Source organism: Streptococcus suis (genome assembly GCF_017601095.1).
In the GTDB taxonomy this organism is placed as follows: domain Bacteria; phylum Bacillota; class Bacilli; order Lactobacillales; family Streptococcaceae; genus Streptococcus; species Streptococcus suis_Z.
Map to the genome: position 1 here is coordinate 1 of NZ_JAGFUX010000012.1, position 56,674 is coordinate 56,674.

The 56,674-nt window shown below is 44.4% G+C and carries 55 protein-coding genes; 8 read left to right on the forward strand and 47 right to left on the reverse strand.

The features are described 5' to 3' along the window. Window positions 1-167 precede the first annotated feature (167 nt). The 16 genes from J5566_RS09065 to J5566_RS09140 form a co-directional block, all read right to left on the reverse strand. Window positions 168-425 carry a DUF896 family protein gene (locus J5566_RS09065; protein WP_208563026.1) on the reverse strand — a complete coding sequence of 86 codons (258 nt, stop codon included), beginning with the start codon at window positions 423-425 and terminating at the stop codon, window positions 168-170. A gap of 9 nt (window positions 426-434) precedes the next feature. After that, on the reverse strand, window positions 435-2,471 hold the full coding sequence (glyS, locus tag J5566_RS09070; protein WP_208563027.1) for a glycine--tRNA ligase subunit beta: 2,037 nt from the start codon (window positions 2,469-2,471) through the stop codon (window positions 435-437). Next, on the reverse strand, window positions 2,471-3,388 hold the full coding sequence (gene glyQ, locus J5566_RS09075; protein WP_002939388.1) for a glycine--tRNA ligase subunit alpha: 918 nt from the start codon (window positions 3,386-3,388) through the stop codon (window positions 2,471-2,473). Before glyQ ends, glyS begins: the two co-directional genes overlap by 1 nt. A 19-nt stretch (window positions 3,389-3,407) precedes the next feature. Then, a complete protein-coding gene (locus J5566_RS09080) occupies window positions 3,408-4,169 on the reverse strand; it encodes an elongation factor Tu (RefSeq protein WP_208563028.1) in 762 nt (253 codons plus the stop codon). A gap of 274 nt (window positions 4,170-4,443) precedes the next feature. Further along, on the reverse strand, window positions 4,444-5,385 hold the full coding sequence (locus J5566_RS09085; RefSeq protein WP_208563029.1) for a lactate/malate family dehydrogenase: 942 nt from the start codon (window positions 5,383-5,385) through the stop codon (window positions 4,444-4,446). Beyond that, a complete protein-coding gene (locus tag J5566_RS09090) occupies window positions 5,378-6,463 on the reverse strand; it encodes an iron-containing alcohol dehydrogenase family protein (RefSeq protein ID WP_208563030.1) in 1,086 nt (361 codons plus the stop codon). Before J5566_RS09090 ends, J5566_RS09085 begins: the two co-directional genes overlap by 8 nt. Before the next feature lie 85 nt (window positions 6,464-6,548). After that, the gene (locus J5566_RS09095) at window positions 6,549-7,241 is read right to left on the reverse strand and encodes a methionine ABC transporter permease (RefSeq protein WP_172044382.1); all 693 of its coding nucleotides are present in this window, start codon (window positions 7,239-7,241) and stop codon (window positions 6,549-6,551) included. Continuing rightward, window positions 7,235-8,305 carry a methionine ABC transporter ATP-binding protein gene (locus J5566_RS09100; protein WP_208563031.1) on the reverse strand — a complete coding sequence of 357 codons (1,071 nt, stop codon included), beginning with the start codon at window positions 8,303-8,305 and terminating at the stop codon, window positions 7,235-7,237. Before J5566_RS09100 ends, J5566_RS09095 begins: the two co-directional genes overlap by 7 nt. Beyond that, window positions 8,298-9,674 (reverse strand): M20/M25/M40 family metallo-hydrolase, encoded by a 1,377-nt coding sequence (locus J5566_RS09105; RefSeq protein WP_208563032.1) that lies wholly within the window; start codon window positions 9,672-9,674, stop codon window positions 8,298-8,300. Before J5566_RS09105 ends, J5566_RS09100 begins: the two co-directional genes overlap by 8 nt. Before the next feature lie 78 nt (window positions 9,675-9,752). After that, complete coding sequence (locus J5566_RS09110) at window positions 9,753-10,637, reverse strand: MetQ/NlpA family ABC transporter substrate-binding protein (protein ID WP_208563033.1); 885 nt, start codon at window positions 10,635-10,637, stop codon at window positions 9,753-9,755. Between the two features lie 227 nt (window positions 10,638-10,864). After that, entirely contained in the window at window positions 10,865-11,554 is a 690-nt protein-coding gene (locus J5566_RS09115; RefSeq protein ID WP_208563034.1) for a gamma-glutamyl-gamma-aminobutyrate hydrolase family protein, read from the reverse strand. An 83-nt stretch (window positions 11,555-11,637) separates the two neighbouring features. Further along, the gene (locus J5566_RS09120) at window positions 11,638-12,528 is read right to left on the reverse strand and encodes an ATP-binding cassette domain-containing protein (RefSeq protein ID WP_208563035.1); all 891 of its coding nucleotides are present in this window, start codon (window positions 12,526-12,528) and stop codon (window positions 11,638-11,640) included. Next, window positions 12,521-13,375 carry an ABC transporter ATP-binding protein gene (locus J5566_RS09125; RefSeq protein ID WP_208563036.1) on the reverse strand — a complete coding sequence of 285 codons (855 nt, stop codon included), beginning with the start codon at window positions 13,373-13,375 and terminating at the stop codon, window positions 12,521-12,523. The genes J5566_RS09120 and J5566_RS09125 overlap by 8 nt, the downstream gene beginning before the upstream one ends. Then, window positions 13,372-14,196, reverse strand: a complete 825-nt coding sequence (locus J5566_RS09130; protein WP_208563037.1) for an ABC transporter permease — start codon at window positions 14,194-14,196, stop codon at window positions 13,372-13,374. Before J5566_RS09130 ends, J5566_RS09125 begins: the two co-directional genes overlap by 4 nt. Window position 14,197: 1 nt before the next feature. Further along, window positions 14,198-15,154, reverse strand: a complete 957-nt coding sequence (locus J5566_RS09135; protein WP_208563038.1) for an ABC transporter permease — start codon at window positions 15,152-15,154, stop codon at window positions 14,198-14,200. 92 nt (window positions 15,155-15,246) lie between these two features. Then, a complete protein-coding gene (locus J5566_RS09140) occupies window positions 15,247-16,818 on the reverse strand; it encodes an ABC transporter substrate-binding protein (RefSeq protein ID WP_208563039.1) in 1,572 nt (523 codons plus the stop codon). 338 nt (window positions 16,819-17,156) lie between these two features. Between J5566_RS09140 and metE the strand changes: the two genes are divergently transcribed. After that, the gene (gene metE, locus J5566_RS09145) at window positions 17,157-19,406 is read left to right on the forward strand and encodes a 5-methyltetrahydropteroyltriglutamate--homocysteine S-methyltransferase (RefSeq protein ID WP_208563040.1); all 2,250 of its coding nucleotides are present in this window, start codon (window positions 17,157-17,159) and stop codon (window positions 19,404-19,406) included. Window positions 19,407-19,409: 3 nt separating this feature from the next. Further along, the gene (metF, locus tag J5566_RS09150; protein ID WP_208563041.1) at window positions 19,410-20,270 is read left to right on the forward strand and encodes a methylenetetrahydrofolate reductase [NAD(P)H]; all 861 of its coding nucleotides are present in this window, start codon (window positions 19,410-19,412) and stop codon (window positions 20,268-20,270) included. Between the two features lie 447 nt (window positions 20,271-20,717). On the opposite strand, the gene J5566_RS09155 is transcribed toward metF, so the two are convergent. Continuing rightward, on the reverse strand, window positions 20,718-21,434 hold the full coding sequence (locus J5566_RS09155; RefSeq protein WP_208563042.1) for a YebC/PmpR family DNA-binding transcriptional regulator: 717 nt from the start codon (window positions 21,432-21,434) through the stop codon (window positions 20,718-20,720). Window positions 21,435-21,594: 160 nt separating this feature from the next. Here J5566_RS09155 and J5566_RS09160 point away from each other — a divergent pair, with 160 nt between their 5' ends. Both J5566_RS09160 and J5566_RS09165 read left to right on the forward strand, forming a co-directional pair. Further along, window positions 21,595-21,906 carry a PadR family transcriptional regulator gene (locus tag J5566_RS09160; RefSeq protein WP_004194196.1) on the forward strand — a complete coding sequence of 104 codons (312 nt, stop codon included), beginning with the start codon at window positions 21,595-21,597 and terminating at the stop codon, window positions 21,904-21,906. A gap of 10 nt (window positions 21,907-21,916) precedes the next feature. Further along, window positions 21,917-22,543 (forward strand): DUF2812 domain-containing protein, encoded by a 627-nt coding sequence (locus J5566_RS09165; RefSeq protein ID WP_105111182.1) that lies wholly within the window; start codon window positions 21,917-21,919, stop codon window positions 22,541-22,543. Window positions 22,544-22,613: 70 nt separating this feature from the next. On the opposite strand, the gene J5566_RS09170 is transcribed toward J5566_RS09165, so the two are convergent. Continuing rightward, window positions 22,614-24,782, reverse strand: coding sequence for a PTS transporter subunit IIBC (locus tag J5566_RS09170; protein ID WP_208563043.1), 2,169 nt, complete (start codon window positions 24,780-24,782; stop codon window positions 22,614-22,616). A gap of 36 nt (window positions 24,783-24,818) precedes the next feature. Beyond that, window positions 24,819-25,610, reverse strand: coding sequence for an endonuclease/exonuclease/phosphatase family protein (locus J5566_RS09175; RefSeq protein ID WP_208563044.1), 792 nt, complete (start codon window positions 25,608-25,610; stop codon window positions 24,819-24,821). Window positions 25,611-25,805: 195 nt separating this feature from the next. On the opposite strand from J5566_RS09175, the gene J5566_RS09180 reads away from it, so the two are divergent. Beyond that, complete coding sequence (locus J5566_RS09180) at window positions 25,806-26,513, forward strand: GntR family transcriptional regulator (RefSeq protein ID WP_208563045.1); 708 nt, start codon at window positions 25,806-25,808, stop codon at window positions 26,511-26,513. Between the two features lie 56 nt (window positions 26,514-26,569). On the opposite strand, the gene glgP is transcribed toward J5566_RS09180, so the two are convergent. The 20 genes from glgP to J5566_RS09280 all read right to left on the reverse strand — a co-directional run bounded on the left by glgP (window position 26,570) and on the right by J5566_RS09280 (window position 46,283). Next, entirely contained in the window at window positions 26,570-28,834 is a 2,265-nt protein-coding gene (gene glgP, locus J5566_RS09185; RefSeq protein ID WP_208563046.1) for a glycogen/starch/alpha-glucan family phosphorylase, read from the reverse strand. Further along, window positions 28,827-30,335: a 4-alpha-glucanotransferase gene (gene malQ, locus J5566_RS09190; RefSeq protein ID WP_208563047.1), complete on the reverse strand. Its 1,509-nt coding sequence runs from the start codon at window positions 30,333-30,335 to the stop codon at window positions 28,827-28,829. The genes glgP and malQ overlap by 8 nt, the downstream gene beginning before the upstream one ends. Before the next feature lie 205 nt (window positions 30,336-30,540). Then, complete coding sequence (locus J5566_RS09195; RefSeq protein WP_208563048.1) at window positions 30,541-32,640, reverse strand: ATP-dependent Clp protease ATP-binding subunit; 2,100 nt, start codon at window positions 32,638-32,640, stop codon at window positions 30,541-30,543. A gap of 406 nt (window positions 32,641-33,046) precedes the next feature. Then, window positions 33,047-33,457, reverse strand: a complete 411-nt coding sequence (locus J5566_RS09200; protein ID WP_208563049.1) for a peptide deformylase — start codon at window positions 33,455-33,457, stop codon at window positions 33,047-33,049. 80 nt (window positions 33,458-33,537) lie between these two features. Beyond that, on the reverse strand, window positions 33,538-34,266 hold the full coding sequence (locus J5566_RS09205) for a MerR family transcriptional regulator (protein ID WP_208563050.1): 729 nt from the start codon (window positions 34,264-34,266) through the stop codon (window positions 33,538-33,540). 78 nt (window positions 34,267-34,344) lie between these two features. Next, on the reverse strand, window positions 34,345-35,433 hold the full coding sequence (locus tag J5566_RS09210) for a nucleotidyltransferase (protein ID WP_208563051.1): 1,089 nt from the start codon (window positions 35,431-35,433) through the stop codon (window positions 34,345-34,347). Beyond that, a complete protein-coding gene (locus J5566_RS09215) occupies window positions 35,430-36,176 on the reverse strand; it encodes a class I SAM-dependent DNA methyltransferase (protein WP_208563052.1) in 747 nt (248 codons plus the stop codon). Before J5566_RS09215 ends, J5566_RS09210 begins: the two co-directional genes overlap by 4 nt. A gap of 154 nt (window positions 36,177-36,330) precedes the next feature. After that, window positions 36,331-36,690 (reverse strand): ribosome silencing factor, encoded by a 360-nt coding sequence (rsfS, locus tag J5566_RS09220; protein WP_208563053.1) that lies wholly within the window; start codon window positions 36,688-36,690, stop codon window positions 36,331-36,333. Between the two features lies 1 nt (window position 36,691). After that, window positions 36,692-37,201: a cysteine hydrolase family protein gene (locus tag J5566_RS09225; protein WP_208563054.1), complete on the reverse strand. Its 510-nt coding sequence runs from the start codon at window positions 37,199-37,201 to the stop codon at window positions 36,692-36,694. Then, window positions 37,198-37,653, reverse strand: coding sequence for a GNAT family N-acetyltransferase (locus J5566_RS09230; RefSeq protein ID WP_208563055.1), 456 nt, complete (start codon window positions 37,651-37,653; stop codon window positions 37,198-37,200). The genes J5566_RS09225 and J5566_RS09230 overlap by 4 nt, the downstream gene beginning before the upstream one ends. 2 nt (window positions 37,654-37,655) lie before the next feature. After that, window positions 37,656-38,243, reverse strand: a complete 588-nt coding sequence (gene yqeK / locus J5566_RS09235; RefSeq protein ID WP_208563056.1) for a bis(5'-nucleosyl)-tetraphosphatase (symmetrical) YqeK — start codon at window positions 38,241-38,243, stop codon at window positions 37,656-37,658. Next, entirely contained in the window at window positions 38,240-38,872 is a 633-nt protein-coding gene (locus J5566_RS09240) for a nicotinate-nucleotide adenylyltransferase (RefSeq protein ID WP_208563057.1), read from the reverse strand. Before J5566_RS09240 ends, yqeK begins: the two co-directional genes overlap by 4 nt. A 12-nt stretch (window positions 38,873-38,884) precedes the next feature. Next, window positions 38,885-39,196 (reverse strand): ribosome assembly RNA-binding protein YhbY, encoded by a 312-nt coding sequence (gene yhbY / locus J5566_RS09245; RefSeq protein WP_024384110.1) that lies wholly within the window; start codon window positions 39,194-39,196, stop codon window positions 38,885-38,887. A 160-nt stretch (window positions 39,197-39,356) separates the two neighbouring features. Beyond that, window positions 39,357-40,463, reverse strand: coding sequence for a ribosome biogenesis GTPase YqeH (gene yqeH, locus J5566_RS09250; RefSeq protein WP_208563058.1), 1,107 nt, complete (start codon window positions 40,461-40,463; stop codon window positions 39,357-39,359). Further along, window positions 40,464-40,991: a YqeG family HAD IIIA-type phosphatase gene (locus tag J5566_RS09255; protein WP_208563059.1), complete on the reverse strand. Its 528-nt coding sequence runs from the start codon at window positions 40,989-40,991 to the stop codon at window positions 40,464-40,466. A 115-nt stretch (window positions 40,992-41,106) separates the two neighbouring features. After that, entirely contained in the window at window positions 41,107-41,811 is a 705-nt protein-coding gene (locus J5566_RS09260; protein WP_208563060.1) for an SEC10/PgrA surface exclusion domain-containing protein, read from the reverse strand. A 134-nt stretch (window positions 41,812-41,945) separates the two neighbouring features. Then, on the reverse strand, window positions 41,946-42,575 hold the full coding sequence (locus J5566_RS09265; RefSeq protein WP_208563061.1) for a copper homeostasis protein CutC: 630 nt from the start codon (window positions 42,573-42,575) through the stop codon (window positions 41,946-41,948). A gap of 63 nt (window positions 42,576-42,638) precedes the next feature. Then, window positions 42,639-43,544: a DMT family transporter gene (locus tag J5566_RS09270; protein WP_208563062.1), complete on the reverse strand. Its 906-nt coding sequence runs from the start codon at window positions 43,542-43,544 to the stop codon at window positions 42,639-42,641. Between the two features lie 75 nt (window positions 43,545-43,619). Then, window positions 43,620-45,101: a UDP-glucose--hexose-1-phosphate uridylyltransferase gene (galT, locus tag J5566_RS09275; RefSeq protein ID WP_208563063.1), complete on the reverse strand. Its 1,482-nt coding sequence runs from the start codon at window positions 45,099-45,101 to the stop codon at window positions 43,620-43,622. Window positions 45,102-45,110: 9 nt separating this feature from the next. Beyond that, the gene (locus J5566_RS09280) at window positions 45,111-46,283 is read right to left on the reverse strand and encodes a galactokinase (protein WP_208563064.1); all 1,173 of its coding nucleotides are present in this window, start codon (window positions 46,281-46,283) and stop codon (window positions 45,111-45,113) included. A 132-nt stretch (window positions 46,284-46,415) separates the two neighbouring features. On the opposite strand from J5566_RS09280, the gene J5566_RS09285 reads away from it, so the two are divergent. Next, window positions 46,416-47,414, forward strand: coding sequence for a LacI family DNA-binding transcriptional regulator (locus J5566_RS09285; RefSeq protein ID WP_208563065.1), 999 nt, complete (start codon window positions 46,416-46,418; stop codon window positions 47,412-47,414). Between the two features lie 56 nt (window positions 47,415-47,470). Here the strand turns inward: J5566_RS09285 and gatB are convergent, their stop codons facing one another. From gatB to J5566_RS09315, 6 genes are all read right to left on the reverse strand, one after another. Then, on the reverse strand, window positions 47,471-48,910 hold the full coding sequence (gene gatB, locus J5566_RS09290; RefSeq protein ID WP_208563066.1) for an Asp-tRNA(Asn)/Glu-tRNA(Gln) amidotransferase subunit GatB: 1,440 nt from the start codon (window positions 48,908-48,910) through the stop codon (window positions 47,471-47,473). After that, window positions 48,910-50,376, reverse strand: coding sequence for an Asp-tRNA(Asn)/Glu-tRNA(Gln) amidotransferase subunit GatA (gene gatA, locus J5566_RS09295; protein ID WP_208563067.1), 1,467 nt, complete (start codon window positions 50,374-50,376; stop codon window positions 48,910-48,912). Before gatA ends, gatB begins: the two co-directional genes overlap by 1 nt. Beyond that, window positions 50,376-50,678, reverse strand: coding sequence for an Asp-tRNA(Asn)/Glu-tRNA(Gln) amidotransferase subunit GatC (gene gatC / locus J5566_RS09300; protein WP_011921930.1), 303 nt, complete (start codon window positions 50,676-50,678; stop codon window positions 50,376-50,378). The genes gatA and gatC overlap by 1 nt, the downstream gene beginning before the upstream one ends. 131 nt (window positions 50,679-50,809) lie before the next feature. Next, window positions 50,810-51,361 (reverse strand): cysteine hydrolase family protein, encoded by a 552-nt coding sequence (locus tag J5566_RS09305; RefSeq protein ID WP_208563071.1) that lies wholly within the window; start codon window positions 51,359-51,361, stop codon window positions 50,810-50,812. Between the two features lies 1 nt (window position 51,362). Continuing rightward, entirely contained in the window at window positions 51,363-52,151 is a 789-nt protein-coding gene (gene codY / locus J5566_RS09310) for a GTP-sensing pleiotropic transcriptional regulator CodY (RefSeq protein WP_208563068.1), read from the reverse strand. A 141-nt stretch (window positions 52,152-52,292) separates the two neighbouring features. After that, entirely contained in the window at window positions 52,293-53,507 is a 1,215-nt protein-coding gene (locus J5566_RS09315) for a pyridoxal phosphate-dependent aminotransferase (RefSeq protein ID WP_208563069.1), read from the reverse strand. A 140-nt stretch (window positions 53,508-53,647) separates the two neighbouring features. On the opposite strand from J5566_RS09315, the gene J5566_RS09320 reads away from it, so the two are divergent. Beyond that, window positions 53,648-54,100 carry a universal stress protein gene (locus J5566_RS09320; RefSeq protein WP_205031538.1) on the forward strand — a complete coding sequence of 151 codons (453 nt, stop codon included), beginning with the start codon at window positions 53,648-53,650 and terminating at the stop codon, window positions 54,098-54,100. Between the two features lie 14 nt (window positions 54,101-54,114). Here the strand turns inward: J5566_RS09320 and J5566_RS10595 are convergent, their stop codons facing one another. Beyond that, window positions 54,115-54,630 (reverse strand): HAD family hydrolase, encoded by a 516-nt coding sequence (locus J5566_RS10595; RefSeq protein WP_244229013.1) that lies wholly within the window; start codon window positions 54,628-54,630, stop codon window positions 54,115-54,117. Window position 54,631: 1 nt separating this feature from the next. Next, the gene (locus J5566_RS10600) at window positions 54,632-55,483 is read right to left on the reverse strand and encodes an HAD-IIB family hydrolase (protein ID WP_244229014.1); all 852 of its coding nucleotides are present in this window, start codon (window positions 55,481-55,483) and stop codon (window positions 54,632-54,634) included. Between the two features lie 72 nt (window positions 55,484-55,555). Here J5566_RS10600 and J5566_RS09330 point away from each other — a divergent pair, with 72 nt between their 5' ends. Continuing rightward, window positions 55,556-56,515, forward strand: coding sequence for an asparaginase (locus J5566_RS09330; RefSeq protein ID WP_208563070.1), 960 nt, complete (start codon window positions 55,556-55,558; stop codon window positions 56,513-56,515). Window positions 56,516-56,674 lie beyond the last annotated feature (159 nt).

Below are 56,674 nucleotides of genomic sequence, written 5' to 3' on the forward strand. Positions count from 1 at the left end.
TAAGGTTGACCCACGACACGCCACTCTTTCTCAGCTCATATATTTCTAGTTTTTCTTCATAACTTAATTTCATAAGAAAAACACCCCAATCGTTAGATTTTGTGTCTAACTTTTGGGGTGCAGTTCAAAAACCTAGTCTTTTACTTGTTTTTTTTAGCAATGTAGATTTAGGAATTGGGATCATCCAAACTACGGCCATGCAAGCCCTTTTCACGTTGGACTTGACGGAGTTTCTCTGGCGTCACGTCGTTGCCATCCTCATCAACAATCTTGATGCCTTCGACATGGGTACGCACGCTACGGCGGTAACCCTCGATATACTCCTCACGAAGAGCTGCCTGTTCCTGCAACTCCTCCTCTGTCAAACCTCCCGCCTTTTTCTTGCGGGCCAATTCATTGATGCGATCGATTTTTGCTTGTTCCATGCTTGCCTCCTACTTACTATTCAAGAGATTGAAGACGGCCACTGCGGAAGCCTTATCCGCCAAGGCTTTCAAGAGGGCCAAACGGTTGGCTTTGACCGCTGCGTCGTCCGCCATGACCATGGTATTGTCGAAGAAGGCCGCGATGACTGGGCTGAGAGCAAAGAGCTTGTCCAAGTTGCCCGCCATGTCTTCTGTCAACTCCAAGCCTGCCACTGCAGCAGCAAGGGCTTTTTCCTGGTCGTTTTCGAAGAGTGCCTCGTCAATCGCTGTCGCCTCCGCCTTTTCAGCCAAGTTGAAAACACGTGACAAGTTTTCCACGGCTTCCTTGTAGTCAGTCTCTTTTGATTTTTGGAAAATAGCAGAGCTGGCTGCCAGTTGTAGTCTGACCACAAAGGTTGAGCTGGCAAGTACAGCCTCACGGATGTCTTTCGGAATCGCCTTATCCATCATCTTCTCTACACGAGCACGGATAAAGTCCATCACAGCTGGCTGGTTGTCATAGGTCAAGCTGGCAAAGTTCAAGCTGTAGAGCTCCGCAATCAACTGATCCAATGGAATTTCCCAACCAAACGCTTCCAAAATCCGCACGATACCCTGTGTCGCACGACGAAGAGCGTAAGGGTCGTTTGAGCCAGAAGGAATCAAGCCTACAGAGAAGAAGGATAGAAGGGTGTCGAATTTGTCAGCCAGTGCCAAGACCGCGCCGACCTTGCTCTCAGGCAATTCGCCTTCTGCAGAGTTAGGAAGATAGTGCTCACGGATAGCTGCTGCCACCGCAGGTTTTTCCCCTGCAAGCAGGGCATACTTCTCACCCATGATCCCTTGCAATTCGTCAAACTCGCCGACCATACCTGTCAAGAGGTCAAACTTGTAGATGTCCGCTGCACGTGCCACATCTGCCTTTTCATCCGCAGACAAGCCTGCCAAGTCAGCCAGTTTTTCTGCGATAACTTTGGTACGTTCCATGTGCTCGTAAAGGGAGCCGATTTTCTCATGGAAGGTCACGACTTTGAGTCGCTCTACCAAGTCAGCAATCTTGAGTTTTTGGTCCTCACGCCAGAAGAACTCACCATCTTCCAAACGGGCCACCAAGACTTTTTCGTTTCCTTTAATGACATTGTCAAGGTACTGGTCATTACCGTTTCGGACGGAGATGAAGTTTGGCAAGAGTTTGCCAGCCTTATCACGCACCACGAAGTAGCGCTGGTGGTTTTTCATGGAAGTTACCAAGACTTCTTCTGGCACTTCCAAGTATTTGGTGTCAAAAGAACCCATGAAGGCAGTTGGGTACTCGACCAGGTTGAGAACTTCATTGAGCAGATCCTCATCTATCTCAACTGTCACCTTGTGTTTGTCCTCGATAGCCTTGATTTGCTCGATAATCATATTTTGACGCTCTGCGGGGTCTGTAATGACAAACTGTGCACGCAAGTCTGCCTCGTAAGAATCTGCACTTGCAATCTCAGTTTCATTTCCAAGGAAACGATGACCACGGCTGATGCGAGCTGATCTAATGTCCAAGAAATCCATATCCAATGCCTCATCGTCCAAGAGAACGGTCAAGGTGTGGACAGGACGGATGTAGGCGAATTTGTTGGACGCCCAGTTCATGCTGACAGGGAAGGTCATAGCCTTCAAGACCTCTGGAATACCCGCCAAGACTGCCTTAGCTGGCTGGCCTGCTTCGTGTTTGGTCACATAAACATACTCTTCGCCCTTGATCTCGCGGAACTCAATGTCAGCTGTCGTCAAGCCTTTGCCACGGACAAAGCCTTCTGCAGCTTTAGTGAAGTTTCCGTCTGCATCCAAGGCAATCTTCTTAGCAGGACCCTTGAAATCTTCTGTAAGATCAGTCTGCTGGTCTGCCAAACCACGCACACGAATAGCCAAGCGGCGTGGCGTTGAAAAGACATCAATGCTGTCAAAAGCCAAGCGATTGTCTGTCAAAAAAGTCGCCATGCGGTCACGCAACTGGTGCATGGCTGGAGTTACGATGTAGGCAGGAATTTCTTCCAAACCAAGTTCAACAAGTAAATTTTTGGTCATTATTCTGCGTCCTCCTTCAACAATTCTGCTCGTGTTGCTTCATCCAAAAGTGGGAAACCGAGTTTTTTCCGCTCTGCCACAAAGGTCTTGGCAACGACACGAGCTAGGTTACGGATACGGGCAATGTAGCCTGCACGTTCGGTTACAGACACAGCACCGCGGGCATCCAACAGGTTAAAGGTATGGGAACATTTGAGCACATAGTCAAAGGCTGGGTGCACCAAGCCCTCTTCCAAAGCCCGCTCTGCTTCTTTCTCAAACTTAGTGAAGTTTTCAAGGAGCATATCTTGGTCGGATACTTCAAAGGAATATTTTGAATGCTCATACTCTGGCTGGATGAAGATTTCGCCATATTTAACGCCGTCTGCCCACTCAATATCGTAAACGGAGTCAACTTCTTGAATGTAAGAAGCCAGACGCTCCAAACCATAGGTTACTTCGGCTGTGACAGGTCCTGTTGCCAAGCCACCGACCTGTTGGAAGTAGGTAAACTGTGTGATTTCCATACCGTCCAACCAAACTTCCCAGCCCAGACCAGCTGAGCCTGTTGAAGGGTTTTCCCAGTTATCCTCAACGAAACGAATGTCATGCTCCAAAGGATTGATGCCCAAACGCTCCAAAGACTCCAAGTAGAGTTCTTGAATGTTAGAAGGCGACGGTTTCATAACCACTTGGAACTGGTGGTGCTGATAGAGACGGTTTGGGTTTTCCCCGTAACGACCGTCCGCAGGACGACGAGAAGGCTCCACATAAGCCGCATTCCATGGCTCAGGACCAATAGCACGCAAGAAAGTGTATGGGCTCATAGTACCCGCACCTTTTTCCGTATCATAAGCCTGCATGAGCAAACAACCCTGCTCATTCCAAAATTGTTGTAAGGTCAGGATAATTTCCTGGAAAGTAAGTTTCTTTGACATAAGTTACTCCTGTTTCTTTTTAAATTTCTTTTTCTAATAATTCTTCCTGCACAAACCAGTTGAGTAGCGAAATGCTTTGGTCTGACTGCGCCCATTTATAATAGGTTTCAAAAAGTGCTTGGACCGAACCTACTTTCTCTACTAACTGGTCAATGGTGAGAAAACTTCGCCAGTACTCGTAAAAAATACTCGCGTAATCTCCTTCGTAAGTGGATTTTCCAAAAGCATCCAAGGAATGCCAGCCGTGTTTTTCTTGAAAGAGGTCAACCAAGAGCTGATTACAGAACCGCTCTTGAGCAAACTCTTCTTCTGTCAAAAAATACTGTCTGCTGATGTACTCGACCATGCCCTCTTCAAACCAGATGTTTGCATCATAGTCCGCAAAGTCATCCAGAAAAAGGTCTGACCAATGCGCCAGCTCATGACCGATAATTTGCAACAGATGATTTTCCGACAAACCTTTGTAGTGAGCACTCAATGTCTGCAAGTCTGGGCTGTTCTCGTAGCTATCTAGTTGATGCTGGTAAATCTTTTTCCAAACTGCTAAGTCTGATGTCATGACCATGCGGATATCATTAGTGTAGGCTGGTACGGGACTTTGGCCAAGTAATTTTCTTGCGGCTTCTTCATTTGCCCAGATAAGGGCTTGGGGCAAATCACGAACTTGATACTCCTTCCTTATAAAATGGATATAGTCATGCCATTTTGCCTCGTATTTTGAGACAAATTGCTGATAGTTAAACAGCTGTTCTTGGCTATCCACTAGATAAAAATTCTTCATATCCTCTCTTTCATCTCTGGCAAAACAGAAAAAGAACCACATTCTCTTCCCCTGTCAACAGACATAGGGGCGTTGAGAACGCGGTTCCACCCTAATTTATTACTTCATTTGTATGATTCTGATGAAGTCGGACATGGTCACGACTAGGAAAGCGCCAATTATTCCACGACTGGTCTGGCTCCCACTCTCCCAAACTCGCTAGACAGGCATTTGAAATAACCTTCTTTCATGCTTAGTATTGTAGCAGAAAAAACATGGTTTGTCTACTCTTGCCTTACAAAATCAAACTCTCCCAGTCCCCCTTTTTAGCTACCTCGACACGCTCGCGGATGATGGTGGCAGACTGGTCTAGCAAGGTCAATTCTTCCTGAGTCAAGTCTAGGTCCACCGTAGCTTCAATCCCGCTCCGCCCGACTGTCGCTGGGTAGCCCAGATAGGTCCCGTAGGCTGCTAGGTAGTGGGAAACTGGCAAGACTGCTCTGCTATTGGACAAAACCACCTCAATCAAAGTCTTGGCCGCCGCTGCAATGGCAAAGTTGGTGTAACCCTTGCCGAAGAAGACCGTGTGACCGCCCACTCGTGCCTCCTCGGCTAGCTGGTCCAGTTCCTCTTTTGGCACCAAGGCCTGAATAGGTGTTTGACCATTCCGCACCTGGCTCCAAGCGGTGAATTGGGAGTTGCCATGCTCACCCAGATTGTAGCCTGAGATGCTGGTCGGGGCAAGCCCAAACCGCTGACCCACCGCACGCTTCATCCGAGCCGTATCAAGCAAGGTCCCTGTGCCAATCACCCGCTCTTTTGGGAAACCGGTGTAGGTCTGATAGAGCTGGGTGATGACATCAACTGGGTTAGTAATGACGATGAGAATACCTGAAAAATCTGACGCAACCAGCTTTTCTGATACTTCCTTGACCTCTTGACTGGTAAAGGGCAGCTCTGCAAAACGGCTCTTGGCCGCATTGCCCTGTAGGCTGATCTTGCCAAGACTGGACACCACAATGTCCGCATCCACCAGAGCCGCATAATCATTGAGGATGAAGTTAGCAAACTGACCTGTATTGGCCACACGGTCCTGCATATCCAGCACATCCGCTGCTAGCTTTTTCTCGTCCTTGTCAATCACCACATAATCATCAAAAAACTGACCTACGATTAAGTCATGTAAGAGAGTAGCTCCAACATGACCCAAGCCAATAATCCCAATTTTTCTAGCCATATACTTCCTTTACAATTTCTTCTAGTCTGAGTATGGCAGCTACTACTTCATCTGCTGTGATGTCTGAACGGATATTGACATAGCTCTCTGTTGGAACAGTAGCTTTTTCCGCCACTTTTTTCATGGCAGTCAAACAATCTTCTTTTACTTCCAGCTGGTCCCAACGGTAAATATAGCCGTTTTTCTGATAGAAAGGCAAGAGTTTACGGACTTCAGCCTCATCCCCTGTCAGACAGAGCTGGACCAAGATTCCGTAGGCAACTTTTAAGCCATGGGCAATCTGGTGGGTTTCATGCAAGACTGTCAGCCCATTATGAAGGGCATGTGCTCCAGACACATAGTCACTGGTTTGACAACCGACATTGGCAGCTACCGCATAGACTGTATCCACCATGCGTTCAAAGGCTGGCGTGACCTGCTTTCTATCGGCTGCTTCAAGGACTGCCTCCGTATCATGCAAGAGAATGTCCTGACTGACCTGAGCTGTTGCCAAGGCCAATTGTACCATGGCTGGTAATTCTTGCCGCTTCTTACCTCGATGAATGGCTTCCAGCTCATACCATTTGGCCAAAGTATCCGAAATACCACTAATCAGATATTCCTTTGGAGCATCAACCAGCAAATCATAATCTACAAGCGTCATAAAGCCAGACCGCTGGCAATAATCAATGGACTTGAAACTGTGGTCGGGATGATAGGCCACTAGGAGCGGTGTCGAGCAAGCACAGGTCGCAACCAGGGTCGGCACTAGAACGACCTCAACATTAAGTCGATCTGCCACTCCTTTGGTCGTATCCATGACCTTGCCACCACCGATACCGACAATGACATCGGCTCCCAGCTGACCAGCCTGTGCTGCCAAACGGTCCATGTCCTCATGACTAGCCGTACGGTCATAAAAGAGCACTGGCCAGTCCGCCTCCTTGCCAAAATGCTTGACAAAGGCAGTGTAGGCTTTTTGGCCCGTCACAATCACAGGCTGTTGAAAAAGGGCCAGCCGAGCCGACAATTCCTTTAAGGAACCTTGAGAAGCCACATATTGACCCGGCTCACCACGTACTAATTTTTCAAATTCCATAATCGCTAACTCCTTTTTAGATTAGTATAGTAAAAAACAAAGACACGGTCAAACTTCCACTTGTCTTTGTTTCTAACAGTATGTACTAGCGATGATTAATTTTCTTAGTGAGGAAATCACCAACAAACTGAATGACGAAAATCATCACCAAAATAAGAATAGTCGCCACCAAGGTTACATCATCTGCGAAGCGATTGTATCCATAGGAGATCGCTACGTTTCCGAGACCCCCTGAACCGATCGCTCCTGCCATGGCTGTATAACCAACGAGAGAAATCAAGGTCAAGGTCGTCACACGGATGATATCCGGAAGACCTTCTCGCAAGTAAACCCCAATAATATCCGGAATAGTTGCACCAGAAGCCTGTGCCGCCTCAATGACACCACGATCCAGTTCTGATAAGACAACCTGGATTTGGCGGGCATAGAAAGGGAAGACAGATAAGGCCAAGGGAACCAAGGCTGCCTTGGCACCAATACCTGTACCCACGATGGCACGGGTGACAGGGTTCAAGAAGGCCAAAAGGATAATGAAGGGAATGGCACGAAATAGGGATGCAACCTTATCTAAAATCCAAAAGACATACTTGTTTTCCAAAACACCTCTTGGAGCTGTTAGGACCAACAAAAGTCCTGTAATTAAACCCAGTAGTCCACCAAATAAGAATGACCAACCTGTCATGTAGATAGTCGCATTAATGGCTGTCAACCAACCTGTTTGCGTATCCCAACCCATTCTGTATACGTTGGGCATATAGGTTTCAATCCATTCTAACATGATTGTTCTCCTTTCAAAATCGTTACTTCAACATGGGCTTCTGTTACAGCTTCAAGTGCTCGGTGGATATTTCCTGGCTCACCTGACAAAATCAAGACCATTTCACCAACTGGCGTGTGATCCAAAATCTCAATATTTCCATACAGAATATTGGAAGATACCTGATAAAATTTATAGAGGTCGTTGACGATAGCTGTATCTGTGCTGGCACCTGAATACTTGAGTTGTACCAATAGGCTGTTCTCTGGCAAGTTTTGCACAATTCCCTGTTGGTAAATCTTCACCAAGGCCTCATCAATTCCTGTTGCTGTTTTGATGAAATCTTGGGTCAATTCTTCTTTTGGATGCGAGAAGATTTCAAGGACAGAGCCTTCTTCAATCAATCGACCATCCTGCATAACCGCCACACGATTGGCAATATCTTTGACAATCTGCATTTCATGAGTAATCAAGACAATGGTCAATCCAAGTTTTTCATTCAACTCCTGTAAGAGAGCCAAAATTTGCTTAGTTGTACGAGGGTCCAAGGCAGAGGTTGATTCATCTGAAATCAAAATTTTCGGATCATTTGCCAAGGCACGCGCAATAGCTACCCGTTGTTTCTGACCACCTGACAATTGGGCAGGGAAATTTTCAGCTCTATCCGCCAATCCCACCAATTCCAAGAGACGGTTGACTTTTTCTGCTTTCTCTTCCTTGCTCAAACCTGAGTGTTTAAGAGCAAAGGCAACGTTCTCTGCTGCTGTCATTTGCGCCATCAGATTAAAATGCTGGAAAATCATACCGATATCTCGGCGTTTTTCCCGTAATTGAGCAGGGCTCAAGGTTACTTTTCCTTGGTCAAAAATCACATCATCATCGATAGTAATCTTGCCACCTGTAGGCACCTGCAAGAGATTGATGACACGAACCAGGGTTGATTTACCCGCTCCAGAATAGCCAACAATCCCATAAATATCTCCCTGATTGATATGGATGCTGACATCCTTGACAGCTGTAATCTCCCGTTTTTTCTGACGGAAGGTCACATCAATATTGTCTAATTTAATGATTTCCTTACTCATAGCTTGCAATCAACTCCTCTACTAATTCTACATGGGCAATATAGTCTGCAATCTTCACATTTTCATCGCCTGCATGGTCTCGACTGCCTTCGTGGCCCAGTCCAAATCCAGCAATGGGAACACCTAGAGCATGGAAGACCGTATGCATGGGACCTGTTCCGGGTGAGGTCGGCAGTACCGACACCCCTTGGGGATAAAATGACTTAGCCAAATCGATGACCTTTACAATAGCAGGCGCAGACATATCCGAACGGTAGGATTCTTCCCCTAAGGTAAAGGTTACCTCAACTTGGTAAAATCCTCTGTCTGCCAGATAGGTACGAATAGCCCTTAAAACGCCCTCAGGCGTCAAACCTGGAACCAGACGAACCTCCATCTTAGCACTAGCATTGGCAGGAATGATGGTCTTGACTCCCTGCCCCTGATAGCCTGTGGACAAACCTTCAATGGTAATAGATGGTTCAAAATACAAACGTTTCAAAAGTTCTCTGCGTTCCTGACGCAAGAGCGGCAGACTTAAACCATAGATTTCTTTCAAACTATCTGCATTGACCAGGGCGTATTCTTCTACCAAGGCCATTTCACGCTCATTCGGTTCTTGGACCTTATCATAAATTCCTGGAACCTTGATGCGGCCGTCTGGTTCTCGCAGGCTAGAAAGAGCTTGTAACAAGTACCAGGCTGCTGAATCGATTACACCACCAAAGGAAGAATGAATATCCAAATCAGCACTCTTTACAGTGACATCAAAGGTCACGATGCCCTTGTTCCCACCTGAAATCTCCAGCTGGTTTTTCTTGTTGCGAATGCCCTGCTCCCAAACTAGAAGTTCTGCTTGACTGAGCTGTTCCTTGTATTTGTCCAAATATTTATCCAGGTCTACAGAAGCCGACTCTTCAGCCCCCTCCATGATGAAGATAATATTGACTGGCAGACCCCCCTGCTTGGCTAAATATTTTTTGACTGCAGATAGACGGGCCACGATGTGTCCCTTGTCATCATCCACCCCGCGACCGTACATACTGTCTTCAGTCAGGGTCAATTCAAAAGGTTGGCCTTTGAGCCAGATTTGGTCGCTATCGGCTGGAACCGTATCGTAGTGGTTGTAGAAAATAATGGTTTTGGCTTCAGGATTGTCTGCTGCAAATGTCGCTAAGACAAAGGGAGCAGCGAAAGACTTATCAACTAAGACATTGGCTCCTGCCTCTTCAAAGATCTCTTGAAGGTAGTCAGCAACCTCTTCCAGACCAATCTGTTGGGCAAAGATGGATTTTTTACCAATCAAGGCCTTCAGATGCTTCAAATCCTCCTGGACAACGGTATCCTGCCAAAATTTTTCAATTTGTTCTTTCTCTGACAAAAATGCCATGTTGACTTCCCTCTCTAAAAATAGGAATAGAAGCTGAAACACACGTATCAGCTTCCTCTACTCCCTATCTATAAACTATTATTCTGCTGAAACTTCATCCCAGATAGCGAAATCTGTTTGGTTTGAAGCACGTTCAATGATTTCTGCAACTTCATCAGTGTTGTAAGATGCAATCAAGACTTTGATAGCGTCTGCCTTATCAGATGATTCCCATCCGTTTTGCGCTGCAATAACGTTGTACCAAACCTCAGTGTCTGCACCTTTTTGCTCGATGTAAAGGGCTTTAGAAGTATCAAGACCTGCTTCTTGTGCATAGTTGTTGTTGATAACTGCACCGTCAACTGACTCAAGTGAACGAACTGTTTGGCTTGCATCCAATTCTGTAATAGTGATGTTCTTTGGATTTGAAGTGATGTGAGAAAGTGTAGCTAATTCGCCATCTGCAACATCCAACTCGATCAAACCTGCTGACTCAAGCAAGAAGAGGGCACGGCTTTCGTTTGTTGCATCGTTTGGAACGGCAATTTCTGCACCTTCTGGAATATCTTCAATAGAAGCGTACTTGTCTGTGCTGCCTTCAACACCTGAGTAGAAGCGGATTGGGCTGTACAATGTGTAACCAGCCACTTGCAAGTCACCACCGTTTTCAGTGTTCCAGTTGTTCAAGAAGTAAATGTGTTGGAAGGCATTGACATCTACGTCTCCTTCAGCCAAAGCCTTGTTTGGTTGTGAGTAATCTGTGAACTCTGTCAATTCAACTGTAACACCCTCAGCTGCTGCCAACTCAGTAACCTTGTCCCATACTTCTGTTGTATAGGCATTACGTGTCATGATACCAACTTTAAGAGTCGTTGTATCAGCAGAAGACTCAGTCGTTGTTGAAGAGTTTGAGCTACAAGCTGCCAAAAGACCAAGCGTGAGAGCAGCTGTTGCTGCAAGACCAAAAATTTTCTTTAATTTCATGATGTATATCTCCTTAATTTGAACTATCCCTATCTTACCACAGGGAAAGAAATCTGGCTATTAGACTTTTTTTATGCTTAGATATAAGAAAAAACTATAACAAACATATTGATGATTATTAGTTTTGGGCCATTTTTATATAGTTACAGACTGACTAGCCCCAAAGCTCAGTAATTGACCAAGCATTCCAAATGAAAAATGAACAAAAAAGCACCGAACCGGTGCATTTATAATTTTTCAACTAAGTAACGGAAGAGTTGGCGTGAGCGTTCGCATTCTTGCCATAGAAATTCTGGGTGCCATTGAATCCCAAGCAGCGAAGTACCTTTTCGATTTTCAAAAGCTTCAATCGTTCCATCTCTTGGATCATGGGCAGTTGCTACCAATTCTGGTGCCAATTCCTTGATACTTTGACGATGGAAAGAGTTGATTTGGCTACCTTGGTCAAACAACTGGCTAACACGACTATGGGGTTTGACACGAAGACTATGCGAAGTTCCTGCATATCCATCCTGCCAATGGTCCTCAATTGCCTGATGGAGACTCCCACCAAGTGCAACATTTAAAAGTTGCATTCCTCGGCACACCGCAAAAATTGGTTTATTCTGTTTCAATGCCTCTCGAATCAGGGCCAATTCAAATTCATCACGCGCTAGCAGATAATCGTCACTCTCAATTAACTTCTCTTCTCCATAAAAACGTGGATCCACATGCTGACCACCTGACAGGATCAACTTATCAATCATATCCACATAATCTTTGGCTTGGGAAACTTCTCCCATTGGGATAACAATTGGCAAGCCTCCGGCATCACTAACGCCTTGGGCTAATTCGCTTGCAACAGCAACATAGGTTATGCCTGTCTGACCAGGAAATTGCTTTTCATTTCCAGTAATTCCCACAAGAACTTTTGCCATACAGGCACCACCTTTCGACTTACTTGAACAACATTCTACCATGTCCCTCCACTCTTGTAAAATAGAGATCTTTTATCAGGACATTAAGAATTTTTATCAGCATTTTCACCTGGTTTAAGACCCAATACAAAATGCCCCGGTCTCCACTCTTCCAACCGCCCCTCTATTTGAAATTCCTGTCTCGACTGGCCAAGGCTAGTCAATTGCTTACGAGCTTGAGAAGGATCCAAACTCAGATTGGCAGAAAGTAGGTAGCGGGTATAGGGATGTCCAGGAGTTTCAAAAACAGACTTAGAAGGCCCTATTTCTACGATTTTACCACGGTACATTACTGCGATTCGGTCCGCAAATTTCCTAACTAGGTTTAAATCATGGGAAATAAAAAGATAACTCAACCCCAACTCCACTTGCAGGTCCGTCAAAAGTTGGATAATCCGTGCTTGGGTTGACACATCAAGTGCTGACGTCGGCTCATCACAGACAACAAAACTCGGTCGACTGACAATAGCTCTAGCAATCCCAATCCGCTGACGTTGACCTCCACTAAAGGCAGCTGGTTTCTTCCCTTGGTCCGCTACTACAATTCCCACTCTTTCCAAGATTTTACTTGCAATACCGTCCGCTTCCTTATGATCCAAATGGTCCAAGGGTTCCCGAACCAACTCCAAAGCTGTCATATAGGGATTCAGCGAGGAATAGGGGTCTTGAAATACTACCTGCATTCCCTGTGATCCCGATTTATCTTTTTCTAAATGGACCTTCAATTGTCCCTGACTCGGTTTTTCCAAACCTAAAATCAGCTTGGCCAGGGTTGATTTGCCACTCCCTGACTCACCAACTAAACCTAGGGTCTCCCCTTTGACAATCTTTAAGGAAACCTGATCGACAGCTTTTGTCAGAGTCTTTTTACCAAAAAGCGTCTTACTAGTATATTCTTTTTCAATGTTTTCTAATTGGATTAGGACCTCACTCACTGCTTTCAACCTCCCTTACATAATGCCCTGGCTCTATTTCGACCAGTTTTCCCATCCGCTCTTGTACAGAAATATAATAATCCCCATCTTCTAGTTGCGCTGCCTTAAGCAAGGATTGAGTATAGTTGTGGGCTGGACTATTAAAGACCTGATCAACCTTTCCACTTTCCAGGCACTGACCCGATCGCATGACCATCACCTGGTCACTGATTCCAGCAATCACACCAAAGTCATGACTGACCACTACTACTGTCAATCCTAACTCCTCCTGCAATTCTTTTATAAGGGACAGGATTTGAGCCTGAACCGTCACATCAAGGGCTGTTGTCGGCTCATCAGCAATGATAACATCAGGCTTAGCCAATAAGGCCATGGCAATCAAAATTCGCTGCCGCATACCACCTGAAAACTCAAAGGGATATTGCCTCAAGCGTTTCTCTCCCTCACTGATTCCAACACGGTCTAAAAGAGCCAGCATCTCTTGTTTTCTTTCTGTTGCTGATAATTCTGGCTGAAAACGAACTAGAATTTCTTCCAAATGATAGCCAATCTTTCGCAAAGGATTCAGTGATGTCATGGGATCTTGAAAAATCATCGCAATCGGCAAGTTTTTTCCATTCTCAATAGTTTTCCCCTGAAAGAGAAATCGGTCGAAAGACACTGACAAACCTTTGCCTATCAAGCCCATAACCGCCTTCATGCTAAGACTTTTACCAGAGCCAGATTCTCCGATAATGCCTAGAACTTGACCTTTGGGAATGGCTAAATCAAGCCCCTTGACCAAAGGGTCTTGCGGTCGTCTAGACTGATGAATGGTCAGGTTCTGAATATGAATAATATCTGTCATACCGAGTCCTCCTCCAAAACATGTCTAAAATAGTCCCCCAGCGTATTGAAGGAATATATGGTTAATGCAATACACAGTCCAGGCAGGAGCGCCATGTGAGGGGCACTTTGCAAGGTGGACTGAGCATTTTGTAAAAGAGAACCCCAAGAAGCTAAGGGTTGCTGGATTCCCAAGCCCAAAAAACTCAGGGCTGATTCCGTCATAATTGCCGAAGAAATACTAGTGGTTGCCGCAACAATCATTGTTGGTAAAATCCGGGGCAAAATGTGCCGCCAAATGATGCGAATAGAGCTAACCTGAATAAAGGTAGCATAGACGACATAGTCCTGTACCTTGGCGGACAAGGTTTCGGCCCGCAACAAACGAGCAATGCTCATCCAAGAAAAACCACCAATTACAATGATAATAGTCGAAAGCCCAGGTTTTAGAAACACACTTACAACAATAACCAAGACTAGCCATGGAATTGAAGAAAGTACATCAACCACGCGCATGAGTACACTGTCTAGTAACCCACCAAAGTAACCAGAAACAATACCGACCAAACTCCCGATTGACACAGTCACCACCATGGCAACCAAACCAACCAGAAGTGAAATTCTCCCCCCATACAGAACCCGGATCAAATAATCCCTCCCCAGTTGATCCGTTCCAAAGATATGGTTGAGACTAGGTCCCTGGTTCATCTGACTGACATCTGTCTGGTTGGGATCAATGGGTATCAATGGTGCAAAAACCGACAACAGAAGTATTACCAGTAAAAAGACAAGTGCAAAGAGATAGGCAGGATTGGCAACCAACTGCTTAAACCACTTATTCATGCTAGTTCCCTCCCTTCCAGATCCGCGGGTCAATCAAGGCATATAATACATCTGATAGCAGATTTCCTACAATCACTAGACTGGATGACAAGAGCATAACCGCCATGATAACTGGATAGTCCAAACTCCTCGTCGCTGAAGTCAGATATGGTCCCACACCCGGCCATGCAAAAATAGTCTCTGTAATCAAAGCGCCCGTCACCAACATAGGGAGAGCCATCCCGATCTGTGTCACAATCGGAATTAAGATATTCCGAAAAATATGCCTACGAAAAATGGAAAACCGGCTAGCTTGAAAAGCTTCCTGCACCGTCACATAGTCCTTGCCACTTTCGATTATGGCGGCCGATCGAATATAGCGAATCAATTCTGGCATAAATGCCATCACCAAGGTGAGATAGGGAAGGATAAAGTGAGACAGAAAATCCACAACATCTCCCTCCTTACCTAAACTATGCATCCCAATAAACGGAAACCATTTTAACTGATAGCCAAACAGATAAATCAACAACATGGCAAACCAAAAGGTTGGGACTGCAATCCCCAATGAAGCAAAAATTTCTATCAACCTATCTACCCATTTTCCAGCCTGGGAAGCTGCGAGTAGACCAAGAAAGACTGCTAAGACTAGTGCCGTCACATAGGCAGGCAAAACCAGGGAAATCGTATTAGGAATTTTCTCTGCCAAATCCGCCGCAATACTATGCTGGGTGAGCAGCGAATACCCAAACTGACCCGAAAGGAGATTGCCCAACCAGGTTGAATACTGAACTAAAAACGGCTGATCCAAACCATGCTTGGCCTTGAGTAAATCAACTTGCTCCTGGGTCATGTTAGGTGTCGTTAAAGAATCAATAACGTCATATGGTGCCAATTGAATCAAACTAAAGACAATAAAAGAAATCAATAAGAGGAGAGGCAAAGCCTGTCCTATTCGTTTTATGATATAGCGATACATATACTCTCCAAAAACTGTGAAAGAGGCTGGATTCTTCCATACCTCTTTCGATACCACTGCAAGGCAAATTCGCCTTTTACTACAAAGCTGCCTTAATCAATCGTCAACTTAGATGGGTCTTCAAACGTATAAATCGGAACCAAACCAGCCTCTTCTACTCCCTGTACTCGGTTGTTGACCGCAAGGACTTTTTTATTATCAACTATTGGGTAAATCGCTGCCTGCTCTGCTAAACTAGCCTGTAAATTGTCATAAATTACATCTCGTTTTTCCTGATCTAGTTCAACCGCACCCTGAGCAAATAGGTCATCAATTTCTGAGGACTGGAGTTTAAAGTAGTTGGATGCCCCACCTGATTTAAACAAGCGAGCATATTGGTCAGGGTCATTGCCCATGATATAGCCCCCCAAGAAAAGGTCATAAGTTGTCGAACCTTCCTTCTTCAACTCCGTAAAGATAGCAGTTGAATCACCACCTGCTAGTTCCACCGTTACACCAATGGCAGACAATTGTTGTTGAATCAAAGTCGCTTGCAAAGTTTGAGCAGGATCTGATGAACTGTAAGCCAGATTGACTGTCAAATTGCTCACACCCGCATCTGACAATAGTTTTTTAGCTTTTTCTATATCTTGACTGTAGGTTTCCACATCCTCTGTTACATATGGATTGGCAACTGGTAGGAATGAATACGGTGTTTCATAGTATTGTTCATCCAAATAAGCAGCCTGGTTCATCTCATCCTTGTTCAAGGCATAGAGCAAGGCCTGACGAACAGAAACATTATTTAATTCTTCTGTAGAAGTATTTAATCCTAAATACCCAATACGGTTCTCTGTATAAGCATAGGTGGTAATGGATTGACTGTCAAAATCTTGAATGTCCGAAGGCAAAACAAAGGCTGCATCAACTTCTCCCGTTTGAAGGGCAACCTTGGTCGTATCTGCACTAGTAATGATGCGTAAGACAAGATTTTCAATATCAGCCACCCCCTTATAGTAGTGTTCATTGGCTGCTAACTGTATATATTCTCCATGCTTGTACTCAACCAGCTTATAAGGACCAGTCCCAACCGGGCTTGCCTCAAGCTGACTCGCAGAAAAATCAGGCTCATTTTGATAGATGTGCTCTGGAATGATGTAGGTTTCTGTCACAATATTATCCAAAGCAGGGGCTGAAACCGCAGGAAGAACAAATTTAACAGTGTAATCGTCTAGTTTTTCAAGGGTCACAGGTTTGCCATTTATCCACAAACCATCCGCATTCCCGTTTTCCTCCTTCACCTTTTGAGCGTAAGTAAACAGCACATCATCTGCGGTGAATGCTTCCCCATCCGACCACTTGACATCCTGTCGAAGTTGGACTGTAATGCTGAGACCATCTTCTGCAATCTCGTAGCTCTCTGCCAATTCATTGACATAAGTCCCATCTGCCTCCACTCGAATCAGTGGCGAATAAATCAAATTTGTCAAGGTCAAGCCCCAGCGGTCACTGGTATTGATTGGATTGGTTGAACTCGGATCCCCACTAATCGCATAAGTAAATGTCTCTTCCGAATCCGCTGCACTAGAACTGCTAGTAGTCTCGCTTGTCCCAGAACTAGCACATGCAGCTAATAATAGTGTCGAAGCAAGGGTCAACAAATGAACGAATGTCTTCTTTTTCATAAATTCCTCCTAAATGTAAGCTGAGGCTATTGTAATAGGATTTTTTACATGGAACCAATATATAAAGTTTATGACCTCTTAAAAATTTTTTATAAGAACCTGACTCGATTCCAATCTTTTAACCTCAAAATATGACTCAAAAATCCGACAATAAAATAGTAGAAAAACTCAAATATCCAACTGTTCTTTGGGTAAAGCTATAGCTAAGAACACATTGACTCGCTATATCAGAAGAATTGATATAGTTTCTGGCTATATACTTACTTATTTATTTTCAATTATACAGACCTGAATGTTTTTGTTAGGATAAAGGGGTAGAATATTTTGGAGGATTGAACATGACAACAACTATTATTGGATTTCCCCGTATTGGCGAATACCGTGAGTTAAAATTTATCACTGAAAAATACTTTAGAAATGAAATTCCACAGGAAGAACTTTTGACGGCAGCTAAAGACCTGCGTGCCAAGCACTGGACTATTGTTAAAGAAGCAGGCATTACTGAAATCCCAAGCAACGACTTCTCTCACTACGACAATGTTTTGGATGCAGCTGTTCTCTTCAACATCGTACCTAAAGCAGTTCAGGACCTTGATTTGACCGACCTTGAAAAATACTTTGCTTTGGCGCGTGGCTACCAAGGAGACAAAGGTGACGTTCGTGCTAGACCCATGAAAAAATGGTTCAACACCAACTACCACTATATCGTTCCAGCTATTGAAAAAGACACAGAAATCAAACTAGCTGGTCATAAGATTTTCGATGAATTCCAAGAAGCAAAAGACTTGGGTATCACTACTCGTCCAGTTTTGATTGGTCCCTTCACTCTCTTGCAATTGACAGATTTTGAAGATGGTGTGAAAACTGAAGAAGTAGCAGATAGCTTGGTTGCTGCCTACGGACAAGTATTTGCAAAATTGGCAGAGCTTGGTGCGGAAAAAATCCAGTTGGACGAACCTAGCTTGGTCAAGGATTTGACTGCAGAAGAAAAAGCTCTTTTCCTAAACATCTACCAAACACTCTTGGCAGACAAGAAAGGCCTGCAAGTCCTTATCCAAACCTACTTCGGCGATGTGCGAGATATTTATACTGAATTGACAAACCTACCAGTTGATGCTATCGGTCTTGACTTTGTAGAAGGCAAGAAAACAGCTGCACTTGTAGCAACAGGCTTCCCGGCTGATAAAACGCTCTACGCTGGTATCGTTAATGGTAAAAACATCTGGCGCAACAACTATGAAAAGAGCCTGGCTGTCTTGGACGCTATCCCAGCTGAAAATATCGTTCTAACAACTTCTTGCTCTCTACTTCATGTACCATTTACAACTGCTAATGAAGAATTTGAACCAGCAATTCTCAACCACTTTGCCTTTGCTGTTGAAAAATTGAGCGAGCTGCGTGACTTAGATGCTATTCGTAATGGTCAAGGCGAAGTTGCTCTTACAGCCAACAAGGAACTCTTTGCCCTTGAGCGTGTTGGTCGTGATGCAGCCCTTGCCAACCGCTTGGCAGGATTGACAGATGCAGACTACACTCGCCTACCTATCTTCGCAGAGCGTGAAGCTATTCAACGTGAAAAATTGGACCTTCCACTACTTCCAACCACTACTATTGGGTCTTTCCCTCAAACCAAGGATGTCCGTAGCACCCGTTTAGCCTTCCGCCGTGGCGAAATTACTGAAGCCGAGTACGATGCCTTTGTTGAAGCTCGTACGGATGAGTGGATCAAGTGGCAGGAAGAAGTTGACTTCGATGTACTGGTTCACGGTGAATTTGAACGCAACGACATGGTTGAATACTTCGGTGAAAACCTATCTGGCTACCTCTTCAGCAAAAACGGTTGGGTCCAATCTTATGGTCTTCGTGGAGTAAAACCACCAATCATCTGGGGCGATGTGACTCGTTTGAACCCTATTACTGTCAAATGGTCAAGCTATGCTCAAAGTCGTACCAACAAACCAGTCAAAGGTATGTTGACTGGTCCTGTAACCATCCTCAACTGGTCTTTCCCACGTGAAGATATCTCTATCAAAGAATCAACCCTTCAAATCGCCCTTGCTATCAAGGAAGAAGTTCTCGACCTTGAAGCTGCTGGAATCAAGATTATTCAAATCGACGAAGCTGCTCTTCGTGAAAAACTACCACTCCGCCGTAGCGACTGGTACAGCGAGTATCTTGACTGGGCAATTCCAGCCTTCCGTTTGGTTCACTCAACTGTTGCGCCAGACACACAGATTCATACCCACATGTGCTATAGCGAATTTACAGACATCATTCCTGCCATCGACAACATGGATGCGGACGTTATCTCCTTCGAAGCTAGCCGTTCAAATCTAATTATCCTCGATGAACTCAAGGCTCAGAATTTCCAAACCCAGGTAGGACCTGGTGTCTATGACATCCACTCTCCACGTGTCCCTGCAGTTGAGGAGATTGCACAAACTATTCAGGCCATCCTTGCAAAAGTACCAAAAGAAAAAGTCTGGATTAACCCAGACTGCGGTTTAAAAACTCGTGGTGAATCAGAAACCAAAGCTAGCCTTATCCACTTGACCCAAGCGGCCAAGGCAGCCAGAAAGGAACTCTAATCTATGACAGGTCAAGCCCCAAGTCTCTCTTTTGAAATTTTTCCTCCAAAACCAGAAGTAGGCAATGAAAAGATTCTCCAAGCACTTAGAGAAATGCAAGGCTTGGCCCCTCATTTTATCAGCGTCACTTGTAGCAATAATAACGTAAACGTCGAAGAAACAACCGTTCGCCTATCGGACTTTGTTCGCAATGACTTACACGTACCAACCATTGCCCATCTACCAGCAGCTTATCTGACAAAAGAAAAAGTTAGCTCTGTTCTTCAGTCCTTGGACCGCATTGGTGTACAAAGGATTTTGGCACTGCGTGGTGACATAATCCAAGGTCTCCCCCCTAAGGAAGATTTTCGGTATGCGACTGATTTGATTTCCTTCATTAAGGAAGAAGCTCCGCATTTTGACATTATCGGAGCCTGCTACCCTGAAGGCCATCCAGAGTCAGGAAATGCCGTTTCGGATATTAAAAATTTGAAAAAGAAGGTGGATGCTGGCTGTTCTAGTCTTGTAACCCAACTCTTTTTCGACAACGAAGTCTTCTATGATTTTCAAGAGAAATGCTATCTAGCTGATATCGAAGTGCCGATTATCGCAGGCATCATGCCTATCATCAACAGGAATCAGGCACTTCGACTCTTGAAAACCTGTGAGAATATCCGTCTCCCACGCAAGTTCAAAGCCATTCTGGAAAAATACGAACACCAACCCGAATCCTTGCGTGCAGCAGGTCTTGCCTATGCCGTTGACCAAATTGTCGATTTGGTCACGAATGATGTCGCTGGTGTCCACCTCTATACCATGAACAAGGCAGAGACCGCTAGACATATCCATCAAGCAACCCACTCACTCTTTAGACACTTTAGTTAAGCCATCACCGCCACTCGCGGTGATTTTTTTGCCTGCTTAAGTTTGAATACTTACGCTTTGAGGAAAAAGAATCGGTTCTATTTCCAATCCACCCCTCACTCTTATTTTTCGGTTCAGGCTGAAACAGTTCACTAAACAAGCCTCGCTTTTAAATTATTTGCTCGGGTTAAAACAGTCACTCCCCTGACTGTTTTAATCCACTCCCCCGGACAGTTGAATATGAAGAAAACTGCCTGCCGTCAGTTCCAATCCCCAACCTTTTAATAAAAATGACTGTCCCCCGGACTTTTGAGTACAAAGAAAACTGCCTGCCGGCAGTTCCAATCTCCAACCTTTTAATAAAAATGACTGTCCCCCGGACTTTTGAGTACAAAGAAAACTGCCTGCCGGCAGTTCCAATCTCCAACCTTTTAATAAAAATGACTGTCCCCCGGACAGTCATTTTTATTAAAAGCCATCTACATTCGTGTAGATTTTTTGGACGTCTTCGTCGTCTTCAAGGACATCATAAAGTTTTTCAAATGTCGCGAGGTCATCGCCTTCAAGTGACACTTCTGATTGTGGGATCATTTCAAGTTCAGTGACGTTGAACTCTTGGATTCCTGATTCTTTAAGTGCCACGATTGCCTTGTGCAAATCAGTTGGGGCTGTATAGACAGTGATTGTGCCTTCTTCTGCTTCTACGTCATCCACTTCGACATCTGCTTCAAGGAGCAATTCGAAGATGGCATCTGCATCATCACCAGCAAAGACAACCACACCTTTTTTATCAAACATAAATGATACAGAACCAGATGCACCCATGTTACCACCGTTTTTACCAAAAGCAGAGCGAACATTGGCTGCCGTACGATTTACATTTGATGTCAAGGTATCAACAATAATCATAGAACCATTTGGTCCAAAGCCTTCGTAACGACCTTCTACGAAAGTTTCGTCTGTGTTTCCTTTTGCCTTGTCAATGGCCTTATCAATGATGTGTTTTGGAACCTGCGCTTGCTTGGCACGGTCAATAACAAATTTCAGCGCTGAGTTTGTTTCTGGATCTGGGTCACCCTTTTTCGCTGCTACATAGATTTCAACACCAAATTTGGCGTAAACTTTTGAGTTAGCACCGTCTTTTGCGGTTTTCTTGGCTACAATATTGGCCCATTTACGTCCCATGGGGAACCTCCTACATTTTATAAAATCGCTTTATTATACCATAAATGGCAAGGATTGAGAAGATTTTTAAAATCTTCTTCACTATACAGTTGACATGTATAGTTTCCCAATATATAATATATAGTAGAACTGTACATTTGAACTACATAGGAGAAGCCAAATGAAAAGGAACAAGCACCTCCCCTTAACGGAGACAACCTACTATATTCTATTAGCTCTCTTGGAACCTGCCCATGGCTACCATATCATGCAAAAAGTAGAGGATATGAGTGATGGTGATGTGAAAATCGCTGCAGGAACCATGTATGGAGCGATTGAGAATCTTTTGAAACTAAAATGGATTTGTTCCGTTCCAAGTTCCGATAAAAGAAGAAAAGTCTATCAAGTAACAGCAACGGGCCAAGAGATTATTAAACTGGAAACACAGCGTATTCAAAAACTACATCATATTGCCAAAGAATTAGGTTTTTAAGGAGGAAGCCATGATAAGACACAAATTATTCACCAGTTTACAAGAGGAAGAACATTGGATTAATTCGATTCAATCCGAAGGTTATCAGCTTGTCAAAGTAATTCCGTGGACAGCAGCCTATCATTTTGAAAAATGTAGTCGCCCCCCTCATCCCGTACGCCTTGATTTTCATGAACATATTGCAAAAGGAGAATATTCAAATTACCTCTCTCTATTTGAAGACTGTGGTTGGCAACCTATACAAGGTAGTCGTAGATGTGGCATCCATTATTTTCAACAAACAATCGAAGCTTCAAGCACAGAAATTTTTTCTGATACAGAATCGAAAAAATCATTCTATTCACGCTACCAAAATTATGCCTACTCCTATTTCGGATTATTTCTGACTTTATTTTTTATCCATTACCAAGTTGGACTCCAAAATGGATACACACTTTGGAATCCTAAATCCTGGTACCTAACTCCAGGGCTATGGGAACGAACTGGTACCAGTTTTTGGTTTGGTTTTCTCTTTGAAACCCCATTCGCATTGTTTAGAAGTGGCATTATTCCCTTATTTTTCCTTGCTTGGTCTATTTATTTCCTCCATATCGCTGAAAAAGGTAAAAAAGAAGCGAAGAAATTAGAAAAATACTGATGGCATACTATCCAAAAGAAAAAGATTGAAAGAGTTGACTGCAATCATCTTTTCAATCTTTTTTTACTTTTTACAACTCAACTGTCGCAACTTGACTATCTTTACTTACTTCCCCAAGATTTCCAAGGCTGACAGATTTGATTTCAGCTGTGTTTGTGAAGGCAACGACGATGGTTGTTTCACGTCCTGCTGAGTGAATGGCTTCCAAATCTGCGACAAGGAGCAAGTCTCCTGCTTCAACGCGTTGGCCATCTGTTACCTTAGCTGAGAAAGGAGCACCGTTTAACGCAACTGTATCTAGGCCGACGTGCACCAAGACTTCTACACCCTTGTCAGACAAAATCCCGACAGCGTGTTTGGTTGGGAAGACACTGGTTACGATACCTGAAACTGGTGCGTAAACATTGCCAGAGCTAGGCTCAACTGCATAACCGTCGCCCATCATTTTTTGTGAGAAGACCGGATCTTTCACTTCTGTGATGGCAATGGCTTGCCCTTCAGCAACAGCGTAAACTGCCTCGGTCACACCTTTGAACTTAGTCTCAGTAGCAACTTCTTCTGTCGCAACAATTTCCGTACGAGGGATGGCTACGCCAGATTCCAGTAAGTCTTGAATGTCAGATTTGAGAACATCAGCTTTGGGACCATAGACTGCTTGAACACCAGAGTCTTTGATAATCAAGCCCATAGCACCAGCCTGTTTCCAAGCATTTTCATCTCCAACCTGTGCCACATCTTTGACACTAACGCGTAGACGAGTCATGCAAGCATCCACATCTGCGATATTATCACGACCACCAAGCAAGTTGATGATTTGAACCACTTGTGAATTGGCATCCGCAGTATCTACGTTTGAGTTCGAAACCACATCTGTTGTTTCTGTATCATAGTTGCCATTACGACCAGCTGTTGCCAGGTTGAATTTTTGAATCATGAAGTTGGCAATGAAGTACATAGCAACCGCAAAGAGGGCTGTTACCCAGATAAAGTTGACAACGTCCATGCCGATACCAGCTTTAATCGCCATCGGTGTACGTGTAAGGAATTCGATATTACCAAATGAGTGCATACGCAAGTTGACAATATCTGCCATAGCAAAAGCAGCACCCTGTACTAAAGCATAGACAACATAAAGTGGCATTGCCGCAAACATGAACATAAACTCAATTGGTTCTGTTACACCTGTCAAGAAGACAGCAAGTGCAGAAGATAGGAACATCCCTTTGTATTTTTTCTTCTTATCTGGATCAACATTGCGATACATGGCATAGGACAAGCCCATAAGAATACCAGAGGAACCAATCATTTGTCCAACTTTGAAGCGAGCTGGAGTTACATTCGCTAAAAGATCATTGTACTGGGTCATGTCCCCAGCATCCTTGAGGTTGATCAAGTCAGTAATCCAAGCCAACCAAAGCGGATCTTGACCAAATACCTGGGTACCAGCTTGAGCACCTGTCAAGATGTCATAGGTCCCACCAAGTGACGTATAGTTCATTGGAATGGTCAACATGTGGTGAAGGCCGAATGGAAGAAGCAAGCGTTCCAAGGTACCATAAACAAATGGTGCCAAGATTGGAGCTGTTTCTTGCGAAGTCGCAATCCATTTACCAAAACTGTTAATACCAGTTTGTACAAGAGGCCAGAAGATCGCCAAACCTAAGGCAACAAGTACAGAGCGATAGATAACCACAAATGGTACGAAGCGTTTGCCGTTAAAGAAAGTCAAAACATCTGGTAATTTGCGGTAGTTGTAGTATTTGTTATAGGTTGTTGCCCCTACAAAACCAGCGATGATACCAACGAAGACACCCATGTTAAGGGCAGGTTGGCCCAAGATATTGACGAAGTAACCTGAAACTGGGATTTGTGTCCCAAAGACTGTGCTGACTGTCGCTTCTGCATCTGACAACATAGCTGTACTTACGCCAAAGAAGTGACCAGTAATCAAGTTAATGAGAATGAAGGCAAGACCTGCTGAGAAGGCACCACCAGCTTTTTCCTTAGCCCAGCTACCACCTATTGCCAAAGCAAAGAGCAAGTGAAGGTTACCGATAATCCCCCAACCAATCTGGGCAATGATATTTCCGATACGGGCCAAGAGTTCGGAGTCCTGACTAATCAGCGGGATTGAGTTCCCGATGCTGACCATCAGACCCGCCGCAGGCATGACTGCGATAACGACCATCAAACATTTTCCGAATTTTTGCCAAAATTCAAAACTAAAAAATTTTTTCATGTGTATCTCCTAAATTTTTTCTTGGTCAGTTGACCTTTAAATACTAATGTTAACTTCCACACCAAAGTGGTCTGAAATAATGGGAAGATTATCCCCATTGAAAATCACACGACTGGATTGAACCAGTCTTTTCTGATTTAAGAACACATAGTCCAGACGTTTTTCCTGACTATGACCTGCCCACCCATCAATGGCTTTTTCAACGGTGATTCCACTATCCCTTTCCTCGGCCAAATCATAACTATCATATAAGCCTAAATCCTTGATAGCTTGATAGGCTTGTGGATTTGACAGGGCATCCGTATTGAAATCTCCCATTAGAATTTTCAAGCGCCCCGAACTTGTCCGTTCCACAATTGAGCGAATATTCTCCAACTGATTTTCTTCTTCACTGTCAGGAAGATTGATATGGCAGGAATACAAGTCAATCAACTCATTCCCATATGCCACCGTCAAGCCAATAATCTTACGAGAAAGGATTGATGTCAGTTCTTGGTTCTGACTGCAGTAGAAGGCATCCACTTCGTAGACCGGTAATTTTGTTAGAAAGGCAATCCCTTCATCATACTTATCATAGCCGATATGAGAATTGGACCAGAAATAAGAATAGTCTGTCACTCCAAGCTCTTTCAGCTTTTCAAGCAAAACCAAACCATAATTGTCTTGGCGTAAGTCTTTGGTCACCAAGGGACTTGTCATCAGTTGATTGACTTCCTGGAGAGCGATTACATCATATTGCTTTTGTGCAATGGTCTGAGCCAGAATATCCATTTTCTCATGCTGGTCATCTTCTAGCCAGGCATGAACATTGACTGTTAGTAACTTCATGTCGCTCCTTTCTATTTACTTCGTAAAACCTTTTCAACTTGTAACCTTATTATAACGTAAACGTTTTCAAGTGTCAATGGTTTTACGGAACAATTTTAATAGTTTTCCGTAAAAGTTACTTGAACTTAGAATACTGACCTTTGGTAATTTTTATGATATACTAACGGTAAATAGCAAGCTAGGAAGTTACCCCAAATGAGTAAATACAAAAAAGTCTATGCTGACATCAAGGAAAAAATTGAACAAAATATCTGGCAGGCCAATCAAGAGATGCCTACAGAAAATGAACTGATGGAGATTTACTCCTATTCCAAGGACACCATCCGCAAGGCCCTATCTCTCTTGGAGATGGATGGCTATATCCAAAAACGTCAAGGCAGAAATTCCATTATTTTGTACCATAACCTTGTTCGAAAACCATTTGTGTCCGAATTGAAGACCGTTAGCGAACTCAACCGCTCTGCCCACCATCAAGTCCAGACCCAACTAACCAATCTCTATATCGTCCAAGGTCAACCAGAAGTCATGAAGGAATTGGAAGTGGATGAAAAAACGGATCTCTACCGTGTCAGCCGCGTTCGGACCATTGACGGTGAGCGATTAGAGCATGAGATTTCCTACTTTGACCGCAGGATCGTTCCCTATCTCAGCAAGGAAATCGCTGAAAGCTCCATTTATCAATATTTGGAAAACGACCTTGGCTTAGAAATTTCCCATTCCCGCCGAGAAATTTCCTTCCGCTTTGCGACGGAGGAAGAAAAGTCCTTGCTTGATCTAGCTAACTACGACATGGTAGTTTCCGTCACTAGCACCACCTATCTGGCAGACGGTCGTCCTTTCCAGTACGGCACCATTACCTACCGACCAGACAAGGTCACCTTTGTATCTATGGCCAAACGGTAAAATTAAACATACAAAAAAAAGAATGTTTCTACTCGGAAACATTCTTTTGTTTTGGATTAGTTACTGTGCCAGATGTCTTCGTTGTACTGCTCGATTGTACGGTCAGATGAGAAGAATCCTGCTTTAGCAATATTGTGAACAACTTTCTTGTTCCATGAATCTTGATCTTCGTAGTCTGCAAAGACTTGCTCTTTAACTTCGATGTACTCTGCTAAGTCAATCAAGGTCATGAACCAGTCTTTCGAGATCAATTCATGGTGCAGGCGACCAAGACGCTCATCATTTCCAAGTGCACGGATTTTGTCGCTGACGATAAAGTCAACCGCACGTTTGATATTAGCATCACCATTGTAGTAATCCGCAGATACGTAACCAGCCTTGTCGTACAAGTCGATAATGGTATCTGAATCCTTACCAAATGTGTAGATGTTATCCATGCCTGCTAATTCTGCAATCTCAACGTTAGCACCGTCCATAGTACCAAGTGTCAAAGCACCGTTCAACATAAATTTCATGTTACCAGTACCTGACGCTTCTTTAGAAGCCAATGAGATTTGCTCAGAGATGTCTGTCGCAGGGATCAGTTTTTCAGCAACGGTTACGTTGTAGTTTTCTACCAAGTGAACGTTGAGGTACTTGCTCACTTCTGGGTCATTGTTAATCAACTCAGACAAGCAAAGAATCAAATGAATGATGTCTTGAGCGATAATATAAGCTGGAGCTGCCTTACCACCGAAGATAACAGTGATTTTACGTTTTGGAAGGTTACCATTCTTGATTTCAAGATATTTATGGATGACATACAAGGCGTTCATTTGTTGGCGTTTGTACTCGTGGAAACGTTTGATCTGTGTATCGATAATAGAGTTTTCGTCCAACTCAATGCCCTTGTTGTCTTTGAGGTAACGTTTAAGAGCCAACTTGTTGTTGTGTTTGATTTCAGCCAATTTAGCATGAACTTCCTTGTCATCAGCAAATGCTAGCAATTTTTCAAGCTTAGTCGCATCTGTCAAATAGTCATCACCAATCAATTCCTTGATGTAGTCTGCAAGATCTTGGTTAGCAAATTCCAACCAACGACGGAAGGTGATACCGTTTGTCTTATTGTTGAATTTTTCTGGGTAAAGCTCGTAGAAGCCTTTCAACTCAGAGTTTTTCAAGATTTCTGTGTGGAGAGCCGCAACCCCGTTGACAGAGTTTGAGAAGTGGATATCCATGTGAGCCATGTGCACACGACCAGACTCGTCGATGATGTGAAGGGCTACATCGGATACTTCTTTCGCAACCAAGGCATCCAATTCCTTGATGATATCTACTAAGTGAGGTACTACCTCTTCCAAGAAGTCCAACGGCCATTTTTCAAGTGCTTCCGCCAAGATAGTGTGGTTGGTGTAGCCGGTCATGTTCTTAACGATAGCCACTGCTTCTGCAAATTCCAAGCCGTGTTTTTCAGTCAAAAGACGGATCAATTCTGGAATAACAAGTGAAGGGTGAGTATCATTGATTTGAACGTAAGCATAGTCTGCCAAGTCACGCACATTTGAACCACGCTCAATCGCTTCGTCAATCAAGAGCTGGGCAGCATTTGACACCATGAAATATTGTTGGTAAATGCGGAGCAATTCCCCGTTCTTGTCTGAATCATCTGGATACAAGAAGAGGGTCAAGTTTTCTTGAATAGCCGTCTTGTTAAACGTAATACCATTTTCAATCAAGCCATAGTTGACAGACTGGATATCAAATAAGTTGAGGTAGTTTTTAGTATCTTTCTTGTAACCAAGGATGTCCAAACGGTCCAACTTAGAAGTCAATGTGAAGTTTTTGAATGGTACATCGTAGCTGATTGTCGTTGGAATCAACCAAGAGTCATTTTCAATCCAGAAGTTTGGCTCTGCATCTTGTTGGTTGTCCTTGAAGACTTGTTTAAACAGACCACAGTGGTAGTTAAGACCAACACCTTCACCGTTAATGCCAAGAGTTGACATAGAATCTACAAAACATGATGCCAAACGACCAAGACCACCGTTACCAAGTGATGGTTCTGGTTCAACATCTTCAACCTGTGCCAAAGACTTGCCAGCCGCAGCTAATTCTGCCTGAATGTCCTTGTAAACACCCAAGTTGATCAAGTTGTTTGACAAGAGTTTACCAATCAAGAACTCTGCTGAGATGTAGTAAACCTTGCGTTTACCTGTGTTTTTTGGCATATCTGCCGCTGATAGTTTGACATAGTTGAGCAACTGAAGATAGATTTCTTGGTTGGTCATGTCGGCTAATTTCTTATTGGCTTTGCTTTCTGCAAATGTTGTAAAGTTAATCATGGTTTTCATTTCCTCGTTGATATAATGTTGTCATTTTGACTAAGAAGTCTTTGCGTTCTTGGGTTAAATCTTCGGCTTTCATCCGCCATTCCCAGTTGCCACCAACAGTTGAAGGCATGTTCATCCGGCTATCTTCTCCCAAGTCTAAGACATCTTGCATAGTAGCGATGGCAGTATCACTCACGGTCGCAAAGAGTGTCCGAAGCATAGCTTGAGTAACAGGTTCAATTGGTTTTCTGTTGGTATAGGCATCTACAAATTCCTGTTGTTCAGGTTCAAGATTGTTGTACCAACCGTTCACAACCTCATTGTCATGAGTACCTGTATAGGCGACTGAATTTGGTACGCAACGGTGTGGGATGTCAATGCTTTGTCCTGTCACATCGAAGAAGCCAAATTCTAGGATTTTCATGCCTGGGTAGCCACAGTCTGCAAGCAATTTGCGAGCTTTTGCATCAATATTTCCAAGGTCTTCTGCGATAATCGGTAGATCCCCAAGAGTTTCTTTAACCGCCTTGAAAAGATTGTAGCCTGGACCTGGCTCCCAAGTGCCGACTTTGGCTACTTCTGCATCACCTGCTACTTGCCAGTAGTCTGAGAAACCTTTAAAATGGTCAATTCTCAGTACATCGTAGAGTTTGAAGCTCTCATGAATCCGATAAATCCACCAGCTATAGCCTGTTTTTTCATGTTGCTCCCAATCATAGAGAGGATTGCCCCACAATTGACCATCTGCCGAAAAGTTGTCAGCAGGCACACCTGCCACATAAAGTGGATTTCGCTCACCATCTAGTTTGAAAAGTTGCGGTTTGGTCCATACTTCAACACTATCAGCTGAAACATAAATCGGCATATCTCCGATAATCTTGATATGGTTCTTGTTGGCATACTCTTTCAACTGTTTCCACTGGCTAAAGAAGAAATACTGTGTCACTTTGAAGTAGTCAATCTGATCAGCTAATTCTAAGCGATATTTTTCGAGAGCTTCTTCATTTCGAGCAACAACTTTCTTGTCATCCCATTCTTGTAAGGCCTTGTTACCGAAGTGTTCCTTGATTGCCATAAATTCTGCATAGTCGTTTAACCATGAAGAATTAGCTTTTTCAAATTCTTGAAAAGCAATCTTGCGTTTATCATCGCTCAAAAAGTTTTTTACAGCTCTTTCCAAAATTGGACGACGAGCCTCATATATCAAGGCGTAGTCCACTTTTTCTGGATCATCTCCAAAGTTCACATCTTGGTAATCAAAATTAGCTAATAAATCTTCATCTGCTAATAAGTCAAAATCAATTAAATGTGTATTTCCTGCAATGGCAGAAAATGATTGATAAGGTGAATCTCCGTAACTTGTCGTTGTGAGAGGAAGGAGCTGCCAGTAGGTCTGCTTGGTTTCGACCAAGAAATCTACAAAGTCATAGGCAGGCTTTCCAAAAGTACCGATACCAAACTTACCTGGAAGTGAGGTAATATGCATTAAAATTCCACTGGTACGATTCGCCATAAAAACGTTTTCCTTTCTTTCGATTACAATGATAGTTTAACGCAAACGTTTGCACTTGTCAAGGATTTATACAATATTTTTTGAAAGTTTTACGTAAAAGCTGTCAAGAACTCGTAAAATATATCATATACCTACATTTCTCTAAAAAGAAAAAACAAAGAAAATCCGAGTTTAATTCTCGAATTTTCTATATTATTCTATAATTTTATGAAAAGGTTTGCTCTTTTATTTGGATAGTTCCATCAACAACATCTGCTTCTAGGTGTTTGACTTCAACATTATCCAAATAGAAGTCTGTCACCTTATCACGGATTTGATTTTCAATCACGCGACGCATAGGACGAGCTCCCATTGCCTGGTCATAGCCTGCTTCCATCAAGAATTCTTTGGCTGCATCCGTCACCTCTAGACTAATTCCCTTCTTAGCCAAGGTCTTGTTGACCTGTGCCAGCATCAATTCTACGATGGCTTTGAGATCTTCTTTATCTAAGTGTTTAAATTCAATAACCCCATTGAAACGGTTGAGAAATTCTGGACGGAAGTAAGGAGAAATGCGGTCCATAATAGCCACTTTCTCATCAGTCACTGGCACATCATAACCAAAGCCCGCATTTGAAGTAGCAATGATAATGGTGTTTTTAAAGTTGACTTGGTTGCCCTGACCATCTGTCAAATGCCCATCATCTAGCACTTGCAAGAGAAGGGTAATCACTTGTGGATCTGCCTTTTCAATCTCATCTAAGAGAACAATAGAGTACGGATTGCGACGTACACGCTCTGTTAGCGTATGAGAATTATCATCATACCCGACATATCCTGCTGTGGTACCGATTAATTTGGAAACTGCTGTCCGGTCGCTGTATTCAGACATATCCAGACGAATAATGGCATCCTTATTACCAAACAAGTCTAGAGCTAGTTGTTTAGCCAACTCTGTTTTACCAACACCAGTCGGACCAACAAAGAGGAAGGAGCCGATTGGACGGTTACCATCATCAAAGCCTGCACGATTACGACGAATGGCACGGGATACTGCTTCCACTGCATCATCTTGACCGATTACATTTGTGGCTAAGCGATTTTTCAAGTCCTTGAGGCGTTCGATATCAGAAGCTCCCATTTGAGAAACTGGAATACCTGTCATGCGTTCAACTGCCTGAGCCACATCATTGACACTTGCTACAACCTTTTGGCTTTCCGTATGGTTATCAATCTGCTCTTGCAATTGGTCAATACGGACCTTTTCATTCAAGGCTCTTTCGTAATCCTCTTTTTCTGCTGCTTCTAACTGCATACGTTTGGCTTCAGCCATCTCTGTTTCCAAGGTCTGAATATCTGTCACAGGGTGTTGGGCAGCCAAGTGTGCCGCCGTCACATCGATTAAGTCAATGGCCTTATCTGGCAAGCTGCGCTGTGGAATGTATTGAACTGAATAATCCACTGCCGCACGCAAGACCTCATCTGGGAGTTCAATATTGTGGTGGGCTTCATAAAGCGGCTTAATCCCTTTCAAAATCTGGTAGGTGTCCTCTGCGGACGGAGCATTGACCTTGACTTCATTGAAACGACGAGCCAGAGCAGCGTTCTTGTGAATGGTGTTGCGGTATTCGTCCTGCGTAGTGGCACCGATAACAGTTAACTCTCCACGGGAAAGAGCTGGTTTGAGAATATCCGCTAAGCCCTTGGAACCTGAGTCCCCACCAGTGCTACCAGCTCCCAAAATCTGATGAATTTCATCAAAGAAGAGAATGATATTTCCTGCTTTTTTGACTTCATCCACAAGATTTTGCACATTTTCCTCAAAAGCTCCGCGGTACTGGGTCCCTGCCTCCAAGCCAGAAATGTCAATGGAGATGATTTCCTTGTTCTTAATGGCAGCTGGGACATCTCCGTTGACAATGGCTTGAGCCAAGCCTTCTACTACCGCTGTCTTTCCGACACCCGCATCACCGACCAAAACAGGATTGTTCTTAGTCCGACGAGCTAGGATTTCAGAGGTTTCTTGGATTTCCTTGTTGCGTCCAATGACTGGATCCAACTTACCTTCACGCGCATCTTGGGTCAAATTGCGACCTAATTTTGCTAAAATCCCATCTGACTTTATCTGACCTTTAACCTGTGTTTGAGCCACTTCTTCTGTCTGTGGCAGGCGACCAGTCTGACGGTACATAGCAAATTCTTCTGGTGTTACTTCACGCCCATTGATAGAATAACGGCGACGTTCTGTGCTGTAGCCTCCCATGTTGCCCATGAGCTGATTGAAAATGTCGTCCATATTGTTAAAGTTATTGAAATTGTTGTTCATCGTTTTTACCTCGTTTAAGTTTTATTTGCTTTTGACTTTTACTGACCTTTGTTTTAAAAAAATTGATTTAGTCTTTTAGTTTGCTTTTAGTACTAGGCAACGAGCTGAAGGCAGTACTGAAGTACGGCAAAGCGAGTTAACGCAGTAATAAAAGATAAACTAAATGACGCTAATAGGGTATAATCCTGTCTTTCATAGTACCCTCCTCAGAAGTTTGTCTTTTACTGACCATTTAGTCAATTTGTCAGTCAAACTTTTTCGTTTGACTTTAACTGACCTTTTGTTCAAAGAATTCGTAAGGCCCTTTACCTTACGAATCTTATTCTACACCATTGGTCAGCAAAAGTCAATAGTTTTGTTTGACCATTTTTTACTTTTATACAAAAAAATCTACCTGACGGTAGATTTAGATGATAATTCCTTCCAAATGATCCAGCTCATGCTGAACAATCTGGGCTTGGAAGTCTGTCAGCTTTAGACTCTGCTTTTTCCATGAAGCATCAAAAAACTCCACTTCAATTTCCTGATAGCGTGTCGTCGGGCGGATACCTTCCAGTGACAGACAGCCCTCTTCTGTCTGATAGGGCTTGGCCTTGCTGATGAGGACGGGATTATACATGACCAGGTTGGTGAAGCCCATGTTGACGATGATAAGCCGCTTTTTGACGCCAATCATATTGGCCGCCATGCCCACACAAGCATGAGCATTGGCTGCTAAAGTGTCCTGCAAGTCCTTACCGATCGGCACATCTTTCTGAGTCGCAGGCTCAGACTTTTGTTGCAGGAAGAAAATGTCTTTCATAATAGGTTGAATCATGGGGTGTCTCCTTATTTTCTAGCTTCATCTAGTATACCATATACCCCAAAAAAGCCTAGTTCTCACTAGACTTCTTTCGTTTATTCTTGGCAATAAATCGCAATAGCTTGGCTGACAAAGGCTGCTGTGCCTGGTCCACCTGCTCGGTCAATGTTGGCTGAAAATCGCTCGTCTTCAACATACATAAGACCTAGATTTTGTAAGATTTCCTTGGTGCAGGTGTAGAAATTTTCCGTGATATAGGCCTGCAAGTTGGCTACCTGAGCCTGCACATCTGGATGACTGACTTCTAAGCTCAGCATTTTTCCAAAAACTTCAAAAATAGCCTGCATCTCTTGAGCAAACACCCGGTCCTTACTGGCATCGTATTTCTCTTCAAATTCCGCAAAGGCTGAGGTATTCCCCCACCGCTCCTTAGCCTCCACCTTGTAGGCTTCTAGTTGACTGCTGTCAAATGCGTGAAAATCCATGACTTCTCCTCCTTTTTCTGTGAGCAATCTGGCGTGATTGATGATGCGATCCAGCCGTTCCCTTTTGAGCTCTAAAAGGGTGATATGGTCCCGCAAGACTTGCTGACGATTGACTTCCGTCACGTCCAGAAGCTGCTGAATGTCTTTGAGAGGAAGATCCAACTCACGAAATAAGAGAATTTCTTGCAGACGAGCCAAATTCTCCTGATTATAGTAGCGATAACCATTTTCAGCCACAAATGCTGGTTTGAGCAAACCAATCTGGTCATAGTGGTGCAAGGTCCTCACCGTCAATCCTGTCAAGTGACTGACCTGCTTAACTGTCCAATTTTCGCTCATAGAAATCTCCTCTCTATGCCCAGTATAAGGGATAACGTAAGGTGAGAGTCAAGAATTTTATCAAAAAACTTTTACATCTCACTCCACCCTCACCGGCACGCGCCCATAGGTCTGCTCTGCTATTGCGTTAGCGCCCAGTTGATAGACTGCATCCGCCTGCTGGGTCAGGCTGTCCCAGGGCTCTTTGCCGATCCGCGTCACTAATCCCACCCGCTCCTTGACGGTCTTGAGATAGGCCTGGCCTCGAGCTGAAAAGCCCAATACATGGACCGCTTCTGGTAAGGGAGTTTCCACCGCATTGACCAGGATGTAGGTCAGCACTCGCCGCACCCGCGCCTTGGTGTAGCGCTTGGTCGCAACGGCCTCCACTAACTCCTCCACGGTCGCTACGCTCCCAATAGCAGAGCGGATACGACTGGCTAGTTCTTCGTTGACCTGAAAGACCTGACTGAGATCTGGGTGGGTCGCAAGCTGGTAGCGGAGCAGGGGAAAAAAATCCTTCCAGCTCACCTTGGTCGACTCTTCAAAGAGACTAGCAGACGGTAAAAAGTCACGCACCAAGTCCAGCTGGTCAGCACCCTTTCGGATAGCCGTCGCCGAGGCGTAGGTCGTTTCCACCTCTTCCGAATGAAAACCAGCTCCCTGCCGTTGAACAGGGCTGAGCTGAATGCCTGTTCCAGCCACCGCCTTAGCATAAGCCAGAGCCAGAATATGGTTGGGCGTATCACCTGTGAAGGTTAGACCCGCAAATTCCTGCCACATAGCCTGGGTCTTCTGTGGATAAGAGAAATTGTCTGGCAAGTTTTTCACAAAATTTTCCATCTCTTCCGACTTATCCACATAGATATCCGCAATTTTCTGGTAATCCAGCATTTCTTCCGTACCGAAGACCAACTTCTCCACACCTAGCCTGTGTAAAATGCTGATGGCTCCCTTGGCAAAGTGATCAGCTGACTGGACGGACACTAAAAAGGGCATCTCGACAACCAAGTCTGCCCCGTGTTCCAGAGCCATCTGAGACCGTGTCCACTTATCCACAATAGCTGGCTCACCCCGTTGCATGAAATTACCAGACATGACCACGATTTTCAACCCCTCAGCCTGCTCCAGCAGGTATTTATGACCTGTATGGAAGGGATTGTATTCTGCTACGATGCCTGAAATCATGCCTTGACCGCCTTGAAAAACCACCGCTGGCTAGTTTCTGTCGGTGCTTGATTTTCAAAATCCGCAAAGACTTCCACAGATGCAAAACCAGCTTCTTTCAATAATTCCACATAGGTTTCAATCGGATAGGTCCGCTCTTCATGCACTTCATCCCGACGGATAAACCGCTCCTCTTGACTGTCCTCATCTTTGACAAAGAAGGTCAATTCATGAACGATGGAATGCTCATGCTCCCCTTCGTAAGTATCCCAGACAAAGGCAAAATCCTCGTAGTTTTCATGGTAGCTATAGCCTGCAAATACTTCCTCCATTTGATAAATGGAGTGTACGTCAAAAAGGAAAGTACCACCTTGATTGAGAACAGAGTGAACCCCTTCAAAAACCCGCAAAACGGCTTCTTGGTCCGACATGTAGCACAGACTGTCCGAGTAACAGGTCACCGCATCGAAATCGCCGATACCTTCCAGTTCCAGCATATCCGCCTTGGCCAAGTCCATCATGACCCCAGCTGCTTCTGCTTTTTTCTGTGCCAATTCCAACATTTCATAGGACAGGTCAAGCCCAGTCACCTCATAACCCTTTTGAGCAAAACGTACAGCCTGAATCCCTGTCCCACAGGCTAATTCTAAAATTGTCTTGGTGTCTTGCGGCAAGTTCCGCAAGCTAAAATCTGTCCATTTATCATACAAGCTGTCATCCATGATTTCATCATAAACCGCCGCAAAGGTTTCATAAGTTGCCATATTTTTCCTTTCATAAAAAGCAGCCCATCGACTGCTTCATTAACTCACACTGTGTTCAAGAAGTTCATCACTTCTAATTACATAATAGTGAACTCTCTTTGGTCACTTTCGAGTTTTATGGTGACCAGCTGAAACAGTTCCCCAAACTGTTTCACTATTCCTCTTCTAAAAAGTCTGCGACTTCCAAGAAACTGCCTTCATGCCATAATTTTTCAAGGTTGTAGAGGTCACGCATTTCTTCTGAGAAGATATGAACGACTACGCCTCCAAGGTCCAATAGGACCCAGCCACCGTTACTATCACCTTCTACACGGCTACCCTTGATTCCAACTTCCGCTACCTTTTCACGGATGTTTTCCGCAATAGCCTCCAACTGGCGACTGTTCATGGAGCTGGCAATCACAAAGTAGTCTGTCAGGCTGGTCACGCCTTGAACATCAATTACAACAAGGTCCTCAGCTCGCTTGTCATCAGCAGCCTGAATCACAACTTTTACTAAATCTAGTTCTTTCATCTTATCCTCTAATTATATTTTCTAATTTATCCACCTGGGCAAAATTCCATGACCAGATGTTTTGGTAGTGGTCAATCAAGTCTTTGGCATCCAATTTGCCTGAATAACCTGTCGTCGTTCCGTCCTGGATCACAGCTACCTTGTAGCCTAGTTCAAAGGCTACTTTAATCGTCGTATCAATGCAAAAATTGGTCGCCATGCCCATGATGATGAGCTGCTCAATTCCCTTTTTCTGCAAATAAGCATGAAGCCCCGTTTCCTTGAAGGCACTGTTAAAGGTCTTATCGAAAATCTTCTCACTAGCTAAGGGTGCAACAATTGAGTGAATCTCCCAGTCAGCAGTCCCCTTGACCAATTCCTGATCATGATGGCGGACATGGATGACTTCTACCCCCGCTTGACGGGCTTTTGTGATGCTATCTTGCCAGAGGGCTAATCGCTCTTCAATGGCATAAGGTTTTTCCTCCACTAGAAGGTTTTGAATGTCAATGACTAACAGTGCAGAATTCATAACTTAACACCAGGCGTTTCCAAACGGAAGACCAATTCCCTTTCTTCTTCAAGATCTAAGACAAAACCATTCTTCTCCAAGAGTCTTGCCATCTTTTGGTTGCCCTTGACATAGGCGACTATCAGATGATTGCAGACTGGATGTGATTGAGCCATTGCTATTACGACCTCCAAAGCCACCTGACCATAGCCCTTCCCCTGAAATTCTTGACCAATCATAAACCTCCAGAGCATATACTGCTGGATGTCTTCATCAATGTCAATCAAGGCAAAACCAACAACCTGTTCATCTACCCAGATGGAAAAAGGGAAAACATCCCCGTTCTCTCTATATAACCAGGCATCTGCCAAGGAACGCACGTTGGGAGCCACGAAGCCCTTGTCCTCATCGGCTACTGTCAAGTCCAAGACTGCTTGATAGGAGCTTTCATCCACAGGTTTTAATGCAATCATCCCTACTCCTTCAAATACGCGACATAGCCATTATAGGTTTCCAAGGTTTGTGGATAAATGGGAATCCCCTTCTTGACTAAGTAAGAAATGGTTTGGGCAGTTTCATAGGCTACTGCCTTGTCCAAGGACTCTTTTGCGATACGACGCGCCTCGTCCACCCCGGGAAAATCCCGATTGGGTTCGATGTAGTCCGCCACATAGAGAACCTTGTCAAGCAAGGTCATCTGCCCAGAACCAATGGTGTGGCGTTGAATGGCTTGGAAAATTTCCTCATCTTTCAAGCCAAAATCTTCTGCAATTTTATAGGCGCCAACCACACCGTGCCAGATGTTATTATCCCAGTTGAGCAGGTCCCTATCCAAATCATACTTGGCAATCAAGTCCAGAAAGACTTGGTCTTCCACTTCCTTGGCATAGTCATGCAAGAGTGCTGCCAGACTAGCTTTTTTCGGATCACAGCCGTATTGTTCTGCCAAGGCAAGCGCCGCTTCTTCCACACCCAAGACATGTTGGAAGCGCTCTGGATTCATGGCTACACGGATTTTTTCCAAAAGAGCCTGACGGTCAAAGGTCAAATCTGCTGCAATCATTGGTAAAGTCCCTTTTCTTCGATATAGTCCAGAACTTCATGAGGCACCATAAAATTCGGTACCCGTCCTTGCTTGATAAAACTCCGCACCATGCTGGAGGAAATGTCCATCAAAGGCACATCTACCCAGATAACAGGATAGGAAGTCCCTGCCTTGTAACGAGGACGCTGGACACCAACAAACTGCACCAACTGGACCAATTCATCAATCCTATGCCATTTTGGCAGGTAGTCTACCATATCTGCACCAATGATAAAATAATAATCCGTATCAGGATTTTTTTCCTTCAGCAATTTCATTGTGTCGTAGGTATAGCTGACACCACGGCGTTCCAGTTCAATGGTTTCAATCCCCAAGCCCTCCATACCTGCAATAGCCATCTTGAGCATGGAATAGCGATGGTATTCGTCAATGGTTTCTTTTTTATCCACATGAGGCGGAATGAATTCTGGCATGAGCAAGACTTGATCCAGCTTCAACTGTTGACGGACCTGGTCTGCCACAATCAAGTGAGCATTGTGGACAGGATTGAAATTCCCTCCCAAAATCCCCACTTGTTTGCGATTGGTTTCTTTCTTTTCAATCTCTAATTCAACCTTGGTAAAGGGTGTTAAGAGTTCAATAGCCATAGGCTCTCCTTCTTAGATTTCTTTGACCTGTTTGGAAATTTTACGGTTCTCTTTCTTGCTAGATTGTTTGAATAAAATTAAGATGCGACCGATTTTTTGGACCGTATCCACACCGATTTCTTCTTCCAAGATTTCTGCTACTTCGTGGATGTTTTCATCCGTATTTTGTAGCAAGGTCACCTTGATCAATTCACGCGCGTCCAAGGCCTGACGAACACTGGTTTTAATCTGGTCATTTAGACCATTTTTCCCAATCTGAATAATGGGTTTAAGACTGTGTGCCTGACTGTTCAAAAAGGCACGTTGTTTTGAAGTTAATGTCATCTATTTTTCCTATGTTTCTATATTTATCGTCATTTAGTTTATCTTTTATTACGTCGTTAACTCACCTTGCCTAACTCCAGTTATGCCTGCGGCTCGTTGCCTAGTACTAAAAGTAAACTAAAAGACTATATTGGCTAACAAATGCAGCCAGTACGCACATCTAAATAATCGCCTTGCGGATGACCACATCCACACCCTTAGGCGCCCAGGCAGCAATCTTGGCCTTTTCATTGACCCGAATCCAACCAAGTCCTGAGAAGACCACATCCGTCTTCTCGGTGATGGTAAATTCATGGCGGACCAATTCTGGAAATTCTTTCAATTCCTTGCTGGTTGGTGGCACTAAAAGTGAGCCCGCATGTTTCTGGTAAAATTCACTAGCTCCCTGCAACTTGGTGCGGTGGAGTTGGAGCTCATTGTCAAAGAAAGCCGTAAAGCCTTGGCGTTCACCAGCCACAAAGTCAAATCGTCCCAGACCAGCCAAGAACAAGGTTTGTTCTGGATTGAGCTGGTAGGTCTTTGGCTTGATTTCCTTGCGAGGGCTGATGTACTTGAGGTTTTTAGCCGTCAGGTAATGGGCCATCTGGTGACGGTGAATAATACCTGGCGTATCGTAAATGAAAGAACCATCATCCAGAGGAATTTCAATCTTATCCAGCGTCGTTCCAGGGAAACGTGAAGTCGTAATGACATCCTTGTCCCCTGTGATTTCTTGGATAATAGCATTGATCAAGGTTGATTTGCCGACGTTGGTCACACCGACCACATAGACATCCCGCCCCTTGCGGTGTTGTTCAATCTTTTCAATCAAGTCCTTGATAGCCTGCTTATTTTGAGCAGAAGTCAAGGCCACATCAACTGGTCGCATGCCGATTTCATGCGCCCGCTCGGTCAACCACTGGGTGACCTTGCCTGTCTTGACAGACTTGGGTAAAATGTCCTGCTTGTTGCCGACCAAAAGTACATCATTGCCTGAAATAAAGCGAGGCAAACCCGGAATGACTGAACCATTGAAATCAAAAATATCAATGACATTCACTACCAAGGCATCACTTTCTCCTACGCTATGGAGGAGTTTCAAGAAATCATCATCTGAGATATTGACATCTGAAATTTCATTGTAATGGCGCAAACGGAAACAACGCTGGCAGTAGAGTTGCCCTGTTTCCAAGCCTTTTTCTAGGGCTGATTGAGGTGTAAAACCGGCGACTGCCTTGTCTAGCATCTGAATCTGGGCACCACAGCCGATACAAAATAATTCTTCCACTTACATCTCCCTCTTGTAGTCTATTGCTCCATATTTGGCTATGATTTGCTTCATGGTCCGTCGCTCACGCCAACGGTTAATCTGCGTATTGATCGAGTCTGACTGAATCAAGGGCTTGACCAAAACAGACTTGAGCCCTGCCCGTTTTGCCGCCCGAATGTCCGTCATCAACTGATCACCAATCATAACCACTTCATGTGGCTGGACATCAAAGCGTTTCAGTGCACGGTTAATCCCAAAGGTGAAAGGCTTGAGAGCGAAGGCTTCAAACTCGATTCCAAAAGGGGCCACTGCTCGCTTGACCCGCTCATATTTGTTGTTGGAAACCACCACAACGGGAATGCCTGCGGCCTGCAGATCCTGTAACCACTGGCGCATCTCTGGCGTACCATCGGGATTATTCCAAGCAATCAGGGTATTGTCTAAATCAACAAAGACCACCTTGATTCCGTATTTTTTTAAACTATCAACTGTTACATCATAGGCCTTTTCCAAGGCAAAATCTGGCATGTAATTTTCTAAAGTCACTTGATTCTCCACTTTGCGTTATCAGATAATTATATCATTTATTTAGTAAAAATGCGACCGCAAGACCGATTACTCCGGAAAGAAAAAAATCGTCCTAGAAGGACGATTGCAATTCTTAGTTGGTCTGGTTAAGCACCCAATCTTTCGGAATGAAAATCATGTGTGTCAGCAGCCATTCCACATGGAGACTGAGTCTCGAAAAGGCAAAACCAATCGCTTCAACACCCGAATCTTCCTGTTCGATTCCAAGTAAGATGGCAGCATGACCATAGTCTGCATGGCTATCATCAAAAAGACGCCATACCAATCCTTGGTAAATCAGCTCCTTGGCATCATTGAGACTGTAACCACCTTCCCTATATTCCGAAAAGGCGATGCAATCCTTACCCTGTGGTTCCACTCCTTTTTGCTTGGCAATCTCAATCAGACTATCGTAGTCATGCTTGTAAAGCCCCGCCTCAATCGATGCTGCCAGACTCTTGGCATAATCCAAGGCTAGGCTACTCACTTCTACTGCCACACTTCCAAGGGCCTCACGAAGCGGATTGAGCAAGTCTGTCGCATACAGGGCCAACTCTTCCAAAATCTCCTGATCCACAACTTCGATATCTGCAATCAAGCGAGACTTGTCTGCCTCGTTTCCTTGGAAACGATTGGCTTCCAAGCCAAGTTCCCCCAACTTTTCTAAAGTTGAATCCAACCCAGATTTTCCATCTCTAATGTACTCAGCCAAAGCAGCTGCAAATCCTTCTGGCAACTGGATTCCAGTTGATACCAGCTCTTCTGCTAGTTGGTAATCCGTAACTGTTTCCTTAGTCATAAAAACCTCCCCGATAAATACTGACTTCATTGTAACAATTTCCTGCCTTTTTGTAAACCCTTTCATGATTTGTCAGAAAATTAAAACAGTTGGATAGTTTTACCAACTGTTCAAAGGGAAACACCAAACCAAGATTACCAGAACAAGCGAGTTCCATGGACTTGATCTGGCTCTAGCAAGTCCATTAATTGTGGGAGATTTTCCTTGGTCAAGCCTCCCCCTATTAGGATTTCAATCTTACCACGCGCATAGGCCATGATTTCCTTTAACCATTGCCAATGTTCCAAAGCAGAGCCACTGATATGGCCTCTGGTCAGGATTCGCTGAAAACCATGGTCAGCTAGCCAATCAATGGCCTCCTTCTGGCGACTTCTAGGAATCTGGTCAAAAGCCATGTGAAAGACCCGTTCGCAGCCATCCGATGCCTCGACCAGTTGTTCTAGGACAGGCTCGTCCAGCCAGTTTTCCTCTGTCAACGCACCAAAAACTAATCCATCTGAGCCCACTTGTCTGGCGATGTGGCAATCTACCAGCATCATGGCCACCTCCTCAGGGCTGTAATGAAAATTTCCTCCCCTCGGACGAATCATGGTCATGACCGTCGCCTCTTGTTGGTGGGCCAATTGGCAGACATAGTCCATCACACCATAACTCGGTGTGGTTCCTCCGACTGACAGGTTATCACAGAGTTCGATCCGTTGACTCCCTAAAGCCAGGGCACATGCAACCTGTTCATGATTCTCTGCACAAAATTCTTTAATCATAAACCCTCCTTTTATTGAAAGCCTTTTCTTTCCATTATATCATAGCACACAAAAAAGAGCAGTCTATTTACTGCCCCTTGTAAAAAGAATATCTTTGATTGAAATCAAGAGCACTGCTATAAGAATTAAGAACATCCCAAGGAAATCAATTGGATAGAAGACCTCATTCACCAACCAAACTGCAAAAAAGACTGAAGCTATTGGCTCAATGGAAGCCAACAAGCTACCATTGACCGGGCCTACCATGCTGACGCCTTTGAGAAAAGCAGTATAGGCAAAAATCGTTCCTACCCCTACAATCCCTACTAAGCCCAAGAAAATCCCTCTATCCATTGCTAGTTGATACTGCCAGGTTTGGAACCCAATACTTTGAACCATTCCCCCCAGCAACATACCCAGACCAATCACCACTAAACTCCCGTAACGACGAATCAGACGGGCTGGGAGGATAATGTAGAGCGAATAGGTAAAGGCCGAAAAAATCCCCCAAAACAAGCCAATCGGTGTAACTGCCAGTTGATCCAGGTGGCCATGCGTAGCAATCAAAAATGTTCCTGACACGGCAAAGAAGATTGATAGAACTTCTACCCAACTTGGTAATTGCTTCAACCGAATACAGGAAAAGCCCAACACCAAAATTGGACAAAGGTACTGTAGCACCGTTGCAGTCCCTGCATTGGTATGGGCGATGGCTTGAAGATAGGCCATCTGATTGAGCACCAAGCCCAGTAAGGCAAAGACCATGGTCATGAATAAATCCTTCTTGTGACGGAGCAAGCGAACAAGATCATTTCGTGCCGTCCACCAGGCTAGTGTCAGTAAACAAACTCCAGCTACTAGGAGTCTGAGAGAGGTCAATAACTCAACTGCCAGCCCCCTTGTCATCAAATACTGGCCACTCACACCTGAAAGCCCCCAAGCAATACCCGCTATAAGGGTAATCATGGTACCTTTTTGTTTTTCTGTCATCCTATCTCCTTCATCTCATGTCAATAGTCCCATTATACCAAAAAGAGTAGGACTTGGTCCCACTCTTTCTTACAATTAAGTTGCTAAACCGACAAATTCCACAAAGCGCATAAAGGCCGCCTGACCTTCTGGAGTGCGTTTGTAGACACCTGCATCTTCTAGGACACGAGCGAAAATTTGGCCAACAGAATCTCGAATGACCTCTTCAGCCGTCTCTTCTGTCACAACTGGATGTTCTGCTTTTAATCTGTCCGCCCAAGGCTGATGATAGGCTGCCACCTGACTGTCTTGACCTAGCAAGTATTTCTTGACTTCAGCCAATTCTGCCTTCAAACGTGGAGGCAAAATCGCCAAGCCCATAACCTCAATCAAGCCGATATTTTCTTTCTTGATGTGTTGGACATCTGGATGTGGATGGTAGATGCCGTCTGGAAATTCTTCCGAGGTCTGATTGTCGCGGAGAACCAAATCCAGCTCGTACACATCTCCTCGTTTCCGGGCAATCGGGGTAATGGTATGATGAGGAGTCCCATCCGTCTCAGCCTTAATCTGAACACTATCATCTGAGTAGCTCCGCCATTTTTCCAAAATCTTAGTCGCTAAACCAAGAAGCGATGGCTTATCCGCTGAACTCAAGCGAATCACCGACATAGGCCACTTGACAAGGCCGGCAGATACGGACTCAAAGCCCTCAAAGACCAGCTGACGCTCAATCGGCGCCTTCTCCATGGCAAAACTGTGCCGCCCACCCTGATAGTGATTGTGGGTCAAGATGGAGCCACCCGAGATTGGTAGGTCAGAGTTGGAACCGACAAAATAATTTGGAAAGATGTCAAGCAAGTCCAACAGCTGTTCAAAGGTTTGGGGGCTAATCACCATAGGCACATGCTCTTGGTTCAAGAAAATGGCATGTTCATTGTAGTAAGCATAAGGCGAATACTGGAAGCCCCACTGTTCCTGTCCAAGCTCCAAGCGAATAATGCGGTGGTTGGCACGTGCTGGGTGATTGATGCGGCCTTGGTAGCCCTCATTTTCCATACAAAGCAGGCACTGAGGGTAGTTTGAAGCTTCCGCTAAACGGGCTGCCGCAATGGCTTTGGGATCCTTCTCTGGTTTGGACAGATTGATGGTAATTTCTAGGTTGCCATAGTCTGTCGGTGTTTGATAATAGATATTTTTGGCAACAGCAGCCACCTTGATGTAGTCATTGCGCTTACTCAAGGCATAAAAATCTGCCACAGCCTGCTCTGGACTGTCTTGATAGGTCTGCCAAAAATCACGATTGACCTGGCTAGGACTTGGGGTGATCAAGTCCATCAAACAAGCCCCAACCATGTCCTGCTCTTCCAGCAATTCTCCTACAAAACCAGTTCCAACACCATGAACCAATAGCTCATCTTTTAATTCAATCAAGTCTGTTAGTTCTGTTTGGACAGCCAGAACCTGGTCTCCCACCAGAGCCAAGACCCGATTGCGCAGGTAAAGGACATCCATTCCTTCAAAATCACTGTTGGCAATAACCTGCTCAACAAAACGATCCACCAATCCAGCCATCATTTCTCCAATCTATTTTCGAGATAAAACGCGAGAGCCTCCAGCAATCTCCGCAACATAGAAGCTTGGCTCATAGCCAACCACTTCAGTGTAGGTCTTGCCGACATTTTCCGTGAAGGCATCCACCTTATCCTTATGGACAATGGCAATACCACAACCGCCGAAACCAGCTCCTGTCATCCGAGCCCCAAGAACTCCTTCTTGCTCCCAGGCGGTATGGGCCAAGGTATCCAATTCCAAACCTGTCACTTCATAATCATGCTCCAGGGAAACATGGGAAGCATTGACCAAGCGGCCAAAGGTTGCCAAATCTCCTTCTTCCAAGGCCTTACGAGCCTGTAAGGTCCGTTGGTTTTCCAAGACAGCATGGCGGGCACGCTTGATGCGGTTTTCATCTTTGATTAAGTAACTATATTGATCAAAAGTCCACTCATCCAACTCTCCCAGAGTTTGAATAGTCAAGACTGCATTCAATTCTTCCACAGCTTTTTCACATTCTGCCCGGCGCTCGTTGTACTTAGAATCCGCCAATTCACGACGTTTATTGGTATTCATGATGACAATCACATGGTCACCCAAGTCCAATGGCACCAATTCATATTCAAGCGTATTAGTATCTAGATAAATGGCACGTTGGTCCGCTCCCATACCAATCGCAAACTGGTCCATGATCCCAGAATTGACACCGATAAAGTGATTTTCCGTTTGCTTACCAATTTTCACCAAATCAAGACGAGTCAATTCAAGTCCATACAGTTCTTCTGCGATAATGCCAATCAAGAGTTCCAAGGAAGCTGATGAAGATAAACCTGAACCATTTGGAATGTTGCCGTAAACAAAGACTTCCATCCCTGTATCAATGGTATGCCCTGCTTCTTGCAAAAATTTGAGAACTCCCTTGGCATAGTTGGTCCAGTTGTCCGCCTTATCAAAGACCAAGTTGTTCAAATCTACCTCAATCACACCAACTTTTTCAAAGTTTGCGGAATAAAAACGGAGAAGCTGGTCATCACGTTTGCGAGCAGCACCGTAAGTCCCTAAGGTTATGGCTGCTGGAAAGACATGACCACCGTTGTAGTCTGTATGCTCACCAATCAGGTTAATCCGACCAGGTGAGAAGAAAGTTGCATCCGCCTCTTGACCAAATACATCAAGAAAGGCTTGCTTGAGTTGTTCTGTGTTCATAGGAACCTCCTTGGTTTTGTAATCGTTTTCTTTTATTGTACAATTCAATAATATAAATGTCAATAGTTTTACTAAATATTTACTAATTACATTTTTTATGCTATAATTGTTGCAAGAAAACAGGAGAAAACTATGGTTACGATCAAAGACATTGCCAAGCAAGCGGACCTATCCCCTGCTACCGTTTCCCGCGTTCTCAAGGGCGACCTGACCCTATCCGTCAGCCAAGAAACCCGAGATCGCATTTTCTACACGGCACAGAAATTAGGCTACACCAAGCACATCAAAAAGCAAGCCCCCCAACCCAAAGGTACCATTGGCATCGTCCAGTGGTACACTGAGAGCGAGGAGCTAGCCGATCTCTACTACTACTCCATTCGGGCCAGCATCGAGCAAACCGCCAGTCTTCTCGGCTACCAAATCATCCGCTCCTTCAACGACTTGACCAACCCCCTCCTCCAAGATGTTGACGGCATCATCGCGGTTGGTAAGTTTTCTTTTGGGCAAATAGCAGAGCTGTCTAGCCTGTCTTCTAAGCTCATTTTTGTAGATTCTGATACACTGACCGAGGGATTTTCCTGTATCACGACTGACTTTGAGCACTCTGTTCAGACCGTTATCGACCACTTCCATGCACAAGGTCTGACAGACATTGGACTCCTAGTCGGACAGGAGAAAACTACGGACGGTCAGCAACTGCCAACAGACCCGCGCCTGACTGCCTTTCGTGACTACCTAAACACCTTGGGTATGCTCCAAGAAAACTATATCTATCAAGGGAGATTCTCCACCCAGTCTGGCTATGAGCTGATGAGCCAGGCTATCGAGGACTTAGGCGACCAGTTGCCCCCTGCCTTCTTTATGGCCAATGATACCCTGGCAGTCGGTGCCCTGCGTGCCTTACAGGAACGCCAAATTGCCGTGCCAGAACGGGTCCAACTCATCACCTTTAACGATACTGCCATCACCCGTCAGGTCTATCCAGCCCTGTCTTCCATCAGCGTCTTCACCGAGGAAATGGGACAAGAAGCCATACAGCTCCTAGACCGTGTTATTACGAGTCCAACTCCCCTTCATCCTCGTAAAATCAAATTAGGCACCCAGCTGGTCATACGGGAAAGTTCTTACTAAAGTACATTAGTAAAACCGAGAGTTCATAATGAATTCTCGGTTTGCTTCTGTTTATATTAGTCTAATAACTTCGCCAATTCTTGCGCCAATAGTTGTTGTGCAACTTGTGGGTTGGCTTGTCCTTTTGTAGCTTTCATCAGGTAACCTGTGAAGGCCTTGTCCGCATTGCGTTTGCCAGACTTGAAGTCAGCCACTGCTGCTACATTATCTTCAAAAACTTGATGGATAATCGGAATCAAGACCGCCGGATCTGAAATCTGTACCAGACCAGCTTCCTCAACGTAAGCCTTAGCAGAGCCACCGTTTTTAGCCAAGTGGACAACGACTTGCTTGGCAATCTTAGAAGAGATGGTTCCGTCCGCAATCAAGCCAATCATTTCCACCAGACTTTCCGGTGTCAATAGGATTTGCTCAATGGTCTTCTGATCTGTATTGAGGAACTGGGCAATGTCCCCTTGTAACCAGTTGGATACCTGCTTAGCATCGCCACCTGCTGCTACTGCCGCTTCAAAGAAGTCAGACAGGGCCTTGGTAGAGGTCAACTGACCTGCATCATAGGCCGTCAAGCCCAAGTTCTCCACATAGTGAGCACGGCGAGCCTTTGGAAAGACTGGCAATTCTGCACGCACTTCCTCAATCCAACTATCATCAATCTCATAGAGCGGTAAGTCTGGCTCTGGGAAGTAACGGTAGTCAGCTGATCCTTCTTTTACACGCATGAGAATGGTTTCCCCAGTAGATTCATCATAACGACGTGTTTCCTGCTGGATTTGACCACCTGAACGTAATATTTTGGACTGACGTTCTACTTCATACTGCAAGCCCTTGCGAACATAGTTGAAGGAGTTGAGGTTTTTCAACTCAGTCTTGGTACCAAACTTCTCCTGACCATAGGGACGAAGGGAAATGTTAGCATCCACGCGCATAGACCCCTCTTCCATCTTGACATCTGAAATACCAGTGTATTGGATGATTTCCTTGAGAGCAGTCAAGTAGGCATAGGCCTCCTCAGGCGAGCGCATATCGGCTTCTGACACAATCTCAATCAATGGCACTCCTTGACGGTTGAGGTCCACATAAGAGTAGCCGTCTGTCCCGTGGGTATTCTTACCAGCATCCTCTTCCAAATGCGCACGCTCGATACGGATTTTCTTGGTTGAACCATCTTCTAGCTCAATCTCAATCCAGCCATTGTAGCCAATCGGCTCGTCAAATTGGGAAATCTGATAGGCTTTGGGGTTATCAGGATAGAAATAGTTCTTACGGTCAAAGTGCATGTCCTTGTGAATAGCCATGTTCAAGGCCAAGGCAGCCTTGATACCAGCATCCACAACGCCCTTGTTAAGAACAGGCAGAACTCCTGGGAAGGACCAGTCAATCACGTTGGTATTGGCATTTGGGTCCTCACCAAAATGAGCAGATGAAGGTGAGAAAATTTTCGAGTTGGTATTCAACTCCACATGGACTTCTAGACCAATAATCGTTTCAAAGTTCATTAGTTAGCACCTCCAAAAATCACTGGTTGTTGCTTGTGATAGTCTGTTGTCGCCTCAAAGGCAGCAGCCACTTGGTAAATGGTCTCTTCTGAATATTTTGGACCAATCAACTGCAAACCAACTGGCAATCCTTCTACAAAACCAGCAGGAATCGAAATACCTGGAAGACCTGCCAAGTTGACAGGAATAGTCAAGAGATCCGCCAAGTACATGGCCACAGGGTCATGGTTGAGCGTGTCCAAACCAAAGGCAACCGTCGGAGCAGTTGGCCCCAAAATCAAGTCATAGTCCGCAAAGACCTTTTCAAAATCTTGGATAATTAAAGTCCGCACCTGACCAGCTTTCTTGAAGTAGGCATCGTAGTAACCAGACGATAAACTGAATGTTCCCAACATGATACGGCGTTTGACTTCCTCACCAAAACCTTGGCTACGGGTTTTCACATAGATCTCTTCCAAGTTGGTCGCATCTTCTGCACGGAAACCATAACGGATTCCGTCAAAACGTTGCAAGTTAGAAGAAGCCTCTGATGAAGCAATGATGTAGTAAACAGCAACCCCATACTTAGAATGTGGCAGGCTAACTTCTTCAATGATTGCCCCCAGGCTTTCCAAGTGCTTAGCCGCTTTGAGAATGGTTTCCTTGACCTGCGGATCAATCCCTTCTCCCATGTATTCTTTTGGAAGAGCGATTTTCATGCCTTTAATGTCTTGACCAATCTTGCTAGTAAAGTCTGCGATTTCATTGATAGTAGAAGTTGCGTCTTTGACATCGTGACCAGAAATAACATTCAATAATTGGGCATTTTCCTTAACTGTCTGTGAAAATGGACCAATCTGGTCAAGAGATGAACCAAAGGCAATCAAACCAAAACGTGACACCGTTCCATAGGTCGGTTTCATCCCAACGATACCATTAAAGGCAGCTGGTTGTCGGATAGAGCCACCTGTATCAGAACCGAGTGACAAACGGACCTGACCAGCAGCAACTGCAGCTGCCGAACCACCTGAAGAACCACCAGGAACTTTTGTCTGGTCCCAAGCATTTTTAGTCGGTTTGAAGGCAGAGTTCTCATTAGAACCACCCATGGCAAACTCATCCATGTTGGTCTTACCAACAACAATCATATCCTTTGCGTAGGCCTGAGCAACCGATGTCGCATCGAAAATCGGCTCGTAGTTATAGAGCATTTTTGAAGCTGCCGTGGTCAAAATCCCCTTCGTAGAGATATTGTCCTTGACTGCCAAGGGAATACCAGCCATGACATTGTCCGCATCAATCCCCTTTTCATCAAGGGCAGCAGCTTGCGCCAAGGCCGCATCTTCTGTGATAGTCAAGAAAGCATCCACTGCTCCCTCACGACTCTTGATGTCTTCCAAAGTTGCCTTGGTCAACTCAACCGCAGAAATCTCCTTCTTGACAAGGAGGTCATGCAATTCATCAATGGTTTTATTGTTAAACGTCATTAGGCATCTCCTCCCCCGTCTAGAATAGCTGGTACCTTGATAAAGTTATCTTGTGATTCAGGCACATTTTTAAAGAGCTCCTCACGGCTCTCACCTTTTTGGGCAATATCTGCTCGCAAGACATTCTTACGGTCAGCCATGGTTGTCGTTACCGCAACACCTGTCGTATCTACTTCATTGAGCAATTCAACCATATCGACAATCTTGCTCAAACTTGTCGCAAATTCCGCTGTTTCCTGGTCCGAAAATTCCAGCTTGGACAGCTTGGCAACGTGACGGACTTCAGCTTCAGAAATCTTCATTCTTACTTTCCTCCTAATGGAAATCTATCTTCTCATTATACCATATTTCCAGCTCCACACAAAGGTAGATATTCCCTCCGATGGAAGCTTTTCTTCGGCAAAAAACCAGTCTAACGACTGGTTCCTAAACCCTAATCTATAATGGTCGCACCAAGCACATGGCGCAGATGGTTGAGAGCAAACTGATGGCTCTCCTCCGTCAATGCGGCAATTGCAGAAGCCACGACCTCAATCCGATAGCCTTTATTGTAGGCATCAATAGCTGTATGCAGGACACAGATATCAGACAGAACACCTGTCAAGACCACCGTATCCACCCGACGTTCTCTCAAACGAACATCCAAATCCGTCCCAGAAAAGGCCGAGTAATGCCGCTTGTCCATCCAACGAACACGCGCATGATCCTTGTTTTCCTGATAAAAGTCTGCAAGTGGTCCAAACAAATCACGCCCCTCTGTTCCCATGATATTGTGAGGCGGAAAGAGCTTGCTTTCAGGATGCAGGTCATCCCCCACTTCATGACCATCAATGGCAAAAACGATATAGTCCCCATTTTCAAAGGCTTCCCTTGTCACCTGGACAATCCGCTCAGCAATAGCCTGAGCAGGTTTCCCCGCAGTTAATTTTCCATGGTCTGCCACAAAATCAACTGTATAATCAATCGAAATCAGCGCTTTTGTCATCTTAGTAGTCACGTTTCTTAATTTCATCAAAGATAGCAGGAATAAGGACCTTCAAATAAGTTCCTTTCATCCCAAGCGAACGACTTTCAATAATCCCTGCACTCTCCAACTTGCGCAGGGCATTGACGATTACAGAGCGAGTAATGCCGATACGGTCTGCAATAACAGAAGCCGTCAATTGACCTTCATTACCATTCAATTCGCCCAAAATAGCCGCAACAGCCTTCATTTCAGAATAGGAAAGGGTATTAACCGCCATATTCACCGCTGCACGACGACGAATATTTTTCTCATCCTCTTCTCGCTGGAAGTTAAGTAGTTGGATACCTACTACTGTTGCCGCAATCTCAACCAAAATCAAATCTTCTTCGTGGAATTGCTCTTCATTGCGCCAGATAATCAAGCTGCCAAAACGGATGCCCGTCACATGGATAGGAGCAATGGTGGTCAAACCATTCGGGTAGATCGAACGAGATTCCACAGGAATAGCTGTCAACTCACTCTCAACTGGCAAGTTGACCTGGGTATCATAAACTTGAGCAACAGCCTTAACGTACTCTTCTGGGTATTGCTTGTTAATATAGAACTCTTCAACCCTGTCATTGTTGGTTTTATAGTTCATATGATAACCCAAAATTTCACCTTCACTATTGATAATGCAGGAATTGCAATCAATAATATCAGACAAGTGCTCCGCAATGGCATTGTAGGGCAATTCTTCTGCCAACTGCTCCTCTGAACGCTTCAAAATCGAAGTAATATCCCGAGTTTTTTCTAATAATGTTGTCATAGTTTCCTCTTTACACTGTAATTATATTTATTATACCGAATTGTTCACCAAATTTCAACAATTATCAGAAAATTTACTATTTTTGAAACAGTACATACAATTTTAAGTAAGAAAAAGAGCTGATACTCATCAGCTCCAATCTTATCTACGGTATTGACGCAAGAAACGGGTCATTTTTTCCTGAATTTCAGCCAGTTCATCCACACGTGGCAGATAGACTATTCGGAAATGATCCGGATCTTTCCAGTTGAAACCACGCCCATGAACCAGCAAGACTTTCTCCTGCTTCAAGAAATCCAAGACAAACTGTTCATCATCGTCCACTCGGTACATATCGCGGTCAATCTTAGGAAAGACATAAAGACCAGCTTTAGGCTTGACTGCCGATAAACCTGGAATGTCATTGATAGCCTTAGTGATATACTCACGCTGCTCATAGAGACGACCGCCTGGCATAAGCAATTTATCAACCGATTGAACCCCACCCAAAGAGGTCTGGACAACTTGCTGGGCCAAAACATTTGAACACAAACGCATATTGGATAACATGTTGAGACCCTCGATATAGCCCTTCACATGCTTTTTAGGACCTGACAACACCATCCAGCCCACACGGAAACCACAGATACGGTGGGATTTTGACAACCCATTCATGGTCACGACAAATAAGTCAGGTGCCAGAGTTGCAATCGGAATATGAACCGCACCGTCAAAGACCATACGGTCATAGATTTCATCAGAGAAGATGATTAATTCATGCTGACGTGCCAACTCAACAATCCCTTCCAAGACTTCTTTTGGATAGAGGGCACCAGTTGGGTTGTTAGGATTAATCAAAACAATAGCCTTGGTACGTGAAGAAATCTTGGACTTCATATCCTCCAAATCCGGATACCAGTCTGCCTCTTCATCACAAATATAGTGAACCGCATTTCCCCCTGCCAAGCTAACAGCAGCTGTCCAAAGCGGATAGTCTGGCATGGGAACCAAGACCTCATCACCATTATCCAACAATCCTTGCATGGACATGGTAATCAATTCACTCACACCATTTCCGATATAGATGTCTTCAATGTCTACATTTGGGAAATTCTTAACCTGACAGTATTGCATGACAGCCTTACGGGCAGAAAAGATCCCCTTGCTATCAGAATAGCCTTCTGACTTACGGGCGTTGTGGATTAAATCACGAATCACCTCGTCAGGAGCTGTAAAGCCAAACTCAGCTGGGTTTCCTGTATTCAAGCGCAAGATTTGCTCACCATTGGCACGCATGCGCATTGCTTCTTCTAGAACTGGGCCACGAATATCGTAAGCCACATGCTCTAATTTCATGGACTTTTCAAAATTTCTCATCTGCCACCTCGTCTTTCTATTGATAATATTTTAGCCTAAAACGAAAAAAATCACAAGAAAACTTTACTTTTTCCAAGAAAAGGCTTACAATAAAAGTGTAGCATATACTTCAATTTTTCGGTAGGAAAGGAGTGTTCCCTATGTCACAATCCTATCAAACCATTATGGTTGCTGTTGATGGTTCCACTGGTGCTGAACTAGCTCTACATAAGGCCATCCATGTTGCAAAGCGAAACAAGGCGCGTCTTTACATCGTTCACGTGATTGATACAAGAGCCTTGCACAATGTTGTGGCTTTCGATGCCAGTGTCTATGAATCACTGGAAAGAGAGGCCAAAGAACTACTCATCACTTATAAACGAACGGCTGAAGAACAAGGACTCGAACAAGTGGATATCCTCATCGAATTTGGAAATCCCAAGACCATGTTAGCAACGGATATTCCACAGCAAATCGAAGCCGATTTAATCTTACTCGGAGCGACCGGTCTCAACGCCTTTGAAAGGCTGCTCATCGGTTCTTCCTCTGAGTATATCATGCGGCACGCCTGCGTCGACCTCTTAATCGTTCGGGATAGCACCAAAACATTTTAAAAAGGACTAGCTGACTAGTCCTTTTTACTTGTCTGACATTGTGCTTCCAAAACCATTTTTAATCGGCCTTCTGGTGCAAAATCCTTCTCCCAGTTGGCTGGTTTGAGAATTTTATGAGTCTTAGGATCATAGTGAGCCTTGCCATCTGGAAAAAATTTTCCCATATTGGCTTCGTGGACAATTTGGAAAAAAGGTGCTGGATCTAAGCCCATCAAAGCAAAGGTGCCGTATGTAAAATAGAGCAAATCAACAAGAGCATCAATTTGACCAACCCAGTCTCTTTTGACCGGTCCTTTTTTCATCACTTTTTGCTCTGCAAGATACAAACTAGCTCGTAATTCCTTTAGTCCAGTTTGAAAATCCTCTTCCGAGTCAAAACTGGCATGCAGGTACTCCACCATCTCTTCTAGCTTGAATATCATACGAAATAGAGACTGGTCTGAACTCAACTCTGTTGGATGACCTGGTAGGGAACCATCCATTTTCAAATGAAAAGCCTGTACCGATTCAAATGCAGATTGTTCTTTCATCCTAGTCCCTCTCCTTGACCAAGCCAAAGCGCTCAAGAGCCTTGAAAATTCCATCTTTGTTGTTGGAGTCTGTCACAAAAGATGCTGCCTTTTTAGCCTTCCGTGTCGCATTTTTCATCGCAACAGAATGCTCAACTCCCGCTAACATTTCCAAATCATTATTGGAATCTCCAAATACAATAACCTGGTCCAAGCCAAATTGAAATTGATTGGCAAGACGCTGGATTCCTTGTAATTTAGAGCCACCTTTATTGATAATATCTGCTGCATAGGGACTAGACCGTGTAAATTCCAAACCAGGATACCGCCCTTGAAGTTTCGTCGTTTCCTTCTCCGTAGCCAGCAACAAGAGTTGGTAAATGGGCTGCTGTAAAATTTCTTCCACATTTGCCTCCTTCTGAGGACGAAGGCGTCTAATCAGGCGGTTAAAAATAAAATTCACCAATCCTGCCCACGATTCTGGAATCATGCGGGAAATTCGATAAGCAAGGTGACCACCACCAAATGACATGATACCACTTCCTGCCACCCCAGAAGCCGTTCCAAAGGACAGATCCTTGTTTTCTTGTCTGGCATATTGGATCAAAGAACGGACATCATCAACCTGAAGGGGATCAGCATAGAGGACTTTTTCCCGTGAAAATATATACTGACCATTATAGGCAATTGCCAAGTCTAAACTAAGGGCCGCCATGTATTGGAGGATAAAACGTGGATCGCGTCCAGTGGCAAGACCGACTAAAATGCCTGCTTTCTTAAGCTGGTTGATGGCAAAAATGGTGGAAGGACTGACCGAACGATTATCCATCAATAAGGTCCCGTCGATATCAAAAAAAACTGCCCGAATTTCCAAACCTTCTCACCTTCTTTCCTGACATTTATGTTACAATTAGTATAGCACAATCTTGAAAGAAATTGAAAGAATATGAAAAATATCCTCGTCCTCCATACAGGAGGTACCATTTCCATGCAGGCTGATGAGAAGGGACAAGTATCCTCTAGCCAAGTCAATCCCATGACCCAAGTGCCTTCACCACTGGACAAGATCCAGGTGACTTCTGTTGATTTTCTCAATCTTCCAAGTCCACACATGACTCTTGAAGCCATGATGGCCCTCTACCAAAAAATCAAACTGGAAGCCGAGCAATTTGATGGCTTCGTCATTACACATGGTACCGATACCCTTGAAGAAACCGCCTATTTCCTCGACACAATGGCCATTCCTCAAAAGCCAATCGTCTTGACAGGAGCCATGCGGTCTTCCAACGAATTGGGCAGCGATGGAATTTATAACTACCTCACTGCCCTTCGTGTCGCAGCAGATGACAAGTCCGCTGACAAGGGCATTCTAGTTGTCATGAATGATGAAATCCATGCCGCAAAATACGTCACTAAAACTCATACAACCAACGTTTCCACATTTCAAACTCCGACCCATGGTCCATTAGGTCTTGTCACCAAGAGGGAAATTCTCTTCTTCAAAACAGCAGAGCCTCGCGTTCGTTTTGACTTAAACCGCGTAGCTGGTCTAGTCCCAATCATCAAGAGCTATGCCGATATGGACCCCCTTCTTCTAGAATCCCTGGCCCATACAGACATTGACGGTATTGTGATTGAAGCCTTAGGAGCTGGCAACCTGCCTCCAGCAGTCCTACCTGCGCTGGACAACTTGCTTGATAAGGGAATTCCAGTTGTCCTCGTTTCCCGCTGTTTTAACGGTATTGCAGAACCTGTGTATTCCTATCAAGGAGGCGGAGTGGACTTGGAAAACAAGGGTATCCTCTTCGTCAAAGAGTTAAATGCCCAAAAAGCTCGTATCAAGCTGCTGATCGCCCTAGAAGCCGGCCTAACCGGAAAAGAACTTGTTGACTATATTCAGGGCTAACAAAACATACCAAACAAATAAGCTGGTCCATCTGAACTGCACCCCAAAAGTTAGACACAAAATCTAACGATTGGGGTGTTTTTCTTATGAAATTAAGTTATGAAGAAAAACTAGAAATATATGAGCTGAGAAAGAGTGGCGTGTCGTGGGTCAACCTTA

Coding starts and splice junctions, on each gene's coding strand:
- J5566_RS09175 (WP_208563044.1), bottom strand. CDS start 25,610: ATGAAGTTACTAACAGTCAATGTTCATGCCTGGCTAGAAGATGACCAG.
- rsfS (WP_208563053.1), bottom strand. CDS start 36,690: ATGAAAGAACTAGATTTAGTAAAAGTTGTGATTCAGGCTGCTGATGAC.
- J5566_RS09135 (WP_208563038.1), bottom strand. CDS start 15,154: ATGTATCGCTATATCATAAAACGAATAGGACAGGCTTTGCCTCTCCTC.
- J5566_RS09240 (WP_208563057.1), bottom strand. CDS start 38,872: ATGGCTATTGAACTCTTAACACCCTTTACCAAGGTTGAATTAGAGATT.
- gatC (WP_011921930.1), bottom strand. CDS start 50,678: ATGAAGATTTCTGAAGCTGAAGTCCGTCACGTTGCCAAGCTGTCCAAG.
- gatA (WP_208563067.1), bottom strand. CDS start 50,376: ATGACGTTTAACAATAAAACCATTGATGAATTGCATGACCTCCTTGTC.
- J5566_RS09195 (WP_208563048.1), bottom strand. CDS start 32,640: ATGAACAACAATTTCAATAACTTTAACAATATGGACGACATTTTCAAT.
- J5566_RS09230 (WP_208563055.1), bottom strand. CDS start 37,653: ATGATTGCATTAAAACCTGTGGATGAAAGCTCCTATCAAGCAGTCTTG.
- J5566_RS09155 (WP_208563042.1), bottom strand. CDS start 21,434: ATGGGACGTAAATGGGCCAATATTGTAGCCAAGAAAACCGCAAAAGAC.
- metF (WP_208563041.1), top strand. CDS start 19,410: ATGACAGGTCAAGCCCCAAGTCTCTCTTTTGAAATTTTTCCTCCAAAA.
- gatB (WP_208563066.1), bottom strand. CDS start 48,910: ATGAACTTTGAAACGATTATTGGTCTAGAAGTCCATGTGGAGTTGAAT.
- J5566_RS09330 (WP_208563070.1), top strand. CDS start 55,556: ATGAAAAATATCCTCGTCCTCCATACAGGAGGTACCATTTCCATGCAG.
- glgP (WP_208563046.1), bottom strand. CDS start 28,834: ATGATTAACTTTACAACATTTGCAGAAAGCAAAGCCAATAAGAAATTA.
- J5566_RS09140 (WP_208563039.1), bottom strand. CDS start 16,818: ATGAAAAAGAAGACATTCGTTCATTTGTTGACCCTTGCTTCGACACTA.
- J5566_RS09205 (WP_208563050.1), bottom strand. CDS start 34,266: ATGAGCGAAAATTGGACAGTTAAGCAGGTCAGTCACTTGACAGGATTG.
- J5566_RS09320 (WP_205031538.1), top strand. CDS start 53,648: ATGTCACAATCCTATCAAACCATTATGGTTGCTGTTGATGGTTCCACT.
- J5566_RS09210 (WP_208563051.1), bottom strand. CDS start 35,433: ATGATTTCAGGCATCGTAGCAGAATACAATCCCTTCCATACAGGTCAT.
- glyS (WP_208563027.1), bottom strand. CDS start 2,471: ATGACCAAAAATTTACTTGTTGAACTTGGTTTGGAAGAAATTCCTGCC.
- J5566_RS09090 (WP_208563030.1), bottom strand. CDS start 6,463: ATGGAATTTGAAAAATTAGTACGTGGTGAGCCGGGTCAATATGTGGCT.
- J5566_RS09080 (WP_208563028.1), bottom strand. CDS start 4,169: ATGAAGAATTTTTATCTAGTGGATAGCCAAGAACAGCTGTTTAACTAT.
- J5566_RS09095 (WP_172044382.1), bottom strand. CDS start 7,241: ATGTTAGAATGGATTGAAACCTATATGCCCAACGTATACAGAATGGGT.
- J5566_RS09285 (WP_208563065.1), top strand. CDS start 46,416: ATGGTTACGATCAAAGACATTGCCAAGCAAGCGGACCTATCCCCTGCT.
- J5566_RS09110 (WP_208563033.1), bottom strand. CDS start 10,637: ATGAAATTAAAGAAAATTTTTGGTCTTGCAGCAACAGCTGCTCTCACG.
- J5566_RS09200 (WP_208563049.1), bottom strand. CDS start 33,457: ATGATTCAACCTATTATGAAAGACATTTTCTTCCTGCAACAAAAGTCT.
- J5566_RS09170 (WP_208563043.1), bottom strand. CDS start 24,782: ATGAAAAAATTTTTTAGTTTTGAATTTTGGCAAAAATTCGGAAAATGT.
- J5566_RS09065 (WP_208563026.1), bottom strand. CDS start 425: ATGGAACAAGCAAAAATCGATCGCATCAATGAATTGGCCCGCAAGAAA.
- J5566_RS09125 (WP_208563036.1), bottom strand. CDS start 13,375: ATGACAGATATTATTCATATTCAGAACCTGACCATTCATCAGTCTAGA.
- J5566_RS10595 (WP_244229013.1), bottom strand. CDS start 54,630: ATGAAAGAACAATCTGCATTTGAATCGGTACAGGCTTTTCATTTGAAA.
- J5566_RS09280 (WP_208563064.1), bottom strand. CDS start 46,283: ATGAACACAGAACAACTCAAGCAAGCCTTTCTTGATGTATTTGGTCAA.
- J5566_RS09215 (WP_208563052.1), bottom strand. CDS start 36,176: ATGGCAACTTATGAAACCTTTGCGGCGGTTTATGATGAAATCATGGAT.
- metE (WP_208563040.1), top strand. CDS start 17,157: ATGACAACAACTATTATTGGATTTCCCCGTATTGGCGAATACCGTGAG.
- J5566_RS09265 (WP_208563061.1), bottom strand. CDS start 42,575: ATGATTAAAGAATTTTGTGCAGAGAATCATGAACAGGTTGCATGTGCC.
- glyQ (WP_002939388.1), bottom strand. CDS start 3,388: ATGTCAAAGAAACTTACTTTCCAGGAAATTATCCTGACCTTACAACAA.
- J5566_RS09115 (WP_208563034.1), bottom strand. CDS start 11,554: ATGGCAAAAGTTCTTGTGGGAATTACTGGAAATGAAAAGCAATTTCCT.
- J5566_RS09100 (WP_208563031.1), bottom strand. CDS start 8,305: ATGAGTAAGGAAATCATTAAATTAGACAATATTGATGTGACCTTCCGT.
- J5566_RS09260 (WP_208563060.1), bottom strand. CDS start 41,811: ATGACTAAGGAAACAGTTACGGATTACCAACTAGCAGAAGAGCTGGTA.
- J5566_RS09105 (WP_208563032.1), bottom strand. CDS start 9,674: ATGGCATTTTTGTCAGAGAAAGAACAAATTGAAAAATTTTGGCAGGAT.
- J5566_RS09225 (WP_208563054.1), bottom strand. CDS start 37,201: ATGAATTCTGCACTGTTAGTCATTGACATTCAAAACCTTCTAGTGGAG.
- malQ (WP_208563047.1), bottom strand. CDS start 30,335: ATGGCGAATCGTACCAGTGGAATTTTAATGCATATTACCTCACTTCCA.
- J5566_RS09305 (WP_208563071.1), bottom strand. CDS start 51,361: ATGACAAAAGCGCTGATTTCGATTGATTATACAGTTGATTTTGTGGCA.
- yhbY (WP_024384110.1), bottom strand. CDS start 39,196: ATGACATTAACTTCAAAACAACGTGCCTTTTTGAACAGTCAGGCACAC.
- J5566_RS09160 (WP_004194196.1), top strand. CDS start 21,595: ATGAAAAGGAACAAGCACCTCCCCTTAACGGAGACAACCTACTATATT.
- J5566_RS09315 (WP_208563069.1), bottom strand. CDS start 53,507: ATGAGAAATTTTGAAAAGTCCATGAAATTAGAGCATGTGGCTTACGAT.
- J5566_RS09270 (WP_208563062.1), bottom strand. CDS start 43,544: ATGACAGAAAAACAAAAAGGTACCATGATTACCCTTATAGCGGGTATT.
- J5566_RS09165 (WP_105111182.1), top strand. CDS start 21,917: ATGATAAGACACAAATTATTCACCAGTTTACAAGAGGAAGAACATTGG.
- galT (WP_208563063.1), bottom strand. CDS start 45,101: ATGATGGCTGGATTGGTGGATCGTTTTGTTGAGCAGGTTATTGCCAAC.
- J5566_RS09085 (WP_208563029.1), bottom strand. CDS start 5,385: ATGGCTAGAAAAATTGGGATTATTGGCTTGGGTCATGTTGGAGCTACT.
- J5566_RS09130 (WP_208563037.1), bottom strand. CDS start 14,196: ATGAATAAGTGGTTTAAGCAGTTGGTTGCCAATCCTGCCTATCTCTTT.
- yqeK (WP_208563056.1), bottom strand. CDS start 38,243: ATGATTGCAGCAGATTTGACCTTTGACCGTCAGGCTCTTTTGGAAAAA.
- J5566_RS09180 (WP_208563045.1), top strand. CDS start 25,806: ATGAGTAAATACAAAAAAGTCTATGCTGACATCAAGGAAAAAATTGAA.
- codY (WP_208563068.1), bottom strand. CDS start 52,151: ATGACAACATTATTAGAAAAAACTCGGGATATTACTTCGATTTTGAAG.